Annotated in this window: 44 protein-coding genes, 1 tRNA gene and 1 riboswitch; of the genes, 34 read left to right on the forward strand and 11 right to left on the reverse strand. The window is 68.4% G+C overall.

The window, feature by feature from the left end; all coding sequences use genetic code 11:
* Positions 1-153: 153 nt before the first annotated feature.
* Positions 154-2,100 carry an acetate--CoA ligase gene (gene acs / locus ACFXN1_RS07025; protein WP_379435565.1) on the reverse strand — a complete coding sequence of 649 codons (1,947 nt, stop codon included), beginning with the start codon at positions 2,098-2,100 and terminating at the stop codon, positions 154-156.
* Positions 2,101-2,427: 327 nt separating this feature from the next.
* Between acs and ACFXN1_RS07030 the strand changes: the two genes are divergently transcribed.
* From ACFXN1_RS07030 to ACFXN1_RS07050, 5 genes are read left to right on the forward strand one after another with little or no spacing between them, the layout of a single operon-like run.
* Complete coding sequence (locus tag ACFXN1_RS07030) at positions 2,428-4,032, forward strand: ABC transporter substrate-binding protein (RefSeq protein WP_379393424.1); 1,605 nt, start codon at positions 2,428-2,430, stop codon at positions 4,030-4,032.
* Positions 4,033-4,038: 6 nt separating this feature from the next.
* The gene (locus ACFXN1_RS07035) at positions 4,039-4,965 is read left to right on the forward strand and encodes an ABC transporter permease (protein ID WP_354831564.1); all 927 of its coding nucleotides are present in this window, start codon (positions 4,039-4,041) and stop codon (positions 4,963-4,965) included.
* Positions 4,958-5,935 (forward strand): ABC transporter permease, encoded by a 978-nt coding sequence (locus ACFXN1_RS07040; protein ID WP_379435564.1) that lies wholly within the window; start codon positions 4,958-4,960, stop codon positions 5,933-5,935. Before ACFXN1_RS07035 ends, ACFXN1_RS07040 begins: the two co-directional genes overlap by 8 nt.
* A 5-nt stretch (positions 5,936-5,940) precedes the next feature.
* Positions 5,941-7,629 (forward strand): dipeptide ABC transporter ATP-binding protein, encoded by a 1,689-nt coding sequence (locus ACFXN1_RS07045; protein WP_379435562.1) that lies wholly within the window; start codon positions 5,941-5,943, stop codon positions 7,627-7,629.
* Positions 7,630-7,680: 51 nt separating this feature from the next.
* Positions 7,681-8,427 carry an oxidoreductase gene (locus tag ACFXN1_RS07050; RefSeq protein ID WP_379393431.1) on the forward strand — a complete coding sequence of 249 codons (747 nt, stop codon included), beginning with the start codon at positions 7,681-7,683 and terminating at the stop codon, positions 8,425-8,427.
* A 466-nt stretch (positions 8,428-8,893) separates the two neighbouring features.
* On the opposite strand, the gene ACFXN1_RS07055 is transcribed toward ACFXN1_RS07050, so the two are convergent.
* Positions 8,894-9,694, reverse strand: a complete 801-nt coding sequence (locus ACFXN1_RS07055) for an HAD family hydrolase (RefSeq protein WP_379391106.1) — start codon at positions 9,692-9,694, stop codon at positions 8,894-8,896.
* A gap of 391 nt (positions 9,695-10,085) precedes the next feature.
* Between ACFXN1_RS07055 and ssd the strand changes: the two genes are divergently transcribed.
* The 7 genes from ssd to ACFXN1_RS07090 all read left to right on the forward strand — a co-directional run bounded on the left by ssd (position 10,086) and on the right by ACFXN1_RS07090 (position 15,382).
* A complete protein-coding gene (ssd, locus tag ACFXN1_RS07060; RefSeq protein ID WP_379435560.1) occupies positions 10,086-11,534 on the forward strand; it encodes a septum site-determining protein Ssd in 1,449 nt (482 codons plus the stop codon).
* Positions 11,531-12,727, forward strand: a complete 1,197-nt coding sequence (locus tag ACFXN1_RS07065) for a TadA family conjugal transfer-associated ATPase (RefSeq protein WP_379435559.1) — start codon at positions 11,531-11,533, stop codon at positions 12,725-12,727. Before ssd ends, ACFXN1_RS07065 begins: the two co-directional genes overlap by 4 nt.
* Positions 12,728-12,961: 234 nt before the next feature.
* Complete coding sequence (locus tag ACFXN1_RS07070) at positions 12,962-13,774, forward strand: type II secretion system F family protein (RefSeq protein WP_379435557.1); 813 nt, start codon at positions 12,962-12,964, stop codon at positions 13,772-13,774.
* Positions 13,771-14,370: a type II secretion system F family protein gene (locus ACFXN1_RS07075; RefSeq protein WP_379435556.1), complete on the forward strand. Its 600-nt coding sequence runs from the start codon at positions 13,771-13,773 to the stop codon at positions 14,368-14,370. Before ACFXN1_RS07070 ends, ACFXN1_RS07075 begins: the two co-directional genes overlap by 4 nt.
* A 72-nt stretch (positions 14,371-14,442) precedes the next feature.
* Positions 14,443-14,658, forward strand: a complete 216-nt coding sequence (locus tag ACFXN1_RS07080; protein ID WP_379393439.1) for a DUF4244 domain-containing protein — start codon at positions 14,443-14,445, stop codon at positions 14,656-14,658.
* A gap of 35 nt (positions 14,659-14,693) precedes the next feature.
* Entirely contained in the window at positions 14,694-15,008 is a 315-nt protein-coding gene (locus tag ACFXN1_RS07085; RefSeq protein WP_379435579.1) for a TadE family type IV pilus minor pilin, read from the forward strand.
* Entirely contained in the window at positions 15,005-15,382 is a 378-nt protein-coding gene (locus tag ACFXN1_RS07090) for an Rv3654c family TadE-like protein (protein WP_379393441.1), read from the forward strand. Before ACFXN1_RS07085 ends, ACFXN1_RS07090 begins: the two co-directional genes overlap by 4 nt.
* A 353-nt stretch (positions 15,383-15,735) precedes the next feature.
* On the opposite strand, the gene ACFXN1_RS07095 is transcribed toward ACFXN1_RS07090, so the two are convergent.
* The gene (locus ACFXN1_RS07095) at positions 15,736-18,132 is read right to left on the reverse strand and encodes a DEAD/DEAH box helicase (protein ID WP_379435554.1); all 2,397 of its coding nucleotides are present in this window, start codon (positions 18,130-18,132) and stop codon (positions 15,736-15,738) included.
* Between the two features lie 435 nt (positions 18,133-18,567).
* Between ACFXN1_RS07095 and ACFXN1_RS07100 the strand changes: the two genes are divergently transcribed.
* The 10 genes from ACFXN1_RS07100 to ACFXN1_RS07145 all read left to right on the forward strand — a co-directional run bounded on the left by ACFXN1_RS07100 (position 18,568) and on the right by ACFXN1_RS07145 (position 30,625).
* A complete protein-coding gene (locus ACFXN1_RS07100) occupies positions 18,568-18,774 on the forward strand; it encodes a cold-shock protein (RefSeq protein WP_011206895.1) in 207 nt (68 codons plus the stop codon).
* Positions 18,775-19,089: 315 nt separating this feature from the next.
* The gene (topA, locus tag ACFXN1_RS07105) at positions 19,090-21,972 is read left to right on the forward strand and encodes a type I DNA topoisomerase (protein ID WP_379435577.1); all 2,883 of its coding nucleotides are present in this window, start codon (positions 19,090-19,092) and stop codon (positions 21,970-21,972) included.
* 111 nt (positions 21,973-22,083) lie between these two features.
* Complete coding sequence (locus ACFXN1_RS07110) at positions 22,084-22,590, forward strand: DinB family protein (RefSeq protein ID WP_354831537.1); 507 nt, start codon at positions 22,084-22,086, stop codon at positions 22,588-22,590.
* A gap of 42 nt (positions 22,591-22,632) precedes the next feature.
* A complete protein-coding gene (locus ACFXN1_RS07115) occupies positions 22,633-23,847 on the forward strand; it encodes a DNA polymerase III subunit delta' (RefSeq protein ID WP_379393447.1) in 1,215 nt (404 codons plus the stop codon).
* Positions 23,848-23,929: 82 nt separating this feature from the next.
* Positions 23,930-24,005: transfer RNA gene (locus ACFXN1_RS07120), tRNA-Thr, on the forward strand.
* 476 nt (positions 24,006-24,481) lie between these two features.
* The gene (locus ACFXN1_RS07125; RefSeq protein ID WP_379435552.1) at positions 24,482-25,303 is read left to right on the forward strand and encodes an FAD binding domain-containing protein; all 822 of its coding nucleotides are present in this window, start codon (positions 24,482-24,484) and stop codon (positions 25,301-25,303) included.
* A 16-nt stretch (positions 25,304-25,319) separates the two neighbouring features.
* Positions 25,320-28,037: a molybdopterin-dependent oxidoreductase gene (locus tag ACFXN1_RS07130; RefSeq protein ID WP_379435550.1), complete on the forward strand. Its 2,718-nt coding sequence runs from the start codon at positions 25,320-25,322 to the stop codon at positions 28,035-28,037.
* Positions 28,038-28,052: 15 nt separating this feature from the next.
* A complete protein-coding gene (locus tag ACFXN1_RS07135; RefSeq protein ID WP_379435549.1) occupies positions 28,053-29,024 on the forward strand; it encodes an antibiotic biosynthesis monooxygenase in 972 nt (323 codons plus the stop codon).
* 18 nt (positions 29,025-29,042) lie between these two features.
* On the forward strand, positions 29,043-30,128 hold the full coding sequence (locus ACFXN1_RS07140) for a hypothetical protein (protein WP_379435547.1): 1,086 nt from the start codon (positions 29,043-29,045) through the stop codon (positions 30,126-30,128).
* Positions 30,128-30,625: a nucleoside deaminase gene (locus ACFXN1_RS07145; RefSeq protein ID WP_379393493.1), complete on the forward strand. Its 498-nt coding sequence runs from the start codon at positions 30,128-30,130 to the stop codon at positions 30,623-30,625. Before ACFXN1_RS07140 ends, ACFXN1_RS07145 begins: the two co-directional genes overlap by 1 nt.
* 72 nt (positions 30,626-30,697) lie before the next feature.
* Here ACFXN1_RS07145 and ACFXN1_RS07150 read toward each other — a convergent pair whose 3' ends face one another.
* Positions 30,698-31,762 (reverse strand): diacylglycerol kinase, encoded by a 1,065-nt coding sequence (locus ACFXN1_RS07150; protein ID WP_379435546.1) that lies wholly within the window; start codon positions 31,760-31,762, stop codon positions 30,698-30,700.
* A 24-nt stretch (positions 31,763-31,786) separates the two neighbouring features.
* Entirely contained in the window at positions 31,787-32,575 is a 789-nt protein-coding gene (locus ACFXN1_RS07155) for an SDR family oxidoreductase (RefSeq protein WP_379383355.1), read from the reverse strand.
* Between the two features lie 149 nt (positions 32,576-32,724).
* On the opposite strand from ACFXN1_RS07155, the gene ACFXN1_RS07160 reads away from it, so the two are divergent.
* Positions 32,725-33,354, forward strand: coding sequence for a TetR family transcriptional regulator (locus ACFXN1_RS07160; protein WP_379393497.1), 630 nt, complete (start codon positions 32,725-32,727; stop codon positions 33,352-33,354).
* A gap of 69 nt (positions 33,355-33,423) precedes the next feature.
* On the opposite strand, the gene ACFXN1_RS07165 is transcribed toward ACFXN1_RS07160, so the two are convergent.
* Complete coding sequence (locus ACFXN1_RS07165) at positions 33,424-33,999, reverse strand: hypothetical protein (protein ID WP_379435544.1); 576 nt, start codon at positions 33,997-33,999, stop codon at positions 33,424-33,426.
* Between the two features lie 121 nt (positions 34,000-34,120).
* Here ACFXN1_RS07165 and ACFXN1_RS07170 point away from each other — a divergent pair, with 121 nt between their 5' ends.
* Positions 34,121-34,579, forward strand: a complete 459-nt coding sequence (locus ACFXN1_RS07170; protein ID WP_379463521.1) for a DUF2752 domain-containing protein — start codon at positions 34,121-34,123, stop codon at positions 34,577-34,579.
* A gap of 18 nt (positions 34,580-34,597) precedes the next feature.
* On the forward strand, positions 34,598-34,786 hold the full coding sequence (locus ACFXN1_RS07175) for a hypothetical protein (protein ID WP_379383349.1): 189 nt from the start codon (positions 34,598-34,600) through the stop codon (positions 34,784-34,786).
* 16 nt (positions 34,787-34,802) lie between these two features.
* On the opposite strand, the gene ACFXN1_RS07180 is transcribed toward ACFXN1_RS07175, so the two are convergent.
* The gene (locus ACFXN1_RS07180) at positions 34,803-36,116 is read right to left on the reverse strand and encodes an aminotransferase class V-fold PLP-dependent enzyme (protein WP_379435541.1); all 1,314 of its coding nucleotides are present in this window, start codon (positions 36,114-36,116) and stop codon (positions 34,803-34,805) included.
* Positions 36,117-36,172: 56 nt separating this feature from the next.
* Positions 36,173-36,286: riboswitch (SAM riboswitch) on the reverse strand.
* Positions 36,287-36,775: 489 nt separating this feature from the next.
* On the opposite strand from ACFXN1_RS07180, the gene ACFXN1_RS07185 reads away from it, so the two are divergent.
* Together ACFXN1_RS07185 and ACFXN1_RS07190 are read left to right on the forward strand one after the other, a co-directional pair.
* Positions 36,776-37,435 carry a heme oxygenase (biliverdin-producing) gene (locus ACFXN1_RS07185; RefSeq protein ID WP_379435540.1) on the forward strand — a complete coding sequence of 220 codons (660 nt, stop codon included), beginning with the start codon at positions 36,776-36,778 and terminating at the stop codon, positions 37,433-37,435.
* A 153-nt stretch (positions 37,436-37,588) separates the two neighbouring features.
* Positions 37,589-38,227 (forward strand): LysE family translocator, encoded by a 639-nt coding sequence (locus ACFXN1_RS07190; protein WP_379393505.1) that lies wholly within the window; start codon positions 37,589-37,591, stop codon positions 38,225-38,227.
* A gap of 13 nt (positions 38,228-38,240) precedes the next feature.
* On the opposite strand, the gene ACFXN1_RS07195 is transcribed toward ACFXN1_RS07190, so the two are convergent.
* The 3 genes from ACFXN1_RS07195 to ACFXN1_RS07205 form a co-directional block, all read right to left on the reverse strand.
* Positions 38,241-38,789 (reverse strand): flavin reductase family protein, encoded by a 549-nt coding sequence (locus tag ACFXN1_RS07195; protein WP_379383341.1) that lies wholly within the window; start codon positions 38,787-38,789, stop codon positions 38,241-38,243.
* A gap of 76 nt (positions 38,790-38,865) precedes the next feature.
* Positions 38,866-39,339 carry a YbaK/EbsC family protein gene (locus tag ACFXN1_RS07200; RefSeq protein ID WP_354831494.1) on the reverse strand — a complete coding sequence of 158 codons (474 nt, stop codon included), beginning with the start codon at positions 39,337-39,339 and terminating at the stop codon, positions 38,866-38,868.
* A gap of 40 nt (positions 39,340-39,379) precedes the next feature.
* Complete coding sequence (locus ACFXN1_RS07205; protein ID WP_379393509.1) at positions 39,380-39,694, reverse strand: 2-oxo-4-hydroxy-4-carboxy-5-ureidoimidazoline decarboxylase; 315 nt, start codon at positions 39,692-39,694, stop codon at positions 39,380-39,382.
* Between the two features lie 152 nt (positions 39,695-39,846).
* Here ACFXN1_RS07205 and ACFXN1_RS07210 point away from each other — a divergent pair, with 152 nt between their 5' ends.
* Together ACFXN1_RS07210 and ACFXN1_RS07215 are read left to right on the forward strand one after the other, a co-directional pair.
* Positions 39,847-40,668: a crotonase/enoyl-CoA hydratase family protein gene (locus ACFXN1_RS07210; protein WP_379435538.1), complete on the forward strand. Its 822-nt coding sequence runs from the start codon at positions 39,847-39,849 to the stop codon at positions 40,666-40,668.
* Positions 40,669-40,754: 86 nt separating this feature from the next.
* The gene (locus tag ACFXN1_RS07215) at positions 40,755-42,410 is read left to right on the forward strand and encodes an MDR family MFS transporter (RefSeq protein ID WP_379435536.1); all 1,656 of its coding nucleotides are present in this window, start codon (positions 40,755-40,757) and stop codon (positions 42,408-42,410) included.
* A gap of 65 nt (positions 42,411-42,475) precedes the next feature.
* On the opposite strand, the gene ppa is transcribed toward ACFXN1_RS07215, so the two are convergent.
* Positions 42,476-42,967 (reverse strand): inorganic diphosphatase, encoded by a 492-nt coding sequence (gene ppa, locus ACFXN1_RS07220; protein WP_379383333.1) that lies wholly within the window; start codon positions 42,965-42,967, stop codon positions 42,476-42,478.
* Positions 42,968-43,100: 133 nt separating this feature from the next.
* Here ppa and dacB point away from each other — a divergent pair, with 133 nt between their 5' ends.
* The 5 genes from dacB to ACFXN1_RS07245 all read left to right on the forward strand — a co-directional run bounded on the left by dacB (position 43,101) and on the right by ACFXN1_RS07245 (position 48,611).
* Positions 43,101-44,561: a D-alanyl-D-alanine carboxypeptidase/D-alanyl-D-alanine-endopeptidase gene (gene dacB, locus ACFXN1_RS07225; RefSeq protein ID WP_379435534.1), complete on the forward strand. Its 1,461-nt coding sequence runs from the start codon at positions 43,101-43,103 to the stop codon at positions 44,559-44,561.
* A 13-nt stretch (positions 44,562-44,574) separates the two neighbouring features.
* Positions 44,575-45,648, forward strand: a complete 1,074-nt coding sequence (locus ACFXN1_RS07230) for a zinc-dependent metalloprotease (RefSeq protein ID WP_379435533.1) — start codon at positions 44,575-44,577, stop codon at positions 45,646-45,648.
* Positions 45,649-45,742: 94 nt separating this feature from the next.
* Positions 45,743-46,747, forward strand: coding sequence for an ATP-binding protein (locus ACFXN1_RS07235; protein WP_379435576.1), 1,005 nt, complete (start codon positions 45,743-45,745; stop codon positions 46,745-46,747).
* 42 nt (positions 46,748-46,789) lie between these two features.
* Positions 46,790-47,347, forward strand: coding sequence for a hypoxanthine phosphoribosyltransferase (gene hpt, locus ACFXN1_RS07240; protein ID WP_354831477.1), 558 nt, complete (start codon positions 46,790-46,792; stop codon positions 47,345-47,347).
* 376 nt (positions 47,348-47,723) lie between these two features.
* Positions 47,724-48,611, forward strand: coding sequence for a LysR family transcriptional regulator (locus ACFXN1_RS07245; RefSeq protein WP_379393517.1), 888 nt, complete (start codon positions 47,724-47,726; stop codon positions 48,609-48,611).
* Positions 48,612-48,799: the final 188 nt, after the last annotated feature.

Genomic DNA, 48,799 nt, shown 5'->3' on the forward strand with positions numbered 1-48,799 from the left:
CTCAGGGGACGGAGGACAAAACCGAATGCCAACAGGCTTTCCTGGCACCTTTTTGGCGAAGTTTTAATGTTTTGCCGGGAATTTTTGGACCCCCCCACCCCCGAGGCGCCCCCCTGCTCGCAGACCGGGGGCCCGCTCGCGGAGTCTGCCCGTTTACGCCTTGCCGGCGCGGATGGATTCGAACACGTTGGGGTCCACCAGGGTTGAGGTGTCACCCAGTTCGCGGCCCTCGGCCACGTCGCGCAGCAGGCGGCGCATGATCTTGCCCGAACGCGTCTTCGGCAGCTCCGGCACCACGTGGATCTCGCGCGGGCGGGCGATGGGGGAGATCTCCCGGGAGACCTCGGCCTTGAGTTCGGTGATCAGGTCCGCGCCGGTGTCGGTGGCCTCGGCGGTGAGGATCACGAACGCCACGATGCCCTGGCCGGTGGTCTCGTCGGACGCGCCGACCACGGCCGCCTCCGCGACGCCGGAGTGGCCCACCAGCGCGGACTCCACCTCGGCGGTCGAGATGCGGTGGCCGGACACGTTCATGACGTCGTCGACGCGACCGAGCACCCACAGGTCCCCGTCGGTGTCGAGCTTGGCGCCGTCACCCGCGAAGTACCAGCCCTTCTCGGCGTACCGCGACCAGTAGGTGTCCTTGTACCGCTCGTTGTCGCCCCAGATGCCACGCAGCATGGCCGGCCACGGCTCGTCGAGCACCAGGTACCCGTTGGCCTCGGTCTCGCCCAGGGAGACCGGATTGCCTTCCTCGTCAACGACTTTCGCGGAGATGCCCGGCAGCGGGGTCATGGCCGCACCCGGCTTGGCCGCGGCGACGCCCGGCAGCGGCGAGATCATGATGGCACCGGTCTCGGTCTGCCACCAGGTGTCCACGATGGGAGTCCGGTTGCCGCCCACCACATCCCGGTACCAGCGCCAGGCCTCGGGGTTGATCGGCTCGCCCACCGAACCCAGCAGCCGCAGGCTGGACAGGTCGTGCGAATCCGGGATCTCACGGCCCCACTTCATGAACGTTCGCACCAGCGTCGGCGCCGTGTAATAGATGGTGACGCCGTACTTTTCGATGATCTGCCAGTGCCGGTGCTCGTCGGGGAAGTTCGGGGTGCCCTCGTAGACGACCTCGGTGGCGCCATTGGCCAGCGGGCCGTACACGATGTAGCTGTGCCCGGTCACCCAGCCGATGTCGGCGGTGCACCAGTACACGTCGCGACCGGGCTTGTGGTCGAAGACGTGGTGGTGGGTGTAGGCGGCCTGGGTCAGGTAGCCGCCGGAGGTGTGCAGGATGCCCTTGGGCTTTCCGGTGGTGCCGGAGGTGTAGAGGATGAACAGCGGGTGCTCGGCGTCGAAGGCCTGCGCCTCGTGCTCGGGAGAGCCGAGCGCGACGGTCTCGTCCCACCACAGGTCGCGGCCCTCGGTCATCGCGGTCTCGATGCCGGTGCGGCGCACCACGAGTACGTGCTCGACGGTCGAATCACCCTCGGCGAGAGCCTCGTCCACGGCCGCCTTCAGCGGGGCCGGCTTGCCGCGCCGCCACTGGCCGTCGGTGGTGACGACCAGCTTGGCCGCGGCGTCGTCGACGCGCTGGCGCAGGGCGCTGGGGGAGAAGCCGGCGAAGACCACCGAGTGGGTCAGGCCCAGACGGGCGCAGGCCAGCATGGCCACGATGGCCTCGGGGATCATCGGCATGTAGATGGCGACCCGGTCACCCGCGGCCAGCCCCAGACCGGTGAAGTAGTTGGCGGCACGCGATACCTCGGCCAGCAGCTCGGCATAGGTGATGTCGCGGGAGTCGCCGGGCTCGCCCTCCCAGTGGATGGCGACCCGGTCGCCGTGCCCGTCGAGCACGTGCCGGTCCACGCAGTTGTAGGCGACATTGAGCTTGCCGTCGGCGAACCACTTGGCGAAGGGCGCATCGTCCCAGTCCAGCACCTGGGTGAAGGGCTGATGCCAGTGCAGGCGCCGAGCCTGCTCGGCCCAGAACCCGTCGCGGTCGGCTTGGGCTCGAGCATAAAGAGAGGCGTCGCCGTTGGCGGCGGCCGCGAACTCAGCGCTGGGCGGATAGGCATCCAGGTGGTCGGCGGTGGTTTCGGTCATCTCGTCTCTTCTTCTCTCGCGTGCAGGCCGCGTGGGGGTGACGGCGGCCACGTTCGACCCTAACCGACTGTGACCTGCGTCGTGTTTGGCCGTCTCGATCGGTGGGCGGTCGTGACGAGGCTCCCATCGGCGGCATGACCGAACCGTGAACGCGAGGTCCCAACTGCTGTGCACTGTGTCACGTAGGGTCTCCCATTCGGATGCCCCATGTTGCCGGATTGCTAACAAGCCGAACATTCCCGTTTCGATCGGCTGACAACATCGACCGCGATCGTTAATGTCCGATTCACCCCGAGGCCGACCGTTTCCTGGGATGGGAGAAACGCGTTGCGAATCAAGACGATCACCGCGCTCGCCGTGGCGGCACTGGCCACAAGCCTCAGCCTGACCGCATGCTCCTCCGGTGAGGACAACAATTCCGACTACGTCACCGTGAACGGCGCCGAACCACAGAATCCGTTGGTGCCCACCAATACCAACGAGAACATGGGCGGCCGCGTGGTCGACCGGCTCTGGGCGGGGCTGAAGTACTACGACGCCAACGGCACTCCGCACGACGAGATGGCGCAGTCCATCGTCACGCCGGACCGCCAGCACTACACCATCACCATCAAGCCGGACTGGACGTTCACCGACGGCACCGCGGTGACCTCGAAATCCTTTGTGGACGCGTGGAATTACGGCGCCCTGGGCACCAACGCTCAGCTGCAGAACTGGGTCTTCACCCCCATCGTCGGCTACGACGACGTCGCGGCGAATCCGCCCAAGGCGCAGACCATGTCGGGCCTGAAGGTGGTCGACGACCACACCTTCACGGTCGACCTCAAACAGCCGTCCATCGACTTCGAGCTGGAACTCGGCTTCGCGCCGTTCTATCCGCTGCCCGCCGTGGCCTACAAGGACATGAAGGCCTTCGGCGAGAACCCGATCGGCAACGGCCCCTACAAGTTCGCCGGTGCCGGTGCCTGGCAGCACAATGTGCAGATCGACGTGGTGCCCAACCCGGACTACAAGGGCGGGCGGCCCGCCAAGAACAAGGGCCTGCGTTTCAAGATGTACGCGAACATGGACACCGCGTACGCCGACCTGCTCCAGGGCAATCTGGACGGCCTGGACGTGATCCCGGATACCGCGCTGGCCACCTACGAGAAGGACCTGGGCGACCGGGCCATCCACAAGCCCATCGCTTACAGCCAGCACATCGGCATCCAGCCCAATGTCGCCCATTTCTCCGGACCGGAAGGAGTGTTGCGGCGCAAGGCGATTTCGATGGCCATCAACCGGGAACAGATCGCCGCCAACATCTTCCACAACACCCGCGTCCCCTGCCAGGACTTCACCGCCTTCACCCTGCCCGGGTTCCGCGCCGGCCTGCCGGGTTCCGAAGTGCTGAAGTTCAATCCGGACGAGGCCAAGAAGCTGTGGGCGCAGGCCGACGCCATCTCGCCGTGGTCGGGCACCTTCCAGATCGCCTACAACTCCGACGGCGGTCATCAGGCCTGGATCGAGGCCACCGCGAACAGCATCAAGAACACCCTCGGCATCGACGCGGTCGGCGCGCCTTACCCGACGTTCAAGAACATTCGCGACGAGATCGTGCACGAGAACGTGGGCAAGGCGTTCCGCTACGGCTGGCAGGGCGACTACCCGTCCATGTTCGAATACCTGACCGCGCTGTTCCTGAGCACCTCGGAAACCAATGACGTGCACTACAAGAGCCCGGAATTCGACCGGCTGCTCAACACCGCCCTCGCCGCCGCCACACCCGAACAGGCGTATGACGGCATCGCGCAGGCGCAGACCGTGCTGTTCCGGGACATGGCCGATATCCCGATCTTCGACTACAACGTCGCGGCCGGGCGCTCGGACAAGGTGAAGCAGGCGCCCGTGTCCTGGTCGGGGCTGTTCGACTTCGAGAACATCGAGAAGTAGCCCGGCATGGTGTGGTACGTCGTGCGGCGGCTGCTCCAGATGATCCCGGTCTTCTTCGGGGCGACGCTGCTCATCTACGCGATGGTCTTCCTGATCCCCGGCGACCCCATCCAGGCGCTCGCCGGGGACCGGCAGATGACCCCGGCGGTGGAGGCGTCCCTGCGCGCCCGCTACCACCTGGATCAGCCGTTCTTCATCCAATACCTGGAGTACCTGAAAGGCATTGTCACGCTGGACTTCGGGACGTCCTTCTCGGGGCGGCCGGTACGCGAGGAGCTCGCCCGCGCGTTCCCGATCACCTTCCGGCTGTCCGTCATGGCGGTCTGCATCGAGGCGGTCTTCGGCGTGACGTTCGGGCTGATCGCGGGGCTGCGCAAGGGCAAGCTCTTCGACTCCACCATGCTGGTGCTCAGCCTGGTGATCATCGCGGTGCCGATCTTCGTGGTGGGCTTCCTCGCGCAGTTCCTGCTCGGCGTGAAGTGGGGCATCGCACCGGTGACCGTCGGGGCGAAGGCGAGCTTCACGGATCTGCTGGTACCGGCGTTCGTGCTCGCGTCGCTGTCGTTCGCCTACGTGTTGCGGCTGACCCGGAACGCGGTGGCGGAGAACATGACCGCCGACTTCGTGCGCACCGCCACCGCCAAGGGACTGAGCCGCAGGCGGGTGATCGTGGTGCACATCCTGCGCAACTCGATGATCCCGGTGGTCACCTTCCTCGGCACCGATCTGGGCTTCCTGCTCGGCGGCGCGGTGGTCACCGAGGGCATCTTCAATATCCCGGGCGTCGGCGGCACGCTCTACCAGGCCATTACGCGCGGGGAACCGCCCACGGTGGTGGCCTTCGTGACGGTGCTGATCGTGATCCTGTTGCTGTCCAACCTGATCGTCGACCTGCTCTACGCCGCCCTCGACCCGAGGATCCGCTATGCCTGAACCCGAGGCCCGCGACAGCCGGCAACCCGCGGTCCGCGAAATGCGCTGTGGCCAGGAGCATTTCGTGGCGCCGCCGGACGAGGTCCAGGTCCTGGCCACCGACACCCTGGACGAGACCACCGCCCCCACCAACGTGTGGCGGGACGCCTGGCGGCAGCTGCGGCGCAATCCCATCTTCCTCGCGGCGGCGGTGCTGATCGTGCTGGTGGTGCTGGTCGCCGTGTGGCCGCAGCTGTTCACCAGCCAGGATCCGCGCTACTGCAACGGCGATTTCAGCATGCAGAAGCCGTCCGGGGCGCACTGGTTCGGTTTCGACAAGCAGGGCTGCGACATCTACGCCCGCACCATCTACGGCGCCCGCGCCTCGGTGGTGACCGGTGTCGGCGCGACGCTGATGTACGTACTCATCGGCGGCACCGTGGGTGCGATCGCCGGATACTATGGCGGGCTGCTGGATTCGGTGGTATCGCGGATCTCGGAGGTGTTCTACGCGCTGCCGCTCATGCTGGCCTCCATCGTGCTCATGCAGCTGCTCGCCTCGCGCACGGTGTGGACGGTCATGCTCACGCTGGCCTCCTTCAGCTGGCCGCAGGCCGCGCGCATCGTGCGCGGCGCGGTGATCGAGTCGAAGAACAGCGAGTACGTCACGGCGGCAAAGGCCCTGGGCGTCTCCAGATTCCGGACGCTGGTGCGGCACGTGCTGCCCAACTCGGCCGGGCCGCTCATCGTGGTGAGCACCATCGCGCTGGGCGTCTTCATCGTCACCGAGGCGACGCTGTCGTATCTGGGCGTCGGGCTCACCCGCCAGACCGTGTCGTGGGGATCGGATATCGCCGTGGACCAGAAGGAGATTCGCACCTCGGCCATCCTGTTCTACCCGGCCACCGCGCTTGCGCTGACCGTGCTCAGCTTCATCATGCTCGGCGACGCCGTGCGCGACGCCTTCGACCCCAAGGCCCGCAAGAGGTGAGCGCCATGACCGAACCACTGCTCGAGGTCCGCGATCTGAACGTGGCCTTCACCGCCGACCGGCGCGAGATCCCGGCGGTGCGCGGGGTGAGCCTGACGGTGTATCCGGGGCAGACGGTCGCCATCGTCGGCGAATCGGGATCCGGCAAATCGACCACCGCGCACGCCATCATCGACCTGCTGCCCGGCACCGGCCGGATCACCTCCGGCTCGGTGCTCTTCGACGGCAAGGACCTGTCGAAGGCCACCGGCCGCGAGATCGTCGGAGTGCGCGGGCGCGGTATCGGCTTCGTACCGCAGGACCCCATGTCCAACCTGAACCCGGTGTGGAAGGTCGGATTCCAGATCCGGGAAACCCTGGAGGCCAATGGCGTTGCCAAGGGCCGGGCCGCCCGGCAGCGGGCCGTCGAACTGCTCGCCGAGGCCGGCATGCCCGATGCCGAACGCCGCGTCAACCAGTACCCCCACGAATTCTCCGGCGGGATGCGCCAGCGCGCGCTCATCGCCATCGGCCTGTCCTGCCGGCCGAAACTGCTCATCGCCGACGAACCCACCTCGGCGCTCGACGTCACCGTGCAGCGCCAGATCCTCGACCACCTCGACGGCCTGACCACCGAACTCGGCACCGCGGTCCTGCTCATCACCCACGACCTGGGCCTGGCCGCCGAACGGGCCGAGCACCTGGTCGTCATGTACCGCGGCCGCGTGGTGGAATCCGGTCCGGCCCTGCAGATCCTGCGCGAACCACAGCACCTGTACACCAAGAAACTGGTGAACTCCGCGCCCTCACTGGCCTCGCAGCGGCTGTCCTCGGTGCGCAAGCGGGCCGAGGTCCGGGAGCAGGCCGTCCAGGTCGCCGGGCAGCTGGCCGAGACCGACGCCGAATTCGCCAGTGCCCCCGACCATCTGCTCGTCGCGGACCACCTCACGCGGGTGTTCCGCATTCGCGGCAACGCGCCGTGGCGATCCTCCGAACTCGTCGCGGTGGACGATGTCTCGTTCACCCTGCGGCGCGGCACCACCACCGCGATCGTCGGCGAATCCGGTTCGGGCAAATCCACGGTGGCACAGATGGTGCTGGGCCTGCTGCCGCCCACCGCCGGCCGCGTCACCTTCGACGGTCGCGAGGTGGCGACCCTGGATGCCAAGGCTGCCTTCGCTTTCCGCCGCCGCGTGCAACCCGTGTTCCAGGACCCGTACGGGTCCCTCGACCCGATGTACTCCATCTACCGGACCATCGAGGAGCCGCTGCGCACCCATCGCCTCGGCACCCCGGCCGAGCGCGAGGCCACCGTGCGCGACCTGCTCGACAAGGTCTCGCTCCCGGCCTCGGTCATGCGCCGCTACCCGAACGAGCTCTCCGGCGGCCAGCGCCAGCGGGTGGCCATCGCCCGGGCGCTGGCGCTCTCCCCGGAGCTGGTGGTCTGCGACGAGGCCGTCTCGGCCCTCGACGTGCTGGTGCAGGCTCAGATCCTGCAGCTGCTCAACGAACTACAGGCCGATCTCGGCCTCACCTACCTGTTCATCACCCACGACCTGGCCGTGGTCCGCCAGATCGCCGACGACGTCCTGGTCATGCAGCAGGGCAGGGTGGTCGAGGCCGCATCCACCACCGAGGTGTTCGACAATCCGCAGTGCGAATACACCCGCCGCCTCCTCGACGCCATCCCCGGTCGCGACCTGCTCGCGGGATGACCGACCGGGTGTCGGCGGCTGATCCGATACCCGGCAGTAGCCTCGTACCTCGTGACCGACCCGCTGCAGCCCCTCGTCGACCTGCCCGGCGTGCGCGATGCCGCCGACAAGGCCCGTGACGCCCTCGCCGAGGTGCATCGCCACCGGGCGAACCGCCGCGGCTGGCCCACCACCGCCGCCGAGGCCGCCGTCCGTGCGGCCCGCTCCTCCGCCGCCATCGACGGCGGCACCATCGATCTCCCCGCCGACGGCCGCGTCGACGACCCGATCCTGGCCGGCTCGCTGCGCGTGGGCCAGGCCCTCGACGCCGAGGCCCTCACCAACCTGGTCGGCGTCTGGCAGCGCGCCCCGCTCCAGGCTCTCGCCCGCCTGCACCTGCTCGCCGCCGCCGACATGGTCGACGACGACCAGCAGCTGGGCCGCCCCCGCAATGTCCCCGGCGTCGCCGAACGCCTGGACCTGCTGGTCCAGACCATTACCAGTACGAAGGCCCCCGCCCCGGTGATCGCGGCCGTCGTCCACGGCGAACTGCTCTCCCTGCGGCCCTTCGGCACCGCCGACGGCATCGTCGCCCGGGCCGCCTCTCGCCTGGTCGCCGTGTCCAGTGGCCTGGACCCGCACAGCCTCGGCGTCCCCGAAGTCTTCTGGCTCCGCCGCCGGCAGGCCTACCTCGACGCCGCGGCCGCCTTCGGCATGGGAACCGCGGAGGGCGTCGGCGGCTGGGTGATCTTCACCTGTGGCGCCCTCGAGGACGGCGCCCGCGAGGCCCGCTCGATCGCGGACGCCGCTTCGGGGTAAGCCCCCTGATCACGAAACTGCCTGTACGCCAAGGGTTCCCGGGGTCCATACACGTCAAAGCGGGCGGCGTTGTCGCGAATTGCGACCTCACCGCCCGCTAGCACGGACTACCCGGTTACCAAGCGTGCTTTTCTGGTTGTGTTTTCTTCGGCCTCGGCGAGCTCTCCAGGATCCAGCGGTTCATCCCCGCATTGATTGCGAGGCCCTTGCCGTCGATATCCTGGATAACGCAGGCCCACAACTACTGTTGCCCTTGTCGCGGCGTGCTCCGCGTGGGTGCCTGGTGTCCGTGCTGGGAAGGGTGGGATGGGAGGTCGAATCTTCTCTTCCGATCCGATCTTGGCCTTCCGTCCTTCCGTGCCTCCATTGTTACCCCGTGACCGCCATCACATCAAGACCTGGGGAAACTTTCGAAAACTCGGCGTGTCCCGCCATTTTTCATCCGGGCGATTCCAGCGGGTCGGCGTCAGCGGCGGCGCCGCAGCAGCCGGTAGGTGAGCGCTCCGGCGGCCAGCGCGCTGAGCCCGACCGCGGCGGTCGCGGCCACCGTGGTGGTGGTCGGAGCCGGGATCCGCGCCCACAGCGACACCGGATTGGAGAAGGCGAGAATCGGCCAGCCACGGGTGGTGGCCTCGCGCCGCAGGCCCCGATCCGGATTCACCGCCGTGGGGTGGCCCACCACCTCGAGCATGGGCAGATCGGTGACCGAGTCGGAGTAGGCGTAACAGCGCGACAGGTCGTAATCGTATTGTGCCGCAAGCTTTTCGATGGCCTCGACCTTCCCCGGGCCGTAGCAGTAGAACTCGACTTCGCCCGCGTACCTGCCGTTTTCGATGACCATGCGGGTGGCGGCGAAGTGGTCCGCGCCCAGCGCCGCGGCGATCGGGGCCACCATCTCCTCGCCGGAGGCGGAGACGATCACCACGTCGTGGCCTCGAATCCGGTGGTCCGCAATGAGATCCGCGGCCTCGGCGTAGATGAGCGGGTCCACGATGTCGTGCAGGGTCTCGGCGACGATCGAGCGCACCTGGTCCACATCCCAGCCCGCGCACATCTTGGTCAGATGCTCGCGCATGCGCTCCATCTGATCGTGATCGGCGCCGGACAGCAGGAACAGGAAGTGGGCGTAGCTGCTCTCCAGCACGGCCCGCCGGCTGAGCAGTCCCTGGTCAAGGAACGGCTTGCTGAACACGAAGGCGCTCGACCTGGCGATCACCGTCTTGTCGAGATCGAAGAAGGCGGCGACTCGTCCGCGTTCGGCTGTCACGTCGTCCAGGATATGGTTCTGCACTGCGCCATTTCATTCGCCTCCGCCGCAGGCGTGGCGAGGGTCACTGCGAGACCCGGTTCATCCGGGTTAGCCAGGGGGAAGCCGGGCCGTCGGGGCGGGAAAAAGACTCGCCGGGCGGACTTGCAATCCGGTCGGGGCTTGGGTGTAGTATCGCAGATACCTGGACATGGTCCAGGCGCGTTCAGCCCGACCCCCCGGGGCTGAACCCGACGGCCCCAGCCTCCTCCCCCCCCGGCTGGGGCCGTCCTCTATTTACGGACAGTTCCGGATCCGTTCCCGCTCCCTGAGTTCTGCACAGGCCGCGTGTTATCCACACTCGCCGTGGAGGCGCTTTCGCCGCTGCTCCGATCGGGCGACGCTGACCTGCATGAACTCCGATGCCGCCACCCCACCGGCCCTGTCGCTGGTCGCCGATCCCCGCCTGCGCGACGAGATTCGCCGCATCGCCGCCGCGGCCGACCGCCCGCTCGACGAGCGCGTGCCGCCGCCGGGCCGCCACGCCTGGACCAATGCGTCCGTGATCATCGTCGATACCGCTGCCGCACATAGCTGTGCGTCCGCCGCCCACCCGCGCCGCCAGGGAATTCTCCTGGTGACCGATGGCGAGCCCGGTTTGCTCGATTGGCAGGCCGCCACCGCGGCCGGTGCCGAACAGGTGCTGCCCCTGCCCGCCGCCGCGGACGCCCTGATCGCTGCCTTCGCCGCCCACGACCGCCGGCGCCCCGGTGACGGCGCGGTCCTCGCGGTGGCCGGCGCGGGCGCGGGATCCGGCGCCTCCGTCCTGGCCGCCGCCGTAGCCCTCACGGCCGCAGGCCGTTTCCGCGACCGCACCCTGCTGGTCGACTGCGCTCCCTACGGCGGCGGCCTCGACCTCCTCCTCGGCCTGGAGCGGGCGCCGGGGCTGCGCTGGCCCGACCTCACCATCGAACACGGCCGCGTTTCCGCCCCCGCTCTGCACGAGGCGCTGCCCGCCACTGCGGGGTTGGCCGTGCTCTCTTGCGGAAGAGGCGCTCCCACAACCGAACTCGGCGCGCTCTCGCCAAGCGCGGACCCGATTGCCCCCGGGCACAGCTCCGTCGGCGGTGCCGCTTCCCACGCGCAGCCCGTACCGATGCTTCATCCCGCCCTGCTTTGTTCGGACGGAACCTCCTCGCTCGCAACGGACCTCGACCGGCCTTCGTCTTGCGTGGTCGATCGCGGCGTCGCTGTCTTCAGTCCGCAGGCGCTCTCCGGTGCAACCGGTGATCATGCGGTCGAGTTGAGCCGTGCCGACGGATCGGTGGCGGCGGCACTCGCGCCCGCGGCGGTGCGAGCCGTCCTCGAGGGCGGCCGGGCGGCCGGTGATCTCGTGGTCGCGGACCTGTCCAGCGACCACGGACCGCACACCGACCAGGTTCTCGATGTGGCCGATCTGGTGGTGCTGGTGACCCAGGCACGCCTGCGCTCGATCGCCGCGGCCGAATCCGCCGCGGCCTACCTGACCGCGCGAAATCCGAATGTGCGCTTGATCGTCCGGGGCCCCGCGCCCGGTGGCCTCGCCCCGTCCGATATCGCCGAGGCGCTCGCTCTGCCGCTGCTCACCGCGGTCCCGTCACAGCCGGGCCTGACCGAGCGCCTGGAACGCGGGGGCCTGACCGTCCGGCGGCGCGGTCCGCTTCGCACTGCCGCCGAAACCGCTTTGACCGCACTGTTTTCCGAGAGTCCCCGCTACGGCCGGCCTCCCGGCGGCCCGGGTCCCTCGTGGTGGCGCATCGCCCGCGCGCACGGTTCGACCTGCGGTTCTCCACTGCCGGAACCTGCCGGAGCCCGGAAATGAGTGAGCTGGTGACGACCGAGCTGCTGGAGCGGGTGCGGGAGCGGCTGGCGGAAGGGGCGGCGGATCCGGATCCGGCGCGGGTGGCGGCGGCCATTCGGGCCGAGGCGGGCGGGGTGCTCGCGGACACGGATCTGTTGCGGGCCTTGCGATTGCTGCAGACCGAGATGACCGGCGCGGGTGTGCTGGAGCCGCTGCTGCACGACCCCGAGGTGGCCGATGTACTGGTCACCGGGCCGGATTCGGTGTGGGTCGATCGGGGGCGGGGCCTGCGGCGTACCTCGGTGCGGTTTCCGGACGAGGCGGCGGTGCGGCGGCTGGCGCAGCGATTGGCCCTGGCAGCCGGGCGGCGGCTGGATGATGCGCAGCCGTGGGTGGACGGACGGCTGGCGGGAACCGAAGCGGCATCGGGGGATTCCTTCGGGGTGCGGTTGCATGCGGTGCTGTCGCCGATCGCACACGGCGGCACCTGCCTGTCGCTGCGCGTGCTGCGCCCCGCCACCCAGGGTCTGGACGCGCTGGCCGCGGCCGGTGCGGTGCCACCGGACGCGAAGCTCCTGCTGGAGCGCATCATTCGTGCCCGGCTCGCCTTCCTGGTGGTCGGTGGCACCGGCGCGGGGAAGACCACACTGCTGTCGGGCCTGCTGGCCAAGGTGGCCCCCGCCGAGCGGATCGTCTGCGTCGAGGACGCGGCCGAGCTCGCGCCACCGCATCCGCATGTGGTCCGCCTGGTCGCCCGCCCCGCCAATGTCGAGGGCGCGGGCCGGGTCACCGTGCGTGATCTGGTGCGCCAGGCGCTCCGTATGCGCCCGGATCGCATTGTGGTGGGGGAGGTTCGGGGCGCCGAGGTCGTCGATCTGCTGACCGCGCTCAATACCGGCCACGACGGTGGGGCGGGGACCGTGCACGCCAACTCGCCCGGCGAGGTACCGGCCCGGCTGGAGGCGCTCGCGGCCCTGGGCGGTATGCCCGCGCCCGCCCTGCACAGCCAGCTGGCCGCCGCGATCCAGGTGATCCTGCACGTCCACCGCCGGCCCGACGGCCGTCGCGCGCTCCGCGAAATCGGCGTGGTCACCCCGGTCGACGGCCGGGTGCGGATCGCACCCGCATGGACCGCCGACACCCGTCCGACCCCGGGCGCTGTGCTCCTCAGGAAACTCTTCGACGAAAGGACTCCAGATGATACCCGCGAGTGAAGACTGCACGGGCTCGTGCGGTTGCCCTCGGCCCCGGTCGAATTCGCCGTTCCACGGTTCGATTCCGCCCTCCACTGCCGACTCGGATCGGTTGTGCTGCAATCCTTTCGGGCTGCGTAGCTCGCGGTTCGCGGGATTGCGGCTGGCGTGGCGCGATGGTGGTTGCCAGCCGAGTGTCACCGATTCGGTTGGCGCCGAAGATGATCCGGGCACGAAGCAGTCCGGAGGTGACTGATGGGATTCGGCTTCGGCCCGCACGCGCTCGCATCGGTCTGCCTCGCGCTGGCGCTGCTCGTGGTGCCTCCGCCGATGGCTCGGCGGCGCATGTCTCGGCTGTTCAAGTTTCGTGAGTGCGGGCGAAAGGCCAGGCGCAGCTGGATGATTCGCATTGCGCCGTTGTCGGCGGTGCCCCTGATGCTCTTCATCGGCCCCGGTCCGGTGGTGGCCGCGGTACTGCTGGCGGCCACCGTCCTGATTCGGTGCCGCCGCATGAGGCGAGAACGGCAGCGGGGCATCGAGATCGCACAGCTGCTCGAGGGGCTGGAGGCGGTAGTCGGGGAGCTGCGGATCGGCGCACATCCGAGCGCCGCGGCCCAGGTGGCGGCCCGCGAGACCGCGGGCGACGTGGCACGGGCCTTCGCGGTCAGCGCGGCGCGGAGCCGGTTGGGCGGGTCCGGCGCGGAGGGCCTGCGGCGTCACGGCTCGGTGGTGGCGCGGGAACTGTCCCGAGTGGCCGGGGCCTGGCGGGTGGCCGAGCGGCACGGGCTCGCCCTGGCCGAGCTGCTGGCCACCGCGCGTTCGGATCTGCTGGGCCGCAAGCGCTTCCGCGACCGCACGTCCGCGGCGCTGGCCGGGGCCCGGGCGACCGCCGTGGTGCTGGCCCTGCTGCCCCTGCTCGGCCTCGGCCTGGGCGAGCTGATGGGTGCGTCCCCGCTGCGTGTGCTGTTGCTGTCCCCGGCGGGCACGCTGCTGCTGCCCCTGGGGTCCGCCCTGACCTGCGCCGGTCTGCTGTGGGCCGATGCCATCACCGACAAGGTGCTGCGATGACTCCGTCCGTGGCCGCGGTGCTGGCCGCTATCGCGGTGCTCATGCTGCCGGGCCGGACCGGTGCGGTCCGCAGGCTGCGCCGACTGCAGGACCCGGTGCACGGTAATCCACTGCCGCAACCGGAGTTCCGGGCCGAGCCGGATCCGCTCGGGGTCGCCTCCGCCCTCGATCTGCTGGCGGCGTGCCTGCGCGCCGGGCTGCCCACCGCCGCCGCTGCCGCGGCGGTCGCATCCGAGGCTCCCGATCCACTGGCCTCTGCTCTGCGCCGGGTTGCCGACCTGCTGGCGCTGGGCGCGGATCCGGCCACCGCGTGGGAGCAGGCCACGGCCGGCTCCGCCGAGGAGACGGTGACGGCGCTGGCGCGGCTGGCCCGCCGCTCGGCGCGCTCGGGAACCGGATTGGCCACGGCCGTGGCCGAATTGGCGGAGCGCCGCCGGGGCGAGCTCGAGGATGTGGCCGCGGCCCGTGCCGAGCGGGCCGGGGTGCTGATCGGCGGCCCGCTCGGCCTCTGCTTCCTGCCCGCCTTCCTGTGCCTGGGAATCGTCCCGGTGGTGATCGGTCTGGCGGGCCGGGTGCTGGAAGGCGGTCTGCTGTGACCGCCGGGGGCCGCGAGGTTCACGACTGTGCCGGTGCGGATCCGCCGTGCCGGGGTGAGGGAAGGAGCGAGCATGGGAACGACCGTTCGAAACCTGCTCTGGGGACTGCGGACCCGGCTGCTGCACGCCGTGACCGCGGACCACGGGATGAGCACCGCCGAATACGCGATCGGGACGATCGCGGCCGCCGCCTTCGGGGCGGTGCTGTACACCGTCGTCACCGGAGACAGCATTGTGAGCGCCCTGACCAACATCATCGACAAGGCGCTGAAGACTCCCGTCAAGTGACGTATGCCACACCACCTCACCATGCCGAGGCGGGCATGGCGACCGTGGAGGCGGCCATAGCGCTGGCCGCCCTCGTCGCGGTCCTGGTCCTGGGCGTCGGCGCCCTGCTGGCGGTATCGGCGCAGGTGCGTTGTGTCGATGCCGCCCGCGAGGCGGCCCGTCTCGCGGCTCGCGGTGACACCGACGTCGCAGTCGCCACCGCCCGCCGGGTCGCACCGCCCGGTGCCCGGGTCGTCGTCCGCACCGAGGGTGACCTGGTCGTGGCCGAGGTGAGTGCCCGCGCCACCCTTGTTCCGGTCACCCTGCACGCGGCGGCGGTGGCGGCGCGGGAACCCGGAGCATCCCGATGAGGCGCACGACCGTGGATCGGTCCGGGAGCGAGGCGGGTGGCGTGACCGTCACCGCGTGCCTGGCCCTGGTCGGCCTGCTGGCGGTCGCGGTCCTGATTGCCCAGGTCGGAGTGGCGGTGGCGGCCCGGCACCGGGTGCAGGCCGCCGCGGATCTGAGTGCGCTGGCCGCGGCCGGTGCGCTGGATGGCGGCGTCTCCGCCGCGTGCGGCCGGGCCGCGGACGTCGCCGGCCGGATGGGCGTGCGACCGGCCGGATGCGTGGTGCTGGGCTGGGACGTGACGGTGACGGTTGCCGGGCGGGTATCGCTGGGCCCGCTGGGGGAGCGGGATGTGCGCGCGGCCGCGCGGGCGGGCCCGGCGGACGAGCCGAGGTAGCGAGGCAATATCTCGTACCGAGCGGTTGGTTATAAATGTGATGGCGCGGGCCACATCGATGGTCGATCAATGTCGAAATTCGATGAATGCGAGAGGTGAATAGATTGGGTATCGATTGCTTTCCAATTCGTTCCCGGAGACTCATTCGAATGAATGCACAGGTAAATCCGGGAGCGACATTATCGAACGGAGCAATCCCGCAGTTAACAGGATAGCATCCCTTTTTAATCGACTTGGGTGTCCGGCGTGTCGCGGCCACCCCTCAGCATCCGGATTCCGCCCGATATCAGCCAGCTGACAAGGCCGACCGGTTGGTCGTGTGGCGCTCCGGTCTCACGGCGGAGACGGCCGTGTCACGGTTCGGGAGAGCGGTCGTCATCTTCCCCGAGTTCGGCCAGTACCGCCCGCAGTAGCCGGGCCGCACCGGCCTTGTCCAGCGGGTTGTTGCCGTTGCCGCACTTGGGTGACTGCACGCAGGACGGGCACCCGTGCGCGCACGCGCAGGACTCGATGGCGCCCAGCGTGGCCGTCAGCCAGTGCCGCAGCCGGACGAAGCCACGCTCGGCGAAGCCCGCCCCGCCCGGATGCCCGTCGTAGACGAAGACCGTGGGCAGCCCGGTATCAGCGTGTTCGGCGGTCGACACGCCGCCGATATCCCACCGATCGCAGGTCGCCACCAGCGGCAGCATGCCGATCGCGGCGTGTTCGGCCGCGTGCAGCGCGCCCGCGGCGTGTCGGGCGTCGATCCCGGCCCGGGCCAGCAGGTCCGGCGTGACCGTGTAGAACACGGCCCGGGTGGGCAGCGTCTGCGCCGGCAGGTCCAGCGGCACCAGGTCCAGCACCTCGCCGCTGGGCAGCCGGCGCAGGTACGCGACCACCTGCCGGGTCACCAGTACCTGCGCCAAAGCCGTTGTGACCGAGCCGCATCGGCGCTCCTCGGTCACCGCCTCGATCTCCAGCGAGGTGACCACCCGCGCACTGGTGCTCCACCCCGGTGTGTCGGCGTGCACCAGGGCGACGCCCTCCTCGAGGTCCAGCTCGTCGACCACGTAGCTCTCCCCCTGATGCAGGTGCACCGCGCCCGGATGCAGGGTGGCCGGAGCGCGCCCGGCGTCGGTGGTGCCCAGCATGCGGCCCGACTCGCCGTCCACCACCGCCACCGCCGTGCCGATGCCGCCGCGCACGTCCACCGCGTCGTGCGGATGTGCGTCGGCGGTCACGAACCAGCGCGCCGACCCGTCCCGCGCCACGCCCGCGCGCCGCCGGATCAAACCCTGTTCGGCCAGGTCGGACAGCAGTTCCCAGGCCTGGAAGGCATGCACTTCCGCATCGCTGAGCGGCTGTTCCATGGCCGCGCACAGCAGATGCGGCCCGAGCACGTACGGGTTGTGCGGGTCGGTGATGGTGGCTTCCAGGGGCCGCCCGAGCAGCGCCTGCGGGTGATGCACGAGGTAGGTGTCCAGCGGGTCGTCCCGCGCGATGAGCAGCACCAGCGACCCCTGGGTGCGCCGCCCGGCGCGCCCGGCCTGCTGCCAGAACGAGGCGACCGTCCCCGGATATCCCGCCACCACAACGGCATCCAGCCCGGCGATATCCACGCCCAGTTCCAGGGCATTCGTGGTGGCCGCGCCCAGCAGCGAGCCGTCCGAGAGCGCCGCCTCCAGCGCCCGCCGGTCCTCGGCCAGGTACCCGGCCCGATAGGCCGCGACACGCCCGGGGAGCTCGGCATCCACCTCCGCCAGCAGCCGCCGCGTGTCCATGGCGACCAGTTCGGCGCTGCGCCGCGACCGCACGAAGGTCAGCGTGCGTGCCCCCTCGACCACCAGATCCGCCATCACGGTGGCGGCCTCGGCCCCGGCCGAACGCCGCACCGCCGCACCGTTTTCCCCGGTCACGCCACTGCCGAGCAGCGGCGGCTCCCACAGCGCCACGGTCCGCGCGCCCTGCGGCGACCCGTCGTCGGTGACCGCGACACACGGTGCGCCGATCAGCTTTTCGGCGGTGGCCGCCGGATCGGCCGTGGTCGCCGAGCACAGCACGAAAACCGGATCCGCTCCGTAGCGCTCGGCGAGTCGCCGTAACCGGCGCAGCACCAGCGCCACGTGCGAGCCGAAAACCCCGCGATAGATATGACATTCGTCGACCACGATGTATTTGAGCTGACGCAACAATCGCGCCCACCGCTGATGAGACCGCAGCATTCCGACGTGCAGCATGTCCGGATTGGTGAACACCCATCGCGCGTGCGCCCGCACCCACTGCCGGATTTCCGCCGGCGTATCGCCGTCATACGGCGCGGGATGAATGGTGCGCAGCGGATCTTCGCTGGTCAGCTCGTTGACCATGCGCAGCTGATCGGCCCCCAGCGCTTTGGTCGGCGACAGATAGAGCGCCGTGGCCCGCGGATCCTGTTGCAGCGCGGTCAAAACCGGCAGCTGATACGCCAGCGATTTCCCGGACGCCGTCCCGGTCGACACCACCACGTGCCGCCCCGCCGCGGCCAATTCCGCGGCCCGGCTCTGGTGGCTCCACGGCTCCGCGACTCCGGCCGCCTGAACTGCGGCGATGACATCCGGAGATGTCCATTCGGGCCATTTCGTGATCTGCGCCGCGCGCGGCGGTAGCTCGCTGACATGGGTGAGTCGGGGGTCACCCGAAAGAGGGCTGTTAAGGACACGATTCAGCAACGATCTCCCGTAGCTGATGTCGCTGTTGTCTCCGGATCGACGCATCGGATCCCCGCCATTCATCGAAGCGTCACCGCGACACGCCCAATGGGTGCGAAACGTGTGTGCGCCCGCGGCCTCACCTGCCATTTCACTGCAGAGTAGCGACCTGCCTCACACCCCGTTTGCCAGATACTCGCTCTGTTATCCGGAAGCAAACCAACTTCAAGTACGGATTTGGGCATTATGCCCCTCACCTGCGCATTCGCAAGATCAACTTTTTTGCAAATTGTGGGTAACTCCGCTGTTGAATTCCCGGAAGACATGGTTCACTGGTTCCTGGTCGCAAGCTTCTGTGTTCGAGGGAACGGATCGAAAGTCCAAACCATCAGCAGGATCGATGTTGCGAACGGTGTACTAGGTGCTTTCCTGCAGGGGGAACAGAGTACAGCGGTCTCAACGGACCCGGTGGATGAACCCAGTTGTCCGCCGTTCCGGTATGGAAAGAGAAGGAACAGAATGGCACAGGGAACTGTGAAGTGGTTCAACGCGGAGAAGGGGTTCGGCTTCATCGCGCCCGAGGACGGCTCCGCTGACGTCTTCGTCCACTACTCCGAGATCCAGGGGTCGGGCTTCCGCACCCTCGAGGAGAACCAGAAGGTCGAGTTCGAGGTTGGCCAGGGCACCAAGGGCCCGCAGGCCACTGGTGTTCGCGCGCTCTCCTGAGCGAGCCAACCCCTCAGGTTCCGTCCCCCATCGCCCCCGGCGGTGGGGGACGACCCATATCTGGACCCATTACACTCGATCACGATCAGGGGCTACATCGTCGCCGTGCACCAGCCACGGCCTTCGAACACGGTATAAACGTTGCTGGCAGCGATATCGGACATCGCGGCCGTTTGCCCCAGCCGCGTAGAGCGCGTACACCAGCGCCGACGCGGATCGAGATGAAAGGTGTGTTCGCCGGTGGCAACACGAGACCGCGGTGCAGCGCCGAACCCCCAGGCAGCGCCCGACCAGGGCCGTTCCCTGCGTCGTCTCGTGATTGTCGAGTCGCCGACGAAGGCCAAGAAGATCGCCCCCTACCTGGGCCGCGGCTATGTCGTGGAGGCCTCGGTCGGTCATATTCGGGACCTGCCGCGGGGTGCGGCGGATGTGCCCGCCAAATACAAAGGACAGCAGTGGGCTCGGCTCGGCGTGGATGTCGATCACGATTTCGAGCCCATTTATGTGGTCAGCCCCGATAAGAAGGGGAAGGTCAGTGAGCTGAAGAGCCTGCTGGCCGATGCCGACGAGCTCTACCTCGCCACCGACCCCGACCGCGAGGGCGAGGCCATCGCCTGGCACCTGCTGGAGACGCTCAAGCCCAAGGTGCCGGTTCGGCGCATGGTGTTCCACGAGATCACCGAGCCCGCCATTCAGGCCGCCGCGGCCGATACCCGTGAGCTGGACAAGGATCTGGTCGACGCGCAGGAGACGCGGCGCATCCTGGACCGGCTCTACGGCTACGAGGTCTCGCCGGTGCTGTGGAAGAAGGTCATGCCGCGGCTGTCGGCGGGCCGGGTGCAGTCGGTGGCGACGCGCGTCATCGTGCAGCGCGAGCGGGAGCGCATGGCGTTCCGGTCCGCGGAGTACTGGGATATCGCGGCCAAGCTGGACGCGGGCGGGCGCGGGCAGGAGGACCGCGGGAATCCGCGGGTCTTCGGTGCGCGGCTGGTCAGTGTCGAGGGCGCTCGCGTGGCGACCGGTCGCGATTTCGGATCCGACGGACAGCTGAAATCACAGGGTGTCGTCGTACTCGACGCCGGCTATGCGCAGCGGCTTGCGGAATCGCTGCACGGCGTGGACTTCACGGTTTCCTCGGTGGAATCCAAGCCGTACACGCGAAAGCCGTACGCGCCGTTCATGACCTCGACGCTGCAGCAGGAGGCCGCGCGCAAGCTGCGTTTCACCTCCGAGCGCACCATGCGGGTGGCGCAGCGGTTGTACGAGAACGGTTACATCACTTATATGCGTACCGACTCGACGACTTTGTCGGAGTCGGCGATTCAGGCGGCCCGGGCGCAGGCCACGCAGTTGTACGGCGCGGAATACGTGAGTCCCACACCGCGGCAGTACACCCGCAAGGTCAAGAATGCGCAGGAGGCGCACGAGGCCATTCGTCCCGCAGGCGACACCTTCGCCACACCGGGACAGTTGCACGCCAAGCTCGACGGCGACGAATTCCGTTTGTACGAGCTGATCTGGCAGCGCACGGTGGCCTCGCAGATGCAGGACGCGCGCGGCACCACGCTGACGGTGCGCATTACCGGCATCGCGAATAGCGGTGAGGAGTGCGTGTTTTCGGCGTCCGGCCGGACGATCACCTTCCCGGGATTCCTCAAGGCGTATGTGGAGAGTGTCGACGAGGAGGCGGGCGGCCAGTCCGACGACGCCGAATCGCGGCTGCCGGCGCTGACCGAGGGCCAGGGCGTGACGGCCGTCGAGCTCGAGCCGGACGGGCACACCACCAATCCGCCCGCACGCTTCACCGAAGCTTCGCTGATCAAGGCGTTGGAAGATCTCGGCATCGGCCGTCCTTCCACCTATTCCTCGATCATCAAGACGATTCTCGACCGCGGCTACGTGTACAAGCGCGGGAGCGCGCTGGTGCCGTCGTGGGTGGCGTTCGCGGTGATCGGGCTGCTGGAGGAGCACTTCGGGCGGCTGGTGGACTTCGACTTCACCGCCGCCATGGAGGACGATCTCGACGCCATCGCCGGTGGCCGCGAGCAGCGCGGAAACTGGTTGTCCTCCTTCTATTTCGGTGGCGATCACGGTGCCGAGGGTTCGGTGGCGCGGTCGGGCGGCCTGAAAAGGATGGTGGGCGAACGACTCGACGGCATCGACGCGCGAGAAGTCAACTCCATCAAGCTCTTCAGCGATGACGAGGGCCGCGATGTGGTGGTCCGGGTCGGCAAGTTCGGGCCGTACCTGGAGCGCATGGTCGTCAATCCCGATGACCCGGACGGGAGTCCGGTGTCGCAGCGGGCCAACCTGCCCGACGATCTGCCGCCGGACGAGCTGTCGCCCGAGGTCGCGGAGAAGCTGTTCGCGACTCCGCAGGAAGGTCGCTCGCTGGGCACCGATCCGGCGACCGGGCACGAAATCGTCGCCAAGGAGGGACGTTTCGGCCCCTACGTCACCGAGATCCTGCCGGAGCCTGCGGAGGATCTGGACACCACTGCGAAGAAGACCGCCAAGAAGGCGGCCGACAAGCCGAAGCCGCGCACCGGGTCGCTGTTCAAGTCCATGAGCGTGGAGTCGGTGACCCTGGACGACGCGCTCAAGCTGCTGTCGCTGCCGCGCGTGGTGGGTGTGGACCCGTCCTCCGGGGACGAGATCACCGCGCAGAACGGGCGATACGGGCCGTATCTGAAGAAGGGCACGGACTCACGCTCGCTCACCGGTGAGGATCAGATCTTCACGGTGACGCTGGAGGACGCGCTCAAGATCTACGCCGAGCCCAAGCGGCGCGGCGGGCAGTCGGCCAGTGCGCCGCCGCTGCGCGAGCTGGGTGTGGACCCGGTGTCGGAGAAGCCGATGGTGATCAAGGACGGGCGGTTCGGCCCGTATGTCACCGACGGTGAGACCAACGCCAGCCTGCGCAAGGGCGACGAGGTCGAATCCATCACCGACGCACGGGCTTCGGAGCTGCTGGCGGACCGGCGGGCGCGCGGGCCGGTGAAGAAGGCCGCGAAGAAGACCGCCAAGAAGGCGGCCGCGAAGAAGACCGCGGTGGCCAAGACCGTGGTCAAGAAGGCGGCGGCGAAGAAGGCGGCGGCCAAGACGGCTGACGGCGTCACCACCAAGAAGGCAGCGGCGGCCAAGAAGACCCCGGCCAAGAAGGCGGCGGCGAAGAAGACCGCGGCCTCGCAGTCCTGACCTGATCGAAGCGCCCCTCACGACGGGGGCGCTTTGCTTTTCGGCCGGTGTGTCTGTCGGTGGCCTGCCGTAGCGTGTAATCCGGAACACGCACCAGCGGAAGGACATTCGATGACCGTCGACCACGAGCGTGAAGAACTGATCAAGATCCTGGACAGCCAGCGCGAGCTGTTCCGGATCACCGTCCGCGGCATCGACGACGAGCAGGCGCGCCAGCGCACCACGGTCAGTGAACTCACCCTCGGCGGTCTGCTCAGCCATGCGGTGAATATCGAGCGGCACTGGACCACCATCCTTGTCGAGCGCGACCCGAACTCCGAATTCGATGTCTCCCGAATGGATTCCGAGTATCGGCTGGATCCGGAACAGACGGTCGCTGGCCTGCTGGCCGAGTGGGAGGTGGTGGCCGAGCACACCGGCAAGCTGATCCGCGAGCTACCCAACCTCGAGGATTCGGTGCCGACGCCGACCGCGCCCTGGGCGCCGGAGCGGCAGTGGCTCACCGTGCGCTACATCCTGCTGCACATCTTCCGGGAGATCGCGCACCACTCCGGGCACGCGGACATCATCCGCGAGGCCCTGGACGGCGCGAACACGACATATCAGCGCGCGAACTGACTCCCGGCCGGGCTGTCGGGGGCGGCGGCTAAGGTGGTCGGCGTGGCGGGTGTCTTCGATCGGCTGGTCGGCCAGGGTGCGGTCGAGTCCGAGTTGACGGCTGCGGCGGTGGCGGCGCGGGGTGGGGCCGGATCGTCGTCGGCCATGACGCATTCGTGGTTGTTCACCGGGCCGCCCGGATCGGGGCGGTCGGTCGCGGCGCTGTGCTTCGCGGCGGCGCTGCAGTGCACGGACGAGGGGACGCCCGGATGCGGGCGGTGTCACGCGTGCACGACCACCATGGCCGGGACACACGGCGATGTGCGGCGGGTGGTGCCGGAGGGTTTGAGCATCGGAACCAAGGAGATGCGCGAGATCGTGCAGGTGGCGTCGCGGCGGCCGAGCACCGGGCGCTGGCAGGTGGTTGTGGTCGAGGACGCCGACCGGTTGACCGAGGCGGCGGGCAATGTGCTGCTCAAGGTGGTGGAGGAGCCGCCGGAGCGCACGGTGTTCCTGCTGTGCGCGCCGTCGGTGGATCCCGAGGACATTTCGGTGACGCTGCGATCCCGGTGCAGGCACGTGCATTTGGCGACGCCGTCGGTGGATTCGATCGCGCGGGTGCTGCACGAGCGGGACGGGCTGGACCAGAAGACCGCCGGCTGGGCGGCCTCGATCAGCGGTGGACATGTCGGGCGCGCCCGGCGGCTGGCCACCGACGACCAGGCCCGGGCCCGGCGCAAACGAGCCCTCGCGCTGGTCACGGCGACCGCCCGGCCCGCAGCGGCGTATGCGGCCGCCGACGAACTGGTGAAGTCCGCCGATGACGAGGCCAAGCAGGTCAGTGCCGAGCGCGACGGGAAGGAACGCGAGGAACTGGCCACCGCGCTGGGCGCGGGCGGCACGGGTAAGGGCACCGCCTCGGCGACCCGCGGTTCCGCCGGTGCGCTGAAAGACCTGGAGAAACGCCAGAAGTCGCGGGCCACCCGCACCGGGCGCGATGCCCTGGACCGGGCCCTGATCGATGTCGCGGGCCTGTACCGGGACGCGCTCGCGGTCCGATTCGGCGCGGCCACCGCGGATTCCTCCTCCGGCGTGACCCTCACCCACCCGGACATGGCCGACCAGATCCGCGAACTCGCGACCGATGTCCGCCCCGAGGGCCTGCTGCTCTCCATCCAGGCGGTGCTCGACTGCCGCGAGGCCCTCGAGACCAATGTGAAGCCGCGCTTCGCCCTCGCCGCCATGGCCGCGGCCCTGATCGCGGCCCGTTCCGCCTGACCCGGGCGTGTCCCCGATCACCGCGAGCTCCCGTTTTCGCGATTCGGGCGCGAGACGATAGACTCGCACCGCCGGAAGGCACGCCGCCTTAGCTCAGTCGGTAGAGCGCTTCACTCGTAATGAAAAGGTCGGGGGTTCGATTCCCCCAGGCGGCTCCAAACAAGCAGGTGGAGAGCGAATCCCGCTCTCCACCTGCTGTCGTTTCGGGATCGAATCCCGGTGCGGCGGCACCGGGGAACCGCGCGGATCGAAATCGTCTGCCTGGCATGCGAACTCATTGCATGCGTGCGGAGGCTTGCCCTGTGTGATCATGACGCGGGCCGCCCGTGGAACCCGGCGGCCGGTCGCGGAACACCGATCCGAACCCGGTCTGGCCGATGCGTCAGCTCCACGAAAGATCCAGGTCAACCCGCCGTCAGCGCATATCGTTGCGCGGCGGAGGTCGCCTGGTGATCAACCATCCACGGATATTGACAGTATCTCCCGCTCAATGTCAGTCTGGGAAAACGCGATCATGATTCATTGCGAACAAATCACTCGGTGAACCCGTGTGAGAAGAGTTTCCAGAATCGACCCGGAACTCTACGGTCAGTCTGTTCAGCAGCGCCTGACGGCGTGTCGGCGGAGGGCTCGTATGGATCTGAACACCGTCGTCGACGTCCTCCGCCCACCTTCCGACCGGCCGGGTGCGGACTGGCACACCGGAGACGCGTGGCTGGCCGGGGGCACGTGGCTGTTCTCCGAGCCGCAGCCGAACGTCCACAGGCTGGTCGACCTCACCGAACTCGGCTGGCCTCACCTGGTGGCCGACGGCGAGGGCCTCGAGATCGGCGCGACGTGCACGATCAGGGAGCTGCACGAGTTCGTACCGCCGGCCGGTCGGCCGGCCGGCAGCTTGCTGCGCACCAGCTGTGAAGCCTTCCTGGCGTCGTTCAAGATCTGGAATGCCGCGACGGTGGGCGGCAATATCTGTATGTCCCTGCCGGCCGGACCGATGATCACTCTGACCGTGGCGCTCGAGGCGACCTATCGCGTGTGGGCCGCGGACGGAACCGAGAGAACGATCGCGGCGAAGGATTTCGTCCTCGGCAACCATCGAAATGCGCTGTGGCCCGGGGAAATCCTGCGAAGTGTGCACATTCCCGGTGACGCTCTGCGCAAGCGCCACACGCACCGGCGATTCACCCTGACCAAGCTCGGCCGTTCCACAATATTCATGGTCGCGACCCAGACACCTGGCACCCGTGATCTGTTGCTCACCATCACGGCGGGCACCACGCACCCGGTTGTGCTGCGGTTCGACACCGTGCCCGATGCCGACACCCTGCAGGACCACATCGACGCGATACATGCCGATGTCTGGTTCGCCGACCCCAACGGCACGCCGGGTCACCGTAAGCACCTGGCCAAGCACTACGCCGAGGAGATCCGGGTCGAACTTGGCGGCTTGCGGTGAAATCCGGAGGCTTGCGATGAGCTATGTCGTCAACGGGAAGACGTTCTCCCAAGAGCCGCCCCCCGGTCAGTGCCTGCGGACTTTCCTGCGTCAGCTGGGCTGGTTCGGGGTGAAGAAGGGGTGCGACGCCGGTGACTGCGGCGCATGCACGGTCTGGCTCGACGGTCGTCCGGTGCACAGTTGCCTCACGCCGGCGTTCCGTGCCGACGGCCATGAGGTCACGACGATCGAGGGGCTCGGTTCACCCGAGGACATGCACCCGATGCAGCGGCAGTTTCTCGAGGCCCCGGGATTCCAGTGCGGCTTCTGCACAGCCGGGATGATCATGACGGCATCCGCCCTCACCGACGAGCAGAAGCAGGACCTGCCGCACGCGTTGAAGGGAAACCTGTGCCGCTGCACCGGCTATCGGGCAATCGAGGACGCGATCAACGGCGTGGCCGGCATCGAAGTCGCCGCACCGGGCCGGGCGATCGGCACCAGTGTCGGTACGCCGGCCGGGGCCGACGTGGTGACCGGGCGCGCCGAGTACACGATGGACACCGAGCTGCCCGGGATGCTCCATCTGAAGGTGCTGCACTCACCCCATGCCCATGCGCGCATCGTCTCCATCGACAAGTCCGCGGCGCTGGCCGTGCCCGGAGTGCACCGCGTGTACACGTGGGAAGACGTGCCCCGGAGGCTGTTCTCCACCGCGATCCACACCGATCATCTCGTCGACCCCGACGACACCTACATCCTGGACAACGTGGTGCGCTTCGCCGGCCAACGGGTGGTCGCGGTGCTGGCCGAATCGATCGGTGCCGCGGAGGAGGGCTGTCGCAAGGTCGACGTCGATTACGAGGTGCTGCCGGCGGTATTCGATCCCGAGCAGGCGATGCAATCCGGTGCGCCGCAGCTGCACGAATCCCACGACCCGTTCGTGCAGGACCCCGTGCACAACATCCTCGTCGAGTTACACGGCGAAATCGGCGATGTCGCACAGGGATTCGCCGCAGCCGACGTAATTCACGAAGGCACGTACTTCTCACCGCGGGTGCAGCATGCCCATCTGGAGACGCACGGATCGATCGCCTGGATGGAAGCGGGCCGGCTGCACGTGCGGACCAGTTCGCAATCGCCGTGGATCGCGAAGGGGAAGCTGGCCCACCTGTTCGACCTGCGACCCGATCAGATTCGGGTGTTCTGCAAGCGCGTCGGCGGCGCCTTCGGCGGTAAGCAGGAAGTGATCAGCGAAGATCTGGTGGCGCTGGCGACGCTGGACACCGGCCGGCCGACGTGTCTGGAATACACGCGCGAGGAGGAGTTCACCACTGCCTCACCGCGACATCCGATGAAGATCACGGTGAAGCTGGGGGCGCGGTCCGACGGAACACTGACCGCTTTCGAGTTCCGCAATGTCTCCAATACCGGTGCCTACGGCAATCACGCCGGCGAGACGTTGTTCGCCGGAGGCGGCGCGATCGCGGCGTACCGCTGTCCCAACAAGAAATTCGACGGCTACTCGGTCTACACCAACACCGTGCCCAGTGGTGCACTGCGCGGTTACGGCATGACCCAGCCGGTCTTCGCGGTGGAGTCGGCGATGCACGAGCTGGCCGTCGCCCTCGGCATGGATCCGCTGGAGTTGCGCCGCCGCAATATCGTTCGGCCCGGTGACGCGTTGCTGTCGATCGAGGACGAGGCCAACGACGTAGCGTTCACGGAGGATGGACTGGCCGCGTGCATCGACCGGGTCGACGCCGCGCTGCGTGCCCACCCCGACGGGCAGGCGCTGGGGGAGGACTGGCAGATCGGCACCGGCACAGCCGCGTCGATGCACGAAACCGCACCGCCGACCGAACATGTCTCGGTCGGGCTGGCCACCCTCGGCGACGACGGCATCTATGAGATCGCCGTGGGCACTGTGGAATTCGGTGAGGGGACACCGACGGCGCACGTGCAGATCGCCGCGGCCGAGCTGGGCACCACGCCGGCACGGATCCGGCTCGTCCAGGCCGACACCGACCGCACGGGTTTCGACACCGGCGCATTCGCGAGCGCGGGTCTGTTCGTGGCCGGCAATGCGGTGCAGCGGACGTCCGCCGCGTTGCGCGACCGGATTCTGCGCTTCGCCGCCACGCATACCGGGGTCGACTTGGCCGCGTGCGTCATGGATGACGATGCCGTGCGCTGTGGCGACACCCGCATCGGATTGACCGAATTGGCGGCGGCCGCCCGCCGCCGGGGTACGCGGTTGACCGAATCACGCAAGGCGTACGGGTCGCCGCGCAGCCTCGCCTACAACACGCAGGCCTTCCGAGTCGCGGTGCATCGCGTGACCGGTGAGATCCGCATCCTCTACAGCGTGCAGGCCACCGACGCCGGAGTGGTCATCAACCCGGCACAGGTGCGCGGTCAGATCGAAGGCGGTGTGGCACAAGGACTCGGCTTCGTGCTGACCGAAAACTATCTCGTCGACGAAAACGGCGTCATGACCAATCCGACGCTGCGCAACTACCGCATACCGACCTACGCCGACACTCCGCGCACCGAGGTGATCCTGGTCGGCTCGACCGACTCGGTGGGTCCGGCGCGGTCCAAGGGGATTGCCGAGTGCTGCATCAACCCGGTCGCACCGGCACTGGCGAACGCGGTATATGACGCGACCGGCGTCCGATATCGCGAGCTGCCGCTCACTCCCGACCGCATCTTCAGGTCCCGGCAACCGGTCCGGTTGACCTCGACCGGCTGAGTGCCGGAGACATCGATGACCCGCGAGCAGTCGGCCATCAACGCCGCCACCGTCATCATCGGCGAAACGGTCCGGCCCGGCTGCGAAAAAGCTTTCCTCTCCTGGCAGCACGGGCTGAACAGCATGGCGTCGCACTATCCGGGATTCATCGCCGCCGAGGTCAACCCGCCGACAGCCGTGCAGCCGCAATGGTCGGTGATCTACCGCTTCGACTCGATCCCGAATCTGCGCGCGTGGATCAACAGTGCCACGCGTCAGGACCGGCTCGCCGAAGGACGGCGCTACCTCGACGGCGCACCCACGCAGCAGATCGTGACGGGCGGGGCCGCGCCCCCCGACACCCTCGTCACGGCCGTGGTGACCCATCGGGTCCCGCCTGAGCACATCGACGAGTTCCTGGCCTGGCAGGAGCGACTTCGGTTGGCGGAGAACAAGTTTCCGGGCTTCCGCGGTGCCGAGATCTTCCGGCCGATCGAGGGCGTGCAGGACGAGTGGACCATGCTCTACCGCTACGACACCGCCGCTGACCTGGACGGGTGGCTGACCTCGGCCGAGCGCCGGCAGTTGCTCGACGAAGGGAAGCGGTTCAGCGACTTTCGATTACGCACGATCGACAACTCGTTCGGCAGCTGGTTCGCATTCGACGAACATGGGGGCCGGGCGCGGACGCCGTCGCGGACGAAGACGTCGATCGCGGTGTGGGTCGGCCTGTATCCGACGGTCGTGCTGCTCACCTTGGCGCTGGCTTGGGCGCGGCTCCCGCTGTGGCTGGGCATGGCGATCGGAAACCTGTTGTCCAGCTTCGTCATGACCTTCGTGACGATGCCTTTCTATGTGAATCCATTGCTCGAACGGTGGCTGCACCCGGACCCCGAAGCGCCGACCACGGCGACCAATATGCGGGGCGCTCTGTTGATTGCCGCGGTGATGGTGTTCTGGGCGGTCGTGTTCTGGCTGGTGACCGTCGTGTTCTGGAAATTGCCGTGAGAAGGAGGAGTGATCGTTATGGCCGAATCCAATGGCCACGCAGTCCCGGAATTCATGCGCCCGGTCGTCGCCGACGAGCCGCCCGCGAGTGCGCGCACCGTCGCCGAGCACGCGGTCCTCGCGTTGAACGAGTCGATGTTGCAGCTCTACGAAACATCCCTGGTGAAATTCAAGCAGAACATGCGCGACCAGGTGCCCATCATCCTGGCGCTGTTCACCGGCGAAGGCGGGCAGATGATCCTCTACCGGCCCGGCCGGGAGCCCGAATACGCGCCGCCGGTGCCGATCGTGTACCAGCTGGCGAAGTCGGTGGGCCACAGCACGATGGCCATCTACGAGATCGTCTCACCGTACCTGTTCGATGCATACGCGAATCAGCTGTGGCGAGCCCCGCTCGAGATGTATCGGGCGCAGCATCGGCCGGCCCTCGAAGGCCTTGACGCCCTGGATATCTCCGAGGACGATCGCTCCCTCCTCCGGGCCATTCTGCAGCGCAATCTGACCTTCATGGACGAGTGCCTCGCGCAGGGTGGTTACAGCTACGACGAAGTCGAGAAGTACATCCGCGGCGTCGTACCGTATTCGGCCAAGTCGATCGGCATCGGCTCGGGCGCCCAGGTGGGCCATTGGATGAACGTCATCGAAGGGTGGAAGGAGCAACTCGGCACGGACTGGGAGCGCACCTACGCGGTCAGTAATTCGTTGTACATCGCACGGCAGAACAACATCCTGTACAGCATTCTCGTCCAGTTCATGGGCACCGAGACGATGGGTGACCGGTTGCTGCTCGTCGAGACACCGGAATTCGAGACCACACCCGAGAAGATGCTCGACGTGCTCGGCCGCATCGTCGCCGACCGTTCGCTCGGCATGGTCTTCTTCCGCGACTACTTCCTCATGGATGTCGAACTGCTCGGCGGTGGCGGCCGGGCGGCCATCGAGCGGGAGATGGCCGAACGGGGCAAGAAGGCATTGCTGCCGACTCTGGCGCCCTTCCATTCCAACGATTGGCCGTGGAAGACGGACCCGGCCAAGGGAACCGGCCCGGCGCGGATGGAAGACGTTGCCGCGGGCGCGGTGATTCGCCCGGAATCGGTCGGCTGATGACGGATTCGACCAGGGATTTCGTGCAGCGCACCATCGAGATCGCGCGTACCAGCGTCGCCGAGGGCGGACTGCCGTTCGGGACCGTCGTCGTCAAGGACGGTGAAATCCTCGCCGAAGGCAGGAATTGCGTCCAGGCTACTCACGACCCGACCGACCACGCGGAGATTCGCGCCATCCGCGAGGCGTGCCGGAAGCTGGGCACGGAGTACCTGACCGGATGCACGGTGTACGCCATCGCCCATCCGTGCCCGATGTGTCTGGCGGCGCTGTATCACTGCGCGCCCGATCAGGTCGTTTTTCTGGCCACTCGCGAGGATTGCGCGCCATATCTGGCCGGCGGAAACGACAAGTACTTCGAACCCAGTACTTTCTACGGTGAGATCGCCAAGCCCTGGGACCAGCGGCGTCTGCCCATGCGCTACCAGCCGCGCGATGACGCCATCGCGGTGTACAAGCTCTTTCGGGAACGCAAGGGCGGTGATCAAACGTCATGAGCGCGACGGCCGGACGATGCCGACGACAAAGGTGAGGACCGTTGTCGGTCCTCACCCTTTCTCGTCGGGGGATCAGGAGACCAGGCCGCGGCCGGTGGTCAGGGGGAGATCCATGGCGGTCAGGAGGCCGGGGCGGGATTGGACCACGGCGGGGATGGCGCTGACCAGGCGGGCCGCGGTGCCGACGACGCCGGCTTCGGCGTGGTCGCCGTTGCTGTAGAGCTGGAGGTCGAGGAGGTAGTCGGGTTCGCCCTTGACTTCGACTCGGTAGCAACCCTTTCCGGCCGGTTGGGGCCAGTCGGGGGCGAGGTCGGGGTGCAGGCGGGTGGTGTGTTCCAGGGTGAGGACCTCGCGGCCCTTGCTGATGCCGTGCACCTGGAAGCGGAGGGCGGCGGCGGTGCCGGCGGCGATGGTGCGACTGCCCACCTTCAGCTCTTCGCTCGCGGGCAGGCGCTCGAAATGCTGTGTGACGGAGTCGAGTTCGATGTCGAGGGCGGCGGCCAGCTGGCGGATGACACTGCCCCAGGCGAGGGTGAGGACGCCGGGCTGGAGCAGCAGCGGCAAGTCGTCGAGGGCGCTGCCGAAGCCCATGATGTCGAACAGGACCTTGGGATTGTCGTAGGTGGAGTAGTCCATCACCTCCGAACAGATGATCTTGTCGATGCGCTCGGAGCCGCTGGACAGCAGCAGTGGCAGCCAGTCGTTGGCCCAGCCGGGGTCGATGCCGTTGACCCACAGGGAGGCGCCGCCCTCGTTGGCCGCCTCCACGATCGGGGCGATGGCCTCGTCGGGGAGGGTGCCGTAGGGGAACTGCAGGAAGACGGGGCTGCTGGAGACGACATTGATGCCGGCGCGGAGGAAGGTCTTCAGATCCTCCACCGCCTCCATCAGGCGGTCGTCGGCCATGGCCGTGTGGACGATGCAGTCGGGCTTCAGGGCCAGGAGCGCCTCGGCGTCCTGGGTTGCGGTGACGCCGATCTCGCGGTCGAGACCGGCCAGCTCGCCCGCGTCCTTGCCGGCCTTGGCGGCGCTGGATACCCAGACGCCGACCAGGTCGAGCTCGGGGCGGGCGATAATGGAGCGCAGGGTGCGGCGGCCGACATTGCCGGTGCTCCACTGGACTACGCGGTACTTCATGGGAAACTCCTGCGGCGCGGCGGATTACAGGTCGGGGATGGGAAGGTCCAGGTTGGGTGCGGCGATGCCGCCGTCCACCTCGAGCACCTTGCCGGTGATGTAGCCGCCCGCGCGGGAGCTCAGGTAGACGATCGCGGCGGCGATCTCCCACGGCTCGCCGAGCCGGTGCAGCGGGGTGGCGTCCTCCATCTGCTGCTTGATCTCCGGTTGCTGCGCAACGACTTCCAGCGCGGAAGTGAGCACCGAGCCGACCGCGATGGCGTTCACCCGGATGCGGGGGGACAGGTCGGCGGCGGCCAGCCGGGTCCAGTGCGCGAGGGCGGCCTTGGCGGTGCCGTAGGCGAGGAAGCCGCGGCCGGGGGAGCGGCCCATCATCGAGGAGATATTGACGACCGAGCCGCCGTCGTTCTTCAGCATGTGCGGCACCGCGGCCTGGGTCAGGGCGTGCGCGGTGGAGACATTGAAACGGAATGCCTCCTCGAGGAATTCGGGGGTGGTGGTGAGGAAGGTGTTGGGCATGGTGCCGCCGACATTGTTGACCACGATGTCGATGCGGCCGAGTTCGGCGGCGGCGGTTTCGGCCAGCGCGGTGACGGCGGAAAGATCCGACAGGTCCGCGGGGACCGTGATGGCGCGGCGGCCGAGCGCGTGGATCTTGCCCGCCACCTCGTCGAGCTGAGCGGCGGTGCGGGCCGAGATGGCCACGTCCGCACCGGCTTCGGCGAGGGCGAGCGCGGTGGCGGCGCCGATGCCGCGGCCCGCGCCGGTCACGACGGCGACGCGGCCGTCCAGTCGGAAGGTGTCCAGGATCATCGCGAATTCAGTCCTTCTGGGAGTGACGACAGTCACAAGCAGCCTTAAGCATTTATTCTTAATCGTCAAGGATAAGTTCTTTATCCGCTGGTGAACAGCTATGGTGCAGACTGTGGCAAGGATCAACAGGTGGCAGTGACGGTGTCCGAATGGCAGTGACAGAAGCGCGCGAGCGCATCATTCTCGCGGCGGAGCAGCTGATCGCCGAGCGCGGACAGGCGGTGCCGCTGCGCGATATCGCGGCAGCCGCGGGGCAGCGGAACAACTCGGCGATCCAGTACCACTTCGGCTCCCGCGACGGGCTCATCGAGGCCGTGGTCGAACACCGGCTGGCCACCCTGGAGGTGCGGCGGCTGGAACTACTGGCCGAACAGGCCGGAACGGGCGCGACCGGCGTGCACGACCTGCTGGAGGCACTGGTCATCCCCATGCTCGAGCTCAGTGACCGGCACGGCATCAATCACTACGCGCGGTTCCTCGAACAGATCCACACCCATCCGGCCGTCACCGACGCGGCCAATCTGGAATCCGCGCGGCGCACCTCGGTGCGGGTGATCATGCAGCAGCTGGAGCGGGAACTCACAGACCTGCCGAAACGGTTGCGGCTGCGGCGGTTACGCGCCTTGCCGACCGTGCTGTTCGCATTGCTGGCCGACCACGAGCGGGCCGTGGAGGCCGGGCGGGTGGCCGCGGGGGACGTGACCGCGTGGGGGGAGATCGTGGACATGCTCGCGGGGGTGCTGACCGCGCCCGTGGTGGAGCGCGCGCCGATTCGCTGACGCCGGAACGCGAACGGCCCGCCCCGGATCGAATCCGGTACGGGCCGTTCGGAAACCGAGCGCGGTGGACTAGCGCTGGTGTGGCTGGGGGTAGTTCGGCGGCTGCTGGTAGCCGCCCTGCTGCGGGTGGCCCGGCTGCTGGTAGCCGCCGGACGGCGGCGGGTAGCCCTGCGGCGCATACGGATTCGACGGCTGCGCAGCATAGCCGGGCTGATTCGGCGCGGGGTAGCCGGGCTGGGGTTGCGGAGCCGGGTAGCCCTGCGGCGCGAACCCCTGGGCTCCGCCCGGCGCGGCCGGACCACTGGGCGGCGGCAGGTAGCCCTGATCCGGCGCACCGGTCGGCGGCGGAAAGGAGCCGACCGGGGCGGGGTAGCCGTGGACCGGGGTGTTCGCCTGGTCGTAGGGGCTCGGCGCCGGTGTGTACCCCGGCGGTGTGTACATGGGCGCGGCGGTCTGCTCGTTCTCCCGCTTCTTCTTGAGCGCGAACCAGACGCCGCCGCTGACGAGAATGACGGCCAGCAGGCCGATGAGGCCGAACGCCCGGTCGACGACGTTGACGCTGACCCTGATGGCGATGATCATGACGATGGCGCCGACCACGGCGATCGCGCCGCGTGCCCGGCCGCCACCTTGTGGCTGTGACATGAGTGGAATTCCCCCGAACTCGAAAACGATTGCCGGGGCAGCATACCCAAACACGCTCGACTTCTCCCTGGTGCGAAGTTCGGTGCGACCTGGCAGGGCGGTGGTGGTGCGGCTACCGTTGATGGTCGTGGACACCACGACAGCAGCAGTCATGGAAACGCCCGCCCGGCCGCGGTGGCTCGGCGTGGGGCTACCGCTGCTGGCCGGTGGGGCGGTGGCCGGCGGGCTGGCGCTGCTGCACTTCAGGGATCCGCATGTGCAGGGGGCCTACGGGGTGTGCCCGTTCTACGAACTGACCGGATACTGGTGCCCCGGCTGCGGCGGGTTGCGCGGGCTGCACAACCTCACCGATGGCCGGATCCTCGACGCCATCCACAGCAATGTGCTGCTGCTCCCGTTGACACTGGGCTTCATCGCCTGGTGGGGCGCCTGGGTGGTGCGCGGGTGGCGGGGCAATCCGGTGCCGCCGCGACTACCGCAGGTGCTGCCCAGGTACGCGGTGTGGGTGGCCCTGGCATTTCTCCTGGTTTTCACGGTTGTGCGGAACACACCGTGGGGTGGTTGGATCGCGCCGGTTTAGGCGGGGCATGCTCTGCGTATGAGCGATTCGCTGAAGGAGCGCGTGCGGCAGAAGCTGATCCGCCAGCTCGAAGAGGATGGGCCGCCGGACCCCGATCAGGAGGACACCCGGCAGCTCTCCGTCCAGGACGACCTCGAAGTGCTCGACGCGGTGGCCGACGACGATCCACTCGTCGAGGTGCTCGCGGCCCGCTACATGGTGCCCTGACCGGTTCAGGGCCGGTTCAGAAACCGCAGGCCGCCCCACCCTCGGCCGAACTGCCGAAGGGACGGGTCTCGGGGACCGGGTTCCAATGTCCTTCGGTCCGGGCGTAATTCCACGCCGGGCCGCGCGCCACCAGGGTCGCGATGGCCTCGACGAGGCGGTCGACGTCGGCGGCGGTGGTGCCCAGGCCGATGCTGGCGCGCAGGGCGGCATCGACACCGAGGCGGGACAGCAGCGGGTGGGCGCAGAAGCGGCCGTCGCGCACCCCGATGCCGTGCTCGGCGGAGAGGTAGGCGGCCACCTGGCCGGGCTCGAAGCCATCGACGGTGAAGGCGACAATGCCGACCGCGTCTGTGCTGTCGCGCCAGATCCGCAGGAAGTTCACGCCCGGAACGGTTCTCAGGCCGTAGCGCAGGCGGTGGGTGAGGTACTGCTCATGCTCGATCACGGTGGTCTCGTCCAGCTCGGCGAGGGCGTCGCAGGCCGCGGCCAGGGCGGCGACGCCCAGCACGTTCGGGGAACCGGCCTCGTGGCGCTGTGGGGCGGGGGCCCATTCGACGCCCTCGGTGCTCACCGAGCGCACCGCGCCGCCGCCGGCCAGGTAGGGCTCGGCCGCGTCCAGCCAGTCCCGGCGGCCGACCAGCACGCCCGCGCCGAACGGGGCGTAGGTCTTGTGGCCGGAGAAGGCCAGGTAGTCGATGCCGGTGGTGCGCAGGTCGATTCGGCGATGCGGGGCCAGCTGGGCGGCGTCCACCAGGATGCGGGTGCCGCACTGGTGGGCGATCCAGGCCAGCCGCTCCAGCGGCAGCAGTTCACCGGTCACATTGGAGGCGCCCGTAACCGCCAGCAGCGCAGCGGGTTTCGAGCACAGCTCGGCGACCAGGCGCTGGATGGTCTCCTCGATGGTGTCCGCGACCGGAACCACCCGGCGGCCGCGCCGGGTCCAGGGCAGCAGGTTGGCGTGGTGCTCGACGTCCAGCACCACGGTGTCACCGGGCACGCAGGCGGCGAGCAGGTTCAGTGAGTCGGTGGTGTTGCGGGTGAAGACCACCACCTGGTCGTCGGCCGCGTTCAGGAAGCGGGCGACCGAACCGCGGGCCGACTCGTAGCAGTCGGTGGAGACCCGGGAGGCGTAACCCGCGCCGCGGTGCACGCTGGCGTAGTAGGGCAGCAGGTCCGCGACCCGGTCGGTGACCTGCCGCAATGCGGGTGCGCTGGCGGCGTAGTCGAAGTTGGCGTAGCCGGCCGTCCCGCCCTGGACCAGCGGGACCCGCAGGTCACAGCCGGAGACATCGGCGAGGGCGGCACAGGTCTGGTCGGCGAAAGCAGTCATCACGAAATCCCGTCGGGTTCATGGACACGCGATCGGGAAAACAGGAATCGATCGAGAGTCCGCGCTTGCCGCGCCCGGTCGGGCGTCGGCCCGGTCGTCACCCGGAGCACCCCACCGCGGAGGAGGGTTGCCGACCAGCAAGCCGGGGCTTCGCGCTGGTACTCATGACCTGATCGCAGAGATTGGCAGACGAATCGCGGGCTTGTCAACCCTGACCCGCGCGGCCCGACGGGGTCAGACCTTCTCGGCCCAGACGCATCGTTCGAGGTCCGGAACCCGTCCGCCGCCCCGGCCGGCGGGTGCGAGAAAGCGCTCGGTGTATTCCGCACCGAAGTCCTGCCGGATGTAGCTGAAGATCAGGCTGCTGCCCGCGGATGCGGATGGCGGAGATGTTCGACGATTACGGGCCGCAGCGGCTCGCGGTGCTGGTCGACTACTTCGCCCGGGCTGCCACTGCACTGCGGGAGACCGCACAGTGGCTGCAGCGGACCTGAGAGGGTGTGGCGAACGGCACATCCGTTTCGGAAAAATCGTCCGAAAGTTGGATCGGGTGGGCCGCAAAGTTCGAATCGCGCGAACGTTGCTGGGGCGTATGGTCGGAGTCTGAGTTAGGGTAGCCAAAGTGGGGTGCCCCCGAGTTGACCACGAGGAGCCCGACCATGCTGGAGACCAGCACCCCGTTCTCGACGCTCATTCGCACCGCGACCGAGCAGCAGCACAACGAGGCGGAACACTCCACGTTCATGCGCGACATGCTCGGCGGGCAGCTCGGGGTGGAGGCCTTCTACCGGTACACCGCCCAGCTCTGGTTCGTCTACGCCGCCCTCGAAAAGCGCTCCGCCGCACTGGCTTCTGACCCGGTCGCGGGTCCGTTCGTCAAGCCGGAACTGGCGCGGCTGGCCGCGCTGGAGGCCGACCTGGCCCACCTCGGCGGCGCGAACTGGCGCGATGAACTGACCGCGCTGCCCGCCACCGCCGCCTACGCCGCCCGCATCGAGGAGTGCGCGGGCGACTGGCCGGCCGGCTATGTCGTCCACCACTACACCCGCTACCTGGGCGATCTCTCCGGCGGCCAGGTCATTCGCGGTACCGCCGAGAAGCTGTGGAACCTGCCCAAGAAGGGCGACGGCGTGCGGTTCTACGTCTTCGAGGACATCGCCAACCCGGCCGCGTTCAAGCGCGACTACCGCGAGGCCCTCGACCAGCTTCCCCTCGACGGCCCCGAGGTCGATCGCGTACTCGACGAGGCGCGACTGGCGTTCACGATGAACACTGACCTGTTCCGTGAGCTGGGTGCGGAATTCAGCGCGCGGAACTGAAACTCGCAACCCCGAAGGTCGCCGACCCCCGTTGATCGACAGGGGCGGCGGCCTTCGTCATTTCCGCGGGGCGTCGTTGACCCTGTTCGTCGGGGGCAGGGTCGGCGATCTCACCCTTGCGCCGGGCCGCGGTGATGGGTTGCCATGGAGGGCATGAGTTTTCCGCTGCTACTGAGTTTCGTGGGGTTGTGTGTGCTGCTCGCGCTCACACCGGGGCCGGATACCTTTCTGGTACTGCGATTCTCGATGGCCGGATCGCGACCTGGAATCGCGGCCGCCGTGGGCTCGGCGTTCGGCGGGATCGTGTGGGCCACCGTGGTCGCGGCCGGGGTCGCGGCGCTGCTGGAACAGTCGGCGACCGCGTATCGCACGCTCAAGGTGATCGGCGGAATCTACCTGGTGTACCTGGGCGTTCGGGCGCTGCTGGCGCATCGGCGCGGGCCGGGCCCGGCGGCCGGCGGGGCGGATGTCGCGGTGGCGCAGGGCGCGCCGGCGTCGCTGCGCTCGGCGTTCGCTGCTGGATTGCTGTCGTGTGTCTTCAATCCGAAGGTGGGATTGTTCTACCTCGCGGTGCTGCCGCAGTTCCTGACCCGGGTGACATTCCTCAACACGCTCACGCTCGGGGCCATCGAATCCAGTGTCGCGGCAATCGAAATGATCCTGCTGGCGGTGGCTGCCGCACGGGCGGTGGAGTTGCTGCGACGGCCGCGCGTTCGGGTGCGGCTGGAGCAGGCGAGCGCGGCGATCCTGGCGGCGCTGGGCATCGGCACGGCGGCCTCGGCCGCGGCCTGAGTCGGCGCCTGAGTCAGTCGGCGATCTCGGCGCGGTGGTATGCGCCGTTGTAATACACCAGCGGGCCGACCGCCGGGGAGTTCTCGGTGTTGTCGTTCACCTGGGTGACCAGGCCGATGACCAGGGTGTGGTCACCGATCGGGAGGAGCTGATGGACCGTGGCGCGGACCCAGATGGGCGTGCCGTGCAGGACGGGCTCGCCGCTGCCGAGCGTCGTCCAGAGGGACCGGTCGGTAAAACGCTCCTCGGCGGTCCGGCTGAACCGCTGGGCCAGATGCTTCTGATGCTCGCCGAGGAAATGCACCACCAGCGATTCGGCCCGCAGCATGGCCTCGATGCTGGAGGAGGTCTCGGCGATATTGAACGAGATGAGCGGCGGCTGTGCGGAGAGCGAGGCGAACGAGGTGGCGGTGAAGCCCACCGGACCCTGGTCGGACTCGAGCGTGACGATGGTGACCCCGGCCGGATAGTGCCGCATGGCGGCGCGGTACTGCTGCGCGGTAATGCCGCTCAGATCGTCGGGCACGTGTAGCTCGGTGCCGGGCGTCGGGGAATCGCTCACGTCACGAAACTACGTGGTCGAGCGCCCGGTTATTCCACCTGTAGGAAATTGCCAGGTCCTCGCCGGTAGGTGGTGCTCAGTCCACGTCGATGGCCAGGCCCGCGGTGATCCGGACCAATTCCCCGAAGGTGGTGCGGAACAGCGTGTTCGGATGCCCGCCCGCGGCCCACAACTCCTGATACTGCGACAACGCCGTGTCGACGAAGGTCGGCAGATTGGTCGGGTGCCCGAGTGGGGCGACACCCCCGATGGGCTGCCCGGTCACCTCGCGGACCATGGCCGCGGGCGCCCGGGAGAGCGTGCCCTCGAGGCGCTCCCCGGTGCGGCTCAGATGCACCTGGTGCGCGCCGGACACCAGCAGCAGCACCGGATCGTCGTCGAGCAGGAAGACCAGGGATTTGGTGATCGCCCCGACGGTCACGCCGAGCGCGTCGGCGGCTTCCTGTGCGGTGTGGGTGGGACTGGGCTGGGTGATGATCACCCCGTGATGGCCGCGCGCGATCAAGGTGTCGGAGACCTTCGAAGCGACCGGTGGCAGGGACCTGCGCATGGCAACCAGGGTAGAGCGATTGCGGTGGATGTGCCGGGGATCAATAGTCGGGATAGCCCTCCTCCGGGCCCAGCAGCTCGGTGAGGCGGTCGCGCACGATCGGGGCCAGCTCCTCGACGGTGCGCTGCGAAACCCACTGGTGCGCACAGGAATCGAAGACCCGTTCCAGGTCGATCGCGGACAGGGCGTGCAGCTCCGCCGCGGCGGCCGTCTGGAGTGCGGCATGGCCCGGGTACGGGCGGCCGTCGGCGATCTTCTGGGCCCAGGTGACATTGCAGCAGCATTCGTAGAGGGCATGAATCGCGCGGCGGCGGGGCAGCGTATTGAAGCGGTCGAGGCCGATTCCGTGATGCATCAACATCCAGACCTCACACACGGGATGGGCGAGTTGTGCGGACCCGCTAATCGTCCGCCGGAAAGTGGTTCGAAAATACTGGGACGCAGCAGATTTAGCACAGGATTAACACCGGCCCGACACGCCCCCGGCACCCCCGATACGCTGGACCGATGACCGAATGGAAGGCTTTCGAGGTCGAAAGCAAGGACCACATCGCCCAGGTGACGCTCACCGGTCCCGGCAAGGGCAATGCCATGGGCCCCGACTTCTGGCGCGAACTGCCGCTGATCTTCGGCGAACTCGACGCCGACCCGGACATCCGCGCCATCGTGCTCACCGGATCCGGCACGCACTTCTCCTACGGCCTGGACCTGCCGGCGATGAGCCCGCTGTTCGGGCCGCTGCTGGCCGACAGGGCGCTCGCCGGGCCGCGCACCGACTTCCTCAGGCACGTGCGCAGCATGCAGGACTCGGTCACCGCGGTCGCCGACTGCGTCAAGCCGGTCATCGCGGCGATCTCCGGCTGGTGCATCGGCGGCGGACTGGACCTCATCGCCGCCGCGGACGTCCGCCTGGCCAGCGCCGACGCCAAGTTCAGCCTGCGCGAGGCCAAGGTGGCCATCGTCGCCGACATCGGCTCGCTGCACCGGCTGCCGGGCATCATCGGCGAGGGACACGTTCGTGAACTCGCCTACACCGGCAAGGACATCGACGCGGCCCGCGCCGAGAAGATCGGCCTGATCAACGACGTGTACGCCGACCAGCAGGCCGTGCTGGACGCCGCCCACGCCATGGCGCGCGAGATCGCCGCCAACCCGCCGCTGGTGGTGCAGGGCATCAAGGACGTGCTCGACCAGCCCAAGCGCGGCAGGATCGCCGACGGGCTGCGCTACGTGTCGGCCTGGAACTCGGCGTTCCTGCCGTCCGAGGACCTCACCGAGGCCATCCAGGCGGTCTTCGAGAAGCGCCCCCCGGAGTTCAGGGGGAAGTGACCCCAGGGGGTTTCCGGCCTCGTAAAAGGACCCCATGCCTCCGGTTCCCGGCCTATCGTTTTGGGCGAGGGACCGGAGGTTTGACCATGGCTACATCCGAGGTGGGCGAGTCGACCGGTGCGGGCGGCTTCACTCATCGCGAAATAATGGTGATCCTCAGCGGGCTACTGCTGGGCATCCTGCTCGCGGCGCTCGATCAGACCATCGTGTCCACCGCGATCCGCACCATCGCCGACGATCTGAACGGGTATTCGCTGCAGGCCTGGGCGACCACCGCGTATCTGATCACCGCCACCCTGGCCACGCCGCTGTACGGCAAGCTCTCGGACATGTACGGGCGCAAGCCCTTCTACCTCGCCTCGATCACCATCTTCGTGACCGGCTCGCTGCTGTGCACCTTCGCGCAGTCCATGTACGAGCTGGCCGCCTTCCGGGCGCTGCAGGGGCTGGGCGCGGGCGGGCTCATGTCGCTGGCGCTGACCATCGTGGGCGACATCGTGAGCCCGCGCGAAAGGTCCAGGTACCAAGGGTATTTCCTGGCCGTGTTCGGTACCTCGAGTGTGATCGGGCCGGTGCTGGGCGGGCTGCTCGCGGGACAGCACAGCATTCTCGGGATCGCGGGCTGGCGCTGGGTGTTCCTGGTGAACGTGCCCATCGGCCTGTTCACCCTGGTCGTGGTGACCCGGGTGCTGCGCCTGCCGCCACGCGAGAAATCCCGTGACCGCGTGGACTACTGGGGCGCGCTGGCGCTCATCATCGCCATGAGCCCGCTGCTCATCGTGGCCCAGCAGGGGCGCGAATGGGGCTGGGACAGTGCGCGATCCATCGTCTGCTACCTGATCGGCGCGCTCGGGGTGATCGCCTTCATCCTGGTGGAAGCCGCGCTGGGAGAGGCCGCGCTCGTCCCGCTGCGCATCTTCGCCAACCGCACCTTCGCGCTCGGCGTGGTCATCTCGTTCGTGGTGGGCGCGGGCATGTTCGGCGGAATCCTGCTGCTGCCACAGTATTTGCAGGCAGATCGGGGTGCGAGCCCGATGCTGGGCGGGCTGCAGATGATCCCCATGGTGCTGGGCATGATGATCGGCTCGGTGGTGTCGGGGCAATTGATCTCGCGCACCGGGCACTACCGCGTCTACACGCTGCTGGGCTCGGCCATGATCACCATCGGGCTGTTCCTGCTGCACTACCTGAAGGCAGATACGGCGTTCTGGATCGTGGTGCTGTTCATGCTGTGCGTGGGCTTCGGGCTGGGCAATCTCATGCAGCCGCTCATCGTGGCGCTGCAGAATGCGTTGCCGCCCAAGGACATGGGCGTCTCCACGGCTGCCGCCACCTTCTTCCGGCAGATCGGCGGCACGCTCGGCGCCGCGGTGTTCCTGTCGATCCTGTTCGATCGGCTCGGACCCAATATCCGCGCGCAGCTGCTGGAAGCGGGCAAGGACCGCAGGTTCCAGGACGCCGTGGCCGCCGGGGCGCACGACGGGAATCCGGCGGATATGGCGCTGTCGCAAGGATTTCTGAAGCACGACACCTCGGCGGCGCAGGGGGTGCTGAACGACAGTTCGGTGATCCAGAAGCTCGATCCCGTTCTCGCACACCCGTTCAAGGTGGGATTCGCGGAATCGCTGTCGACGGTCTTCCTGACCACGTCCGCCGTCACCCTGCTGGCGTTCGTGCTGGTGGTGTTCTGGAAGGAAGTCCCGCTGCGCACGACCGCCGGGCTCACGGCCGCTGCCGAGTAGGACGGGGGATTCGGGAAAACGAAAGGGGCGGAGCGGAATCCGCGCCGCCCCTCGTCAGCGGGAGCTCAGTGGCCGCCCTGCTCCTTCAGGCGAGCGTAGGCCTCGTCGACCAGCTTCTCGGCCTTTGCGCGGCCCTCCCAGCCCTCGACCTTGACCCACTTGCCGGGCTCCAGGTCCTTGTAGTGCTCGAAGAAGTGCGCGATCTCCTTGCGCTGGAACTCCGGGATGTCCTCGACGTCCTGGATGTGAGCCCAGCGCTTGTCGCCGGCGGGCACCGCCACCAGCTTCTCGTCGATGCCGGCCTCGTCGCTCATGATCAGCACGCCGACGGGACGGGCCTCGACCAGCACACCCGGGAACACCGACTCGGGCAGCAGCACCATGCAATCCAGCGGATCGCCGTCGCCGCCGAGGGTGTTCTCGATGTAGCCGTAGTCGGCCGGGTACATCATCGGCGTGTACAGGTAGCGGTCCAGCCGAACGCGTCCGGTCTCGTGATCGACCTCGTACTTGTTGCGCTGACCCCGGGGGATCTCGATGGTGACGTCGAACTCCACGTCATCTCCTTTTCGGTGGGCGGTATGGCTGCCGACTCGCCAGCTCGTTCAAGGGAACGACTGCGCAACGAGGATAGTGTGGACCGCGGTAGAGCCATCAGCCCCACCACAGGTATCAGGGAGACAGCGGCAGGTGTTTGGTCGGAACAAGCAGAACATCGGTGGTCTGGAGGCCAAGCGGCGGCGCAGAACCTGGATCGTGGTGTCGTTGGTGCTGGTCGTCGTCGTGGCGGCGGCCGGGGCGGTGGCGGTGATCCTGAAGCCGTGGACGGAGGAATTCCGGCACGGGGGGTTGACGATCGCCGATCCGCCCGCGCCCGTGAAGCCGATTCCGCAGGTCGCGCCCGCCCCGGTGACCGCGCCCGCCGCCTCCGCGAACGGGCTGGCCGCCGCGCTCGGACCGGTGGTCGGCAATCCGGACCTCGGGATCTTCGCCGCCTCGGTCTCCGACGGGGACACCGGCAAGGTGCTGTGGACCATGGACCCGGACAAGGGCATGATCCCGTCCTCCACCGCCAAGATCCTCACCACCGCGGCCGGGCTGCTCGCCCTGACCGACGATCACCGGATCACCACCAAGGTGGTGACCGGCTCGGCTCCCGGCGAGATCGTGCTGGTCGGCGGCGGCGACCCGACCATCACCGCGCAGCCGGACGGCAAGGGCTACTACCCGGACGCGCCCCGACTGCAGGACCTGGTCGCCCAGATCAAGACCGCCGGGCAGCGGGTGGACTCCATCGTGGTCGACACCTCCGCGTACGCGGGCCCGAACTTCGCGCCCGGCTGGGACAACGCCGATATCGCGGGCGGCTCCATCGCACCGCTCGACCCGGTCATGATCGACGGCGGCCGCCTCGACCCGCTGGTCGAATATTCGCCCCGCACACCCACTCCCGCCCTCGACGCGGGCCGGAAGCTGGCCACCGAACTGGGCGTCGATCCCGCCAAGGTGAAGCTGGGCACCGCCCCGGCGAGCGCGAACCAGCTGGCCGCCGTGCAGTCCGCGCCGCTGCGGGAACGCATGCTGCAGGCCATGGTGCACTCCGACAATGTGCTCGCCGAGGCCATCGGCCGTGAGGTCGCGGTGGCGAGCGGGCAGGAAGCCTCCTTCACGGGCGCGGTGACCGCCATGACGACCGTGCTGCAGGCCGCCGGATTCGATCTGACCGGCCTGAAAATGGCCGACAACAGCGGGCTTTCGACCGACGACCACATTCCTCCGCGCCTGCTCAACCGGGTGCTGACCGTGGCCGCGTTGCCCAACGGTACTGTCCCGCAAGGCAATTCGACCGTCGACCCGGCCGCGACCAGCACCGACGGCTCCCCGCTCGCGCCGCTGCTGGACTTCCTGCCGGTGGCCGGCGGCACCGGCTCCCTGGCGACCCGCTACGTCGACCGGGATCGCGACGGGGCGGGGTGGATCCGGGCCAAAACCGGAACTCTGTCGGTCTCGAGTGCGTTGGTGGGTTATGTGCTGGACCGCGACGGACGGGTCCTGACGTTCGCCTTGATGTCGAACGATCGGCCGCCGGAGGCGAGCCGACCCGCGCTGGATGCCGTCGCCAACGCACTGCGCAACTGTGGCTGCTCCTGACGGGTGGATGAACATGACCGGATCCGAAAACCCTGTGGCCCCGGCTCGCACCCGGACCAACCTGACCGGTGTCGTGGACTGGAACGTGGCCGCCCGCACCGGCGCCGCGCTGGTGCCCGCCGGGCCGCGGACATCCCGGTACTCGGCCGAACACGCGGTCGCCGAACTCGCCGCCGCCTCGGTGCGCGCCAAGGGCCCGGTCCGCGAGGTCAGCGGTCTCGACGACGGGTCGGTGGTACCGGATGCGCTGATCGTGGACCGGCCCGGCTGGATCCACGCCGCCGCCGAATCCATGGCGCAGCTCACCGGCAGCGGCGTGGAACCCGGGGAGAAGGGCAAACTCGTCGGCAAACCGGCCGGATTGCAGGCCGGGGCCATGCTGGCGTTTCTGTCGACGGCCATCCTCGGCCAGTACGACCCGTTCACCGGGCCCGACGGCACGCTGCTGCTGGTCGCGCCCAACATCATGGCGGTGGAACGCGCACTCGGCGTGCCGCCCAGCGACTTCCGGCTCTGGGTGTGCCTGCACGAGGTCACCCACCGGGTCCAATTCTCTTCCGCCCCTTGGATCGCCGGCTACATGCGCCGCAATGTCGAGGTGCTCGGTGAGGCGGGCGACGAACCCCTCGCCGACATGCTGGCCCGGCTCGTCGACGCCGTGAAGGAGCGCCGCCGCGGCGGCGACGACCCGGCCGGCGGCGTCATCGGGCTGCTGCGCGCCACCCAGGCCGCGCCGCAGCGTGAAGCCCTCGACCGCCTGCTCATGCTCGGCACGCTGCTGGAGGGCCACGCGGACCACGTCATGGACGCCGTCGGACCCGCCGTGGTGCCCTCGGTCGCCCGCATCCGCGCCGCCTTCGATCAGCGCCGCAAGCGCCCCGCCAACCCCATCCAGCGGCTGCTGCGGGCACTGCTCGGCATGGACGCCAAGGTCGCCCAGTACGTGCGCGGCAAGGCCTTCGTCGACGAGGTCGTCGACACCGTCGGCATGGCACGGTTCAACACCATCTGGACCGACCCCGAAACCCTGCCCCGCACAGACGAAATCGGCGAGCCGCAGCGCTGGGTCGCCCGCGTCCTCGGCTGAGCCGTTGCCACCGCACCGTGCCCCGAGGCCCGCGTGCGACGATCAGAGCGTGAACGATCGGCCCCGGCTGCCCGAGACGCCTGCCGCACTGGAGATGCGGCGCGCCGTGCGGGAATGGCTGGGACGGTACGTGCCCGACGGGGTGGTCGCCGTGGCCCTCTCGGGTGGGGCGGATTCGGTCGCGCTGACGGCCGCCGCCTGTGCGGAGGCGGACGTGGTGGACGCCCTGACGGTTGATCACGGTCTGCAGGCGGGGTCGGCGGAGGTGGCCGCCGCGGCGGCCGCGCTGGCGTCGAAGCTGGGCTGCCGGTCGGCGCGGGTACTGACCGTGACGGTCGAGCGTGCCGGGACGGGCCCCGACATCGCCGATCGCGACCGCCCCGCGGGCCTCGGCGACCGCGCGGGCAAGGCTCGGTACCCGGGTGGTCCGGAAGCGGCGGCCCGGCGGGCCCGGTACGCGGCGCTGGACCAGGCGCGGCAGGGATTGCCGGTGTTGCTCGGGCACACGCTGGACGATCAGGCCGAGACGGTGCTGCTCGGGCTCGGGCGCGGGTCGGGGGCGCGGTCCATCCGGGGGATGCCGGAATTCGATGCGCCGTGGGGTCGGCCGCTGCTGGGGGTGCGGCGGAGCGTGGCCCGCGAACTGTGCGCGGATCTGGGGATCACGCCCTGGGAGGACCCGCACAACAGCGCGCCGGAATTCACCCGGGTACGCCTGCGACACGAGGTGCTGCCGCTGCTCGAGGACGTGCTCGGCGGTGGCGTGGCCGCCGCGCTCGCGCGCACGGCAGCGCACCTGCGGGAGGACGGGGAGGTGCTGGACGCGCTCGCCGGAGAGTTGCTGGCAGCTGCCCGGGACGGTGACGGGCTGCGAATCGAGATGCTCGCCACTGCCGCACCCGCGGTCCGCCGCCGCGTCATTCGCGAATGGTTGCTCGAGCGTGGCGCAAAATCATTGACGGACAGCAATTTACGGGCGGTCGAGGCGCTGGTCACACGGTGGCGGGGCCAGGGCGGGGTCGCGGTGGGCGGTTCGCCCAGTGGGACGAGGTTGGTTGCCGCGCGTGAACATGGCAGGCTCATACTCGGTTCGGAGTGAACCCGGATTCGGGTCGACATCACTGAAGGGAAACCAGCGGACGTGTACGGGGACGACATCGCGTCGGTGCTGATCAGCGAGGAACAGATCGCCGACAAGGTCGAGGAACTGGCCGAACTGGTCGCCAAGCGCTATCCCGCCGATGCCCCCGAGGGCGACCTGCTGCTGGTGGGCGTGCTCAAGGGCGCCATCTTCTTCATGACCGATCTGGCCAAGAAGCTCACCGTGCCGACGCAGATGGAGTTCATGGCCGTCTCGTCCTACGGGTCCTCCACCTCGTCCTCGGGCGTGGTGCGCATCATGAAGGACCTGGACAAGGACATCGCCGGGCGCAATGTGCTGATCGTCGAGGACATCATCGACTCCGGCCTGACTCTGTCGTGGCTGCTGCGCAACCTGTCCAGCCGCAACCCGGCCTCGCTCGAGGTGGTGACGCTGCTGCGCAAGCCCGACGCGCTGCGCACCCAGGTTGACGTGATGGCCGTGGGCTTCGACATCCCGAACGAGTTCGTGGTGGGCTACGGCCTCGACTACGCCGAGCGCTACCGTGATCTGCCGTACATCGGCACCCTGGACCCGAAGGTCTACGGCGGGGAGTAACAACACTCGAGGATCGAAACGAAGGCCGCTACCGGTTACCGGGAGCGGCCTTCTGCGTTGATGTGACGAAACTCACTCGGTGGGCTGGTTTGGGGCGTGGGCCGGGGGGAGTGGTCGTTGCTGGATGTCAGCGCCCGGGTCGAGCGGGAATCGGGCATGGGCCGGGTTTATGTGTAACTGCTGGTCAAGTGTCCGCTAGGGGGTGGGTGGGTGAGCGTCGGTGAATGGCCAGGAATTCGCGGGTCCGGTTAACGGAATGTTTCAGGGGAGTCCTATGCTGTCTGTAACAAACCTGACGGCTGTTTTCTGATCCAGTTGCAAACTTTTGGGTCAGATGCGGCTGGAAAATCAAGACCGATTCTGATAGCAAGGGGCTATGGACCCGCATTTGCGCGACCTGCGGTATTTCGTCGCCGTCGCTGAGGAACTGCATTTCACCAACGCCGCTCAACGGCTGCACATCGCACAACCCACCCTGTCACGACAGATCCGTCAGCTGGAGCGCCAGCTCGACGTCGTGCTGTTCGACCGCAACCAGCGCAGCGTGGCCCTGACCGTCGCCGGCAAGGAACTCCTCGAAGGCGCGCGGAAGATTCTGGAACTGTGGGAAGTCACCAATGTCGCCCTGCAGGAGGCCGGTGAGGTGCTGCGCGTCGGCATCCAGTCCTCCATCGGCCGCGGCCTGATCACCGACCTGGAGAGCGCCAGCGGCCACCGGCTCGCCCTGCACTCCGCGTCCTGGACCGACCCGTCCAGCGGGCTGGCCGGCCGTCAGGCCGACCTCGCGCTCATGTGGCTGCCGGTGCCCGACACCAGCCGCTACCGCTGGCAGGTTCTGCGCACCGAACCGCGCTGGGTGCTGCTGCCCGAGAACCACGCCCTGGCCGGCCAGGAGCAGATCGACTTCGCCGACCTGATCGACGAGCCCTTCATCGCCATGCCCGCCGAAGCCGGTGCGGCACGGGACTTCTGGCTCGGTGCGGACGCCCGCGGCGGCCGCCAGGCCAAGATCGGCGCGGAAGCGGCCACCGCCGAGGAGCGTCTCGAGGCGGTCAGCCTCGGCCTGGGCGTGTGCCTGCTGGCCGAGAACAATGTCCCCATGTACCGCTGGCCCGGCCTCACCGCCCGCCCGGTCGCCGGCCTGGCCCCCTGCGAACTGGCGGTGGCCTGGCGCGCCGACGACGACCGCCCCACCATCCTCGAGTTCGCCGTCCGCGTCCTCGACGGCGGCTTCGCCGAGAAGGAACCGGTCGCGGCCCAGTAGGCCCCGGCCCGGACCGGTCGAAACGGGCGGCGGCAGAGGGTCGGAGGTTGCCGCGGTCCGTCCGGGAGTACGGGATCGAGACAGAAGAACAGCGGGGTGTTCCCGAACGAAGCAGGGTTGTTTTTTTTTCTCACGTGTTTTTCTTTTTCCCTGCGCACGTTTCTGCGTGTTTTTCCGGAGGAAACACC

This window comes from Nocardia sp. NPDC059154, from assembly GCF_042755705.1.
Taxonomy (GTDB): Bacteria; Actinomycetota; Actinomycetes; order Mycobacteriales; family Mycobacteriaceae; genus Nocardia.

Coding starts and splice junctions, on each gene's coding strand:
- acs (WP_379435565.1), bottom strand. CDS start 2,100: ATGACCGAAACCACCGCCGACCACCTGGATGCCTATCCGCCCAGCGCT.
- ACFXN1_RS07035 (WP_354831564.1), top strand. CDS start 4,039: ATGGTGTGGTACGTCGTGCGGCGGCTGCTCCAGATGATCCCGGTCTTC.
- ACFXN1_RS07040 (WP_379435564.1), top strand. CDS start 4,958: ATGCCTGAACCCGAGGCCCGCGACAGCCGGCAACCCGCGGTCCGCGAA.
- ACFXN1_RS07045 (WP_379435562.1), top strand. CDS start 5,941: ATGACCGAACCACTGCTCGAGGTCCGCGATCTGAACGTGGCCTTCACC.
- ssd (WP_379435560.1), top strand. CDS start 10,086: ATGAACTCCGATGCCGCCACCCCACCGGCCCTGTCGCTGGTCGCCGAT.
- ACFXN1_RS07065 (WP_379435559.1), top strand. CDS start 11,531: ATGAGTGAGCTGGTGACGACCGAGCTGCTGGAGCGGGTGCGGGAGCGG.
- ACFXN1_RS07070 (WP_379435557.1), top strand. CDS start 12,962: ATGGGATTCGGCTTCGGCCCGCACGCGCTCGCATCGGTCTGCCTCGCG.
- ACFXN1_RS07075 (WP_379435556.1), top strand. CDS start 13,771: ATGACTCCGTCCGTGGCCGCGGTGCTGGCCGCTATCGCGGTGCTCATG.
- ACFXN1_RS07080 (WP_379393439.1), top strand. CDS start 14,443: ATGGGAACGACCGTTCGAAACCTGCTCTGGGGACTGCGGACCCGGCTG.
- ACFXN1_RS07085 (WP_379435579.1), top strand. CDS start 14,694: ATGGCGACCGTGGAGGCGGCCATAGCGCTGGCCGCCCTCGTCGCGGTC.
- ACFXN1_RS07090 (WP_379393441.1), top strand. CDS start 15,005: ATGAGGCGCACGACCGTGGATCGGTCCGGGAGCGAGGCGGGTGGCGTG.
- ACFXN1_RS07095 (WP_379435554.1), bottom strand. CDS start 18,132: ATGAATGGCGGGGATCCGATGCGTCGATCCGGAGACAACAGCGACATC.
- ACFXN1_RS07100 (WP_011206895.1), top strand. CDS start 18,568: ATGGCACAGGGAACTGTGAAGTGGTTCAACGCGGAGAAGGGGTTCGGC.
- ACFXN1_RS07110 (WP_354831537.1), top strand. CDS start 22,084: ATGACCGTCGACCACGAGCGTGAAGAACTGATCAAGATCCTGGACAGC.
- ACFXN1_RS07125 (WP_379435552.1), top strand. CDS start 24,482: ATGGATCTGAACACCGTCGTCGACGTCCTCCGCCCACCTTCCGACCGG.
- ACFXN1_RS07130 (WP_379435550.1), top strand. CDS start 25,320: ATGAGCTATGTCGTCAACGGGAAGACGTTCTCCCAAGAGCCGCCCCCC.
- ACFXN1_RS07135 (WP_379435549.1), top strand. CDS start 28,053: ATGACCCGCGAGCAGTCGGCCATCAACGCCGCCACCGTCATCATCGGC.
- ACFXN1_RS07140 (WP_379435547.1), top strand. CDS start 29,043: ATGGCCGAATCCAATGGCCACGCAGTCCCGGAATTCATGCGCCCGGTC.
- ACFXN1_RS07145 (WP_379393493.1), top strand. CDS start 30,128: ATGACGGATTCGACCAGGGATTTCGTGCAGCGCACCATCGAGATCGCG.
- ACFXN1_RS07150 (WP_379435546.1), bottom strand. CDS start 31,762: ATGAAGTACCGCGTAGTCCAGTGGAGCACCGGCAATGTCGGCCGCCGC.
- ACFXN1_RS07155 (WP_379383355.1), bottom strand. CDS start 32,575: ATGATCCTGGACACCTTCCGACTGGACGGCCGCGTCGCCGTCGTGACC.
- ACFXN1_RS07160 (WP_379393497.1), top strand. CDS start 32,725: ATGGCAGTGACAGAAGCGCGCGAGCGCATCATTCTCGCGGCGGAGCAG.
- ACFXN1_RS07165 (WP_379435544.1), bottom strand. CDS start 33,999: ATGTCACAGCCACAAGGTGGCGGCCGGGCACGCGGCGCGATCGCCGTG.
- ACFXN1_RS07170 (WP_379463521.1), top strand. CDS start 34,121: ATGGTCGTGGACACCACGACAGCAGCAGTCATGGAAACGCCCGCCCGG.
- ACFXN1_RS07175 (WP_379383349.1), top strand. CDS start 34,598: ATGAGCGATTCGCTGAAGGAGCGCGTGCGGCAGAAGCTGATCCGCCAG.
- ACFXN1_RS07180 (WP_379435541.1), bottom strand. CDS start 36,116: ATGACTGCTTTCGCCGACCAGACCTGTGCCGCCCTCGCCGATGTCTCC.
- ACFXN1_RS07185 (WP_379435540.1), top strand. CDS start 36,776: ATGCTGGAGACCAGCACCCCGTTCTCGACGCTCATTCGCACCGCGACC.
- ACFXN1_RS07190 (WP_379393505.1), top strand. CDS start 37,589: ATGAGTTTTCCGCTGCTACTGAGTTTCGTGGGGTTGTGTGTGCTGCTC.
- ACFXN1_RS07200 (WP_354831494.1), bottom strand. CDS start 39,339: ATGCGCAGGTCCCTGCCACCGGTCGCTTCGAAGGTCTCCGACACCTTG.
- ACFXN1_RS07205 (WP_379393509.1), bottom strand. CDS start 39,694: ATGCATCACGGAATCGGCCTCGACCGCTTCAATACGCTGCCCCGCCGC.
- ACFXN1_RS07210 (WP_379435538.1), top strand. CDS start 39,847: ATGACCGAATGGAAGGCTTTCGAGGTCGAAAGCAAGGACCACATCGCC.
- ACFXN1_RS07215 (WP_379435536.1), top strand. CDS start 40,755: ATGGCTACATCCGAGGTGGGCGAGTCGACCGGTGCGGGCGGCTTCACT.
- ACFXN1_RS07230 (WP_379435533.1), top strand. CDS start 44,575: ATGACCGGATCCGAAAACCCTGTGGCCCCGGCTCGCACCCGGACCAAC.
- ACFXN1_RS07235 (WP_379435576.1), top strand. CDS start 45,743: ATGCGGCGCGCCGTGCGGGAATGGCTGGGACGGTACGTGCCCGACGGG.
- ACFXN1_RS07245 (WP_379393517.1), top strand. CDS start 47,724: ATGGACCCGCATTTGCGCGACCTGCGGTATTTCGTCGCCGTCGCTGAG.